Origin of the sequence: Hyphomicrobium sp., from assembly GCF_035572195.1 — a bacterium.
Taxonomy (GTDB): Bacteria; Pseudomonadota; Alphaproteobacteria; order Rhizobiales; family Hyphomicrobiaceae; genus Hyphomicrobium_B.
The window spans coordinates 1-55,328 of the sequence record NZ_DATNBA010000003.1 but is presented as its reverse complement, the minus strand read 5'-3'; the positions used below and the strand labels follow the sequence as shown (position 1 = coordinate 55,328).

The 55,328-nt window shown below is 60.9% G+C and carries 61 protein-coding genes (1 of these 61 running past the window's edge); 30 read left to right on the top strand and 31 right to left on the bottom strand.

Annotated elements, in window-relative coordinates; all coding sequences use genetic code 11:
• The 3 genes from VN623_RS00490 to VN623_RS00480 all read left to right on the top strand — a co-directional run.
• Positions 1-647, top strand: the 3' portion of a protein-coding gene (locus VN623_RS00490) for a 23S rRNA (adenine(2030)-N(6))-methyltransferase RlmJ (RefSeq protein WP_325567004.1). 205 nt of this gene lie to the left of the window's left edge; 647 of the gene's 852 nt are visible here — the last part of the coding sequence; the start codon falls outside the window, past its left edge; it ends in the stop codon at positions 645-647.
• A gap of 244 nt (positions 648-891) precedes the next feature.
• Positions 892-1,107, top strand: coding sequence for a cold-shock protein (locus tag VN623_RS00485; RefSeq protein ID WP_325567002.1), 216 nt, complete (start codon positions 892-894; stop codon positions 1,105-1,107).
• A gap of 173 nt (positions 1,108-1,280) precedes the next feature.
• Complete coding sequence (locus tag VN623_RS00480) at positions 1,281-1,544, top strand: hypothetical protein (protein WP_325567000.1); 264 nt, start codon at positions 1,281-1,283, stop codon at positions 1,542-1,544.
• A gap of 114 nt (positions 1,545-1,658) precedes the next feature.
• Here VN623_RS00480 and VN623_RS00475 read toward each other — a convergent pair whose 3' ends face one another.
• Positions 1,659-1,946, bottom strand: coding sequence for a hypothetical protein (locus tag VN623_RS00475; protein WP_325566998.1), 288 nt, complete (start codon positions 1,944-1,946; stop codon positions 1,659-1,661).
• Between the two features lie 287 nt (positions 1,947-2,233).
• On the opposite strand from VN623_RS00475, the gene VN623_RS00470 reads away from it, so the two are divergent.
• Positions 2,234-2,536: a hypothetical protein gene (locus tag VN623_RS00470; protein WP_325566996.1), complete on the top strand. Its 303-nt coding sequence runs from the start codon at positions 2,234-2,236 to the stop codon at positions 2,534-2,536.
• Between the two features lie 173 nt (positions 2,537-2,709).
• Entirely contained in the window at positions 2,710-3,576 is an 867-nt protein-coding gene (locus VN623_RS00465; RefSeq protein ID WP_325566994.1) for a hypothetical protein, read from the top strand.
• A gap of 98 nt (positions 3,577-3,674) precedes the next feature.
• Here VN623_RS00465 and VN623_RS00460 read toward each other — a convergent pair whose 3' ends face one another.
• The gene (locus tag VN623_RS00460; protein ID WP_325566992.1) at positions 3,675-4,064 is read right to left on the bottom strand and encodes a response regulator; all 390 of its coding nucleotides are present in this window, start codon (positions 4,062-4,064) and stop codon (positions 3,675-3,677) included.
• Positions 4,065-4,205: 141 nt separating this feature from the next.
• Positions 4,206-4,853: a histidine phosphotransferase family protein gene (locus VN623_RS00455; protein WP_325566990.1), complete on the bottom strand. Its 648-nt coding sequence runs from the start codon at positions 4,851-4,853 to the stop codon at positions 4,206-4,208.
• A 287-nt stretch (positions 4,854-5,140) separates the two neighbouring features.
• Between VN623_RS00455 and VN623_RS00450 the strand changes: the two genes are divergently transcribed.
• The 4 genes from VN623_RS00450 (at position 5,141) to VN623_RS00435 (ending at position 9,742) form a co-directional block, all read left to right on the top strand.
• The gene (locus VN623_RS00450; protein WP_325566988.1) at positions 5,141-5,998 is read left to right on the top strand and encodes a 3'(2'),5'-bisphosphate nucleotidase CysQ; all 858 of its coding nucleotides are present in this window, start codon (positions 5,141-5,143) and stop codon (positions 5,996-5,998) included.
• A 129-nt stretch (positions 5,999-6,127) separates the two neighbouring features.
• Positions 6,128-7,012: a DUF1134 domain-containing protein gene (locus VN623_RS00445; protein WP_325566986.1), complete on the top strand. Its 885-nt coding sequence runs from the start codon at positions 6,128-6,130 to the stop codon at positions 7,010-7,012.
• A 124-nt stretch (positions 7,013-7,136) separates the two neighbouring features.
• Positions 7,137-8,552 (top strand): hypothetical protein, encoded by a 1,416-nt coding sequence (locus VN623_RS00440; protein ID WP_325566984.1) that lies wholly within the window; start codon positions 7,137-7,139, stop codon positions 8,550-8,552.
• A 179-nt stretch (positions 8,553-8,731) separates the two neighbouring features.
• Positions 8,732-9,742: a cation diffusion facilitator family transporter gene (locus VN623_RS00435; RefSeq protein ID WP_325566982.1), complete on the top strand. Its 1,011-nt coding sequence runs from the start codon at positions 8,732-8,734 to the stop codon at positions 9,740-9,742.
• A gap of 33 nt (positions 9,743-9,775) precedes the next feature.
• Here VN623_RS00435 and VN623_RS00430 read toward each other — a convergent pair whose 3' ends face one another.
• Positions 9,776-11,656: a methylmalonyl-CoA mutase family protein gene (locus VN623_RS00430; RefSeq protein ID WP_325566980.1), complete on the bottom strand. Its 1,881-nt coding sequence runs from the start codon at positions 11,654-11,656 to the stop codon at positions 9,776-9,778.
• A gap of 212 nt (positions 11,657-11,868) precedes the next feature.
• Between VN623_RS00430 and VN623_RS00425 the strand changes: the two genes are divergently transcribed.
• Complete coding sequence (locus VN623_RS00425; RefSeq protein WP_325566978.1) at positions 11,869-13,305, top strand: helicase HerA-like domain-containing protein; 1,437 nt, start codon at positions 11,869-11,871, stop codon at positions 13,303-13,305.
• A 120-nt stretch (positions 13,306-13,425) separates the two neighbouring features.
• On the top strand, positions 13,426-13,722 hold the full coding sequence (locus tag VN623_RS00420) for a DUF4236 domain-containing protein (protein ID WP_325566976.1): 297 nt from the start codon (positions 13,426-13,428) through the stop codon (positions 13,720-13,722).
• A gap of 20 nt (positions 13,723-13,742) precedes the next feature.
• On the opposite strand, the gene VN623_RS00415 is transcribed toward VN623_RS00420, so the two are convergent.
• From VN623_RS00415 to VN623_RS00405, 3 genes are all read right to left on the bottom strand, one after another.
• Complete coding sequence (locus tag VN623_RS00415) at positions 13,743-15,080, bottom strand: patatin-like phospholipase family protein (protein WP_325566974.1); 1,338 nt, start codon at positions 15,078-15,080, stop codon at positions 13,743-13,745.
• A 140-nt stretch (positions 15,081-15,220) separates the two neighbouring features.
• On the bottom strand, positions 15,221-17,059 hold the full coding sequence (locus VN623_RS00410; protein ID WP_325566972.1) for a cyclic nucleotide-binding and patatin-like phospholipase domain-containing protein: 1,839 nt from the start codon (positions 17,057-17,059) through the stop codon (positions 15,221-15,223).
• Between the two features lie 88 nt (positions 17,060-17,147).
• A complete protein-coding gene (locus tag VN623_RS00405; protein ID WP_325566970.1) occupies positions 17,148-17,738 on the bottom strand; it encodes a superoxide dismutase in 591 nt (196 codons plus the stop codon).
• Positions 17,739-18,428: 690 nt separating this feature from the next.
• Here VN623_RS00405 and VN623_RS00400 point away from each other — a divergent pair.
• From VN623_RS00400 to VN623_RS00380, 5 genes are all read left to right on the top strand, one after another.
• On the top strand, positions 18,429-18,758 hold the full coding sequence (locus tag VN623_RS00400) for an H-NS histone family protein (RefSeq protein WP_325566968.1): 330 nt from the start codon (positions 18,429-18,431) through the stop codon (positions 18,756-18,758).
• A 449-nt stretch (positions 18,759-19,207) separates the two neighbouring features.
• On the top strand, positions 19,208-19,522 hold the full coding sequence (groES, locus tag VN623_RS00395; protein ID WP_325566966.1) for a co-chaperone GroES: 315 nt from the start codon (positions 19,208-19,210) through the stop codon (positions 19,520-19,522).
• Between the two features lie 45 nt (positions 19,523-19,567).
• Positions 19,568-21,211: a chaperonin GroEL gene (gene groL / locus VN623_RS00390; protein WP_325566964.1), complete on the top strand. Its 1,644-nt coding sequence runs from the start codon at positions 19,568-19,570 to the stop codon at positions 21,209-21,211.
• Positions 21,212-21,540: 329 nt separating this feature from the next.
• A complete protein-coding gene (locus VN623_RS00385) occupies positions 21,541-22,149 on the top strand; it encodes a hypothetical protein (RefSeq protein ID WP_325566962.1) in 609 nt (202 codons plus the stop codon).
• Between the two features lie 176 nt (positions 22,150-22,325).
• Positions 22,326-22,508: a hypothetical protein gene (locus VN623_RS00380; protein ID WP_325566960.1), complete on the top strand. Its 183-nt coding sequence runs from the start codon at positions 22,326-22,328 to the stop codon at positions 22,506-22,508.
• An 18-nt stretch (positions 22,509-22,526) separates the two neighbouring features.
• Here VN623_RS00380 and VN623_RS00375 read toward each other — a convergent pair whose 3' ends face one another.
• The 7 genes from VN623_RS00375 to VN623_RS00345 form a co-directional block, all read right to left on the bottom strand.
• On the bottom strand, positions 22,527-23,177 hold the full coding sequence (locus VN623_RS00375) for a class I SAM-dependent methyltransferase (RefSeq protein WP_325566958.1): 651 nt from the start codon (positions 23,175-23,177) through the stop codon (positions 22,527-22,529).
• 8 nt (positions 23,178-23,185) lie between these two features.
• Positions 23,186-24,430, bottom strand: a complete 1,245-nt coding sequence (locus tag VN623_RS00370) for a DUF3419 family protein (RefSeq protein ID WP_325566956.1) — start codon at positions 24,428-24,430, stop codon at positions 23,186-23,188.
• Between the two features lie 49 nt (positions 24,431-24,479).
• Positions 24,480-25,286, bottom strand: a complete 807-nt coding sequence (locus VN623_RS00365) for a UDP-2,3-diacylglucosamine diphosphatase (protein ID WP_325566955.1) — start codon at positions 25,284-25,286, stop codon at positions 24,480-24,482.
• 139 nt (positions 25,287-25,425) lie between these two features.
• Positions 25,426-25,659 carry a hypothetical protein gene (locus VN623_RS00360; protein ID WP_325566953.1) on the bottom strand — a complete coding sequence of 78 codons (234 nt, stop codon included), beginning with the start codon at positions 25,657-25,659 and terminating at the stop codon, positions 25,426-25,428.
• A gap of 96 nt (positions 25,660-25,755) precedes the next feature.
• Positions 25,756-27,012: a CCA tRNA nucleotidyltransferase gene (locus VN623_RS00355; protein ID WP_325566951.1), complete on the bottom strand. Its 1,257-nt coding sequence runs from the start codon at positions 27,010-27,012 to the stop codon at positions 25,756-25,758.
• 4 nt (positions 27,013-27,016) lie between these two features.
• Positions 27,017-27,313, bottom strand: coding sequence for a DUF6111 family protein (locus VN623_RS00350; RefSeq protein ID WP_325566949.1), 297 nt, complete (start codon positions 27,311-27,313; stop codon positions 27,017-27,019).
• Positions 27,310-27,966: a CoA pyrophosphatase gene (locus tag VN623_RS00345; protein WP_325566947.1), complete on the bottom strand. Its 657-nt coding sequence runs from the start codon at positions 27,964-27,966 to the stop codon at positions 27,310-27,312. The genes VN623_RS00350 and VN623_RS00345 overlap by 4 nt, the downstream gene beginning before the upstream one ends.
• A 163-nt stretch (positions 27,967-28,129) precedes the next feature.
• Between VN623_RS00345 and VN623_RS00340 the strand changes: the two genes are divergently transcribed.
• Positions 28,130-29,311, top strand: coding sequence for a hypothetical protein (locus tag VN623_RS00340; RefSeq protein WP_325566945.1), 1,182 nt, complete (start codon positions 28,130-28,132; stop codon positions 29,309-29,311).
• A gap of 6 nt (positions 29,312-29,317) precedes the next feature.
• Here the strand turns inward: VN623_RS00340 and VN623_RS00335 are convergent, their stop codons facing one another.
• Entirely contained in the window at positions 29,318-30,382 is a 1,065-nt protein-coding gene (locus VN623_RS00335; RefSeq protein ID WP_325566943.1) for an alkene reductase, read from the bottom strand.
• Positions 30,383-30,527: 145 nt separating this feature from the next.
• Entirely contained in the window at positions 30,528-31,442 is a 915-nt protein-coding gene (gene hemF, locus VN623_RS00330; RefSeq protein WP_325566941.1) for an oxygen-dependent coproporphyrinogen oxidase, read from the bottom strand.
• Positions 31,443-31,579: 137 nt separating this feature from the next.
• Between hemF and VN623_RS00325 the strand changes: the two genes are divergently transcribed.
• Positions 31,580-33,457: an ABC transporter ATP-binding protein gene (locus VN623_RS00325; protein WP_325566939.1), complete on the top strand. Its 1,878-nt coding sequence runs from the start codon at positions 31,580-31,582 to the stop codon at positions 33,455-33,457.
• 16 nt (positions 33,458-33,473) lie between these two features.
• Here the strand turns inward: VN623_RS00325 and VN623_RS00320 are convergent, their stop codons facing one another.
• Entirely contained in the window at positions 33,474-34,133 is a 660-nt protein-coding gene (locus VN623_RS00320; protein WP_325566937.1) for a methyltransferase family protein, read from the bottom strand.
• 83 nt (positions 34,134-34,216) lie between these two features.
• Complete coding sequence (locus tag VN623_RS00315; RefSeq protein ID WP_325566935.1) at positions 34,217-34,684, bottom strand: tRNA (cytidine(34)-2'-O)-methyltransferase; 468 nt, start codon at positions 34,682-34,684, stop codon at positions 34,217-34,219.
• Positions 34,685-34,923: 239 nt separating this feature from the next.
• Between VN623_RS00315 and petA the strand changes: the two genes are divergently transcribed.
• Genes petA through VN623_RS00300 form a run of 3 tightly spaced genes read left to right on the top strand, consistent with a single transcriptional unit; the run spans position 34,924 to position 37,702 of the window.
• Positions 34,924-35,496 (top strand): ubiquinol-cytochrome c reductase iron-sulfur subunit, encoded by a 573-nt coding sequence (petA, locus tag VN623_RS00310; RefSeq protein ID WP_325566933.1) that lies wholly within the window; start codon positions 34,924-34,926, stop codon positions 35,494-35,496.
• 14 nt (positions 35,497-35,510) lie between these two features.
• Positions 35,511-36,827 carry a cytochrome b gene (locus tag VN623_RS00305; protein WP_325566931.1) on the top strand — a complete coding sequence of 439 codons (1,317 nt, stop codon included), beginning with the start codon at positions 35,511-35,513 and terminating at the stop codon, positions 36,825-36,827.
• Between the two features lie 14 nt (positions 36,828-36,841).
• Complete coding sequence (locus VN623_RS00300) at positions 36,842-37,702, top strand: cytochrome c1 (protein ID WP_325566929.1); 861 nt, start codon at positions 36,842-36,844, stop codon at positions 37,700-37,702.
• A gap of 78 nt (positions 37,703-37,780) precedes the next feature.
• Here the strand turns inward: VN623_RS00300 and VN623_RS00295 are convergent, their stop codons facing one another.
• A complete protein-coding gene (locus VN623_RS00295) occupies positions 37,781-38,848 on the bottom strand; it encodes a DUF937 domain-containing protein (protein ID WP_325566927.1) in 1,068 nt (355 codons plus the stop codon).
• 263 nt (positions 38,849-39,111) lie between these two features.
• Between VN623_RS00295 and VN623_RS00290 the strand changes: the two genes are divergently transcribed.
• Positions 39,112-39,984 (top strand): S-methyl-5'-thioadenosine phosphorylase, encoded by an 873-nt coding sequence (locus VN623_RS00290; protein ID WP_325566925.1) that lies wholly within the window; start codon positions 39,112-39,114, stop codon positions 39,982-39,984.
• Positions 39,985-40,036: 52 nt separating this feature from the next.
• On the opposite strand, the gene VN623_RS00285 is transcribed toward VN623_RS00290, so the two are convergent.
• Both VN623_RS00285 and VN623_RS00280 read right to left on the bottom strand, forming a co-directional pair.
• The gene (locus VN623_RS00285) at positions 40,037-40,369 is read right to left on the bottom strand and encodes a hypothetical protein (RefSeq protein WP_325566923.1); all 333 of its coding nucleotides are present in this window, start codon (positions 40,367-40,369) and stop codon (positions 40,037-40,039) included.
• A gap of 95 nt (positions 40,370-40,464) precedes the next feature.
• Positions 40,465-40,896: a hypothetical protein gene (locus VN623_RS00280; RefSeq protein WP_325566921.1), complete on the bottom strand. Its 432-nt coding sequence runs from the start codon at positions 40,894-40,896 to the stop codon at positions 40,465-40,467.
• Between the two features lie 121 nt (positions 40,897-41,017).
• Here VN623_RS00280 and VN623_RS00275 point away from each other — a divergent pair, with 121 nt between their 5' ends.
• From VN623_RS00275 to VN623_RS00255, 5 genes are read left to right on the top strand one after another with little or no spacing between them, the layout of a single operon-like run.
• Positions 41,018-41,557 (top strand): adenine phosphoribosyltransferase, encoded by a 540-nt coding sequence (locus tag VN623_RS00275; protein WP_325566919.1) that lies wholly within the window; start codon positions 41,018-41,020, stop codon positions 41,555-41,557.
• A 1-nt stretch (position 41,558) separates the two neighbouring features.
• The gene (locus VN623_RS00270) at positions 41,559-41,786 is read left to right on the top strand and encodes a hypothetical protein (RefSeq protein WP_325566917.1); all 228 of its coding nucleotides are present in this window, start codon (positions 41,559-41,561) and stop codon (positions 41,784-41,786) included.
• Positions 41,787-41,788: 2 nt separating this feature from the next.
• Entirely contained in the window at positions 41,789-42,499 is a 711-nt protein-coding gene (locus tag VN623_RS00265) for an alpha/beta hydrolase (protein WP_325566915.1), read from the top strand.
• Positions 42,489-43,589: an S-methyl-5-thioribose-1-phosphate isomerase gene (mtnA, locus tag VN623_RS00260; protein ID WP_325566913.1), complete on the top strand. Its 1,101-nt coding sequence runs from the start codon at positions 42,489-42,491 to the stop codon at positions 43,587-43,589. Before VN623_RS00265 ends, mtnA begins: the two co-directional genes overlap by 11 nt.
• A complete protein-coding gene (locus VN623_RS00255) occupies positions 43,586-44,257 on the top strand; it encodes a class II aldolase/adducin family protein (protein ID WP_325566911.1) in 672 nt (223 codons plus the stop codon). Before mtnA ends, VN623_RS00255 begins: the two co-directional genes overlap by 4 nt.
• 19 nt (positions 44,258-44,276) lie before the next feature.
• Here the strand turns inward: VN623_RS00255 and VN623_RS00250 are convergent, their stop codons facing one another.
• The 5 genes from VN623_RS00250 to VN623_RS00230 all read right to left on the bottom strand — a co-directional run bounded on the left by VN623_RS00250 (position 44,277) and on the right by VN623_RS00230 (position 48,222).
• Complete coding sequence (locus VN623_RS00250) at positions 44,277-44,519, bottom strand: DUF3297 family protein (RefSeq protein WP_325566909.1); 243 nt, start codon at positions 44,517-44,519, stop codon at positions 44,277-44,279.
• Positions 44,520-44,530: 11 nt separating this feature from the next.
• Entirely contained in the window at positions 44,531-45,628 is a 1,098-nt protein-coding gene (gene ychF / locus VN623_RS00245) for a redox-regulated ATPase YchF (RefSeq protein ID WP_325566907.1), read from the bottom strand.
• A 93-nt stretch (positions 45,629-45,721) separates the two neighbouring features.
• Positions 45,722-46,396 (bottom strand): hypothetical protein, encoded by a 675-nt coding sequence (locus VN623_RS00240; RefSeq protein ID WP_325566905.1) that lies wholly within the window; start codon positions 46,394-46,396, stop codon positions 45,722-45,724.
• A gap of 98 nt (positions 46,397-46,494) precedes the next feature.
• Positions 46,495-47,247: an aminoacyl-tRNA hydrolase gene (gene pth, locus VN623_RS00235; protein ID WP_414653131.1), complete on the bottom strand. Its 753-nt coding sequence runs from the start codon at positions 47,245-47,247 to the stop codon at positions 46,495-46,497.
• A 204-nt stretch (positions 47,248-47,451) separates the two neighbouring features.
• Positions 47,452-48,222, bottom strand: a complete 771-nt coding sequence (locus VN623_RS00230; RefSeq protein WP_325566903.1) for a 50S ribosomal protein L25/general stress protein Ctc — start codon at positions 48,220-48,222, stop codon at positions 47,452-47,454.
• A gap of 284 nt (positions 48,223-48,506) precedes the next feature.
• Between VN623_RS00230 and VN623_RS00225 the strand changes: the two genes are divergently transcribed.
• Positions 48,507-48,911, top strand: a complete 405-nt coding sequence (locus tag VN623_RS00225; protein WP_325566901.1) for a Fur family transcriptional regulator — start codon at positions 48,507-48,509, stop codon at positions 48,909-48,911.
• A gap of 34 nt (positions 48,912-48,945) precedes the next feature.
• Here VN623_RS00225 and VN623_RS00220 read toward each other — a convergent pair whose 3' ends face one another.
• The 5 genes from VN623_RS00220 to lgt form a co-directional block, all read right to left on the bottom strand.
• The gene (locus tag VN623_RS00220) at positions 48,946-49,881 is read right to left on the bottom strand and encodes a ribose-phosphate pyrophosphokinase (RefSeq protein ID WP_325566899.1); all 936 of its coding nucleotides are present in this window, start codon (positions 49,879-49,881) and stop codon (positions 48,946-48,948) included.
• A 179-nt stretch (positions 49,882-50,060) separates the two neighbouring features.
• A complete protein-coding gene (locus VN623_RS00215) occupies positions 50,061-51,143 on the bottom strand; it encodes a hypothetical protein (protein ID WP_325566897.1) in 1,083 nt (360 codons plus the stop codon).
• Between the two features lie 205 nt (positions 51,144-51,348).
• Positions 51,349-52,122 carry a peptidoglycan editing factor PgeF gene (gene pgeF, locus VN623_RS00210; protein WP_325566895.1) on the bottom strand — a complete coding sequence of 258 codons (774 nt, stop codon included), beginning with the start codon at positions 52,120-52,122 and terminating at the stop codon, positions 51,349-51,351.
• 8 nt (positions 52,123-52,130) lie between these two features.
• Positions 52,131-53,285 (bottom strand): class I SAM-dependent methyltransferase, encoded by a 1,155-nt coding sequence (locus VN623_RS00205; RefSeq protein ID WP_325566893.1) that lies wholly within the window; start codon positions 53,283-53,285, stop codon positions 52,131-52,133.
• The gene (gene lgt / locus VN623_RS00200) at positions 53,282-54,121 is read right to left on the bottom strand and encodes a prolipoprotein diacylglyceryl transferase (protein ID WP_325566892.1); all 840 of its coding nucleotides are present in this window, start codon (positions 54,119-54,121) and stop codon (positions 53,282-53,284) included. The genes VN623_RS00205 and lgt overlap by 4 nt, the downstream gene beginning before the upstream one ends.
• Positions 54,122-54,301: 180 nt before the next feature.
• On the opposite strand from lgt, the gene VN623_RS00195 reads away from it, so the two are divergent.
• Together VN623_RS00195 and VN623_RS00190 are read left to right on the top strand one after the other, a co-directional pair.
• Positions 54,302-54,565 carry an accessory factor UbiK family protein gene (locus VN623_RS00195; RefSeq protein WP_325566891.1) on the top strand — a complete coding sequence of 88 codons (264 nt, stop codon included), beginning with the start codon at positions 54,302-54,304 and terminating at the stop codon, positions 54,563-54,565.
• Positions 54,566-54,840: 275 nt separating this feature from the next.
• On the top strand, positions 54,841-55,328 hold a 488-nt coding region (locus tag VN623_RS00190), incomplete at its 3' end, for a YbjN domain-containing protein (RefSeq protein WP_325566890.1).

The window sequence follows — 55,328 nt, the reverse complement described above, 5'->3', positions numbered from 1 at the left end:
ATGCAGAACTGCCAGGCCCCGTTGCAGACCTCATGGCGCCCTATCTCGATGTCGTCCGAGCTGCAAACGATCCGGGACAACTTCGGTATTATCCCGGGAGCCCCGTCATCGCGCGCCAGCTCATGCGGTTTGAGGATGTTCTCGTCGCCAACGAGTTACAGGGCCAGGACTTCGAACGCCTCAAGGGCGAGTTTCGCCGCTCCAAGACCACGACCGTGCTCAATATCGATGCTTGGCACGCCGTCAAATCACTGTTGCCGCCCAAGGAGCGCCGCGGGCTTGTACTGATCGATCCGCCTTTCGAAAGTCGCGAGGAGTTTGACAATCTCGCCACCGCTGTCGCAGAGGCGACCCGGCGTTTTGCGACTGGCACGTATCTGATCTGGTACCCACTCAAACACGAGGTGGCTGCCGACCGCTTCGTCGCCGCCGTCACTGCACAGTCGGAGCTCGAATTTCTCGACGTCAGGCTTTCGGTATGCGCAGCGTTTGCGGGCCTCGGGCTGACGGCGGCAGGCGTGCTGGTGCTCAATCCGCCTTACGTGCTTCGGGAGGAACTCGAGGCCATCCTGCCGCTGCTTAGCGAGACACTGGCCGAGGGTGCGGGCCATGGCTACCTGCTGCGCAACGCCGTTCTAGAACGGTGATCACTTCGCTCTGCAGCATTTCGATCTTGCAACACGATCTTGTTTACAGGATAAATTGCCGCACGCTAAAGGCGGGCAGCGGCATGGCGGCTCCCGTTGCGTTCTACGAAGCCCGGCGCGCGTTGTGCGGTGCGGCAGGACGCGGTTGGGATCGTGCCGGCTTCCGGGCCCGTCACGGCGGTCGATACGAAGGCTTGCGCGGAAGCCTGAGGTCGTACGCCGGGAGTGCGCCAGGAGACGACGCATGCGCCAGACAGGTACAGTGAAATTCTACAATTCACAGAAAGGCTACGGCTTCATCAAGCCCGATGCCGGCGGCAATGACGTTTTCGTTCATGTTACGGCTGTCGAACGATCAGGCATTGGTGATCTGAACGAAGGAATGCGGCTTTCTTTCGAGACCGAACCCGACAAGCGCGGCAAGGGCCCGAAAGCAGTCGATCTGCAAAAGTCCGACTGACGTTGCGAAGCGAAGTTCTGACGCGCGCCGCGGTTTCCGTTCTGGCGCCATGCTGTATCCATGAGTGCGGTGCGCGATGTAGCGACGAAAAAGTTCGGCGTGATCGGTGGGGGTCGCGCGTTCTGAAATCGGCAGTGGGTGGGTTGAAGATCGAAACCGAGGGAGAAGCAGCAATGACGATACTTATGCGCGTGGGAATGGTGGCATTCGCACTGGCCGTTGGCATGGCAGCGAGCGAGGCTCAGGCGAAGTGCGTGATGGCGGGAGGTGAGTCCGTGATGGCCACGCAGGACCTCGCCAAATTCATGGCGAGTGCGGCCCTGAAAAACTCGATGGCGGCTCACGGCTGGAAACCGCACGGTGTCGTCAAGGTGACGTGCGATACGTCGGCGATCGGCTTGCCGCACTGTCTTGCCCGTCAGAAGGCATGCGGTTGAGACCGCGATAGGCGGTTATTTGACAAGCTCAGACAGCTCGCCGGTTGATATTCGGCGAGCTATTTTCTTCTCGCAGCCGGCGCGAACGGCGGGCTGCGTGCCGTTGGGCGTCGCTTACCTCGCCATCGCGCCGCGTAGCGCCCCGACAATGGCCATCAGAACGCCGCCGCCGACGCCGCCGCCGACGATTTGCGTCAGAATTGCCGGCCAATCCAGCGGACCGCCTCCTACTGAGGATGCATGGAACGCGTATTCGAGAATCTGACCGCCGAGGCCACCACCCACAATGCCGGCAATCGTGTTGCCGAGCGTCCCGAGGCTCATGTTTTTAAGCATGCTGCCCGCAATATTGCCGCCAAGCGCACCACTAACCAGCTGAATTAAAAGCGTAATAATATCCATTGCCGTTCTCCACCAGCTAAGTGGGATGTGACGAGCTTTGCGATTATTCCCCGTTGATCGCTTCGTCGGCTGAAACAGCCTCCCACAGTGGGAATCATACCACAGTTTGGCTCAAAAACGCCTTGGTCCGGCCTCAACGGATCGTCGTTAACCGGAATGCGTGGTTGATAAGTGACAGCCTTGTGCGAATTGCCGGTGGCAACCATTTCTTCAAAGAACTCAACGATAATTGCACTATGCTGAGAGCATCTTGCGGTGCGGGACCGACTGCGGAGAGAGGCAATCCGATGACGTTTAAGTTCGTTTCAGCCGTATTGATCAGTGGCGTGATGCTGGCGATTACGGCTCCGGCCGAGGCAGCTCCTGCGAAGCGGGGCTACCAGTCTGGCCCGCAGGTCAAGGGCTATGCCATTCGCCGCCGCGGCGGCTATTCCTATGGCTACTCCGACTCGATCAGCACGAATGGGGATCGCGCCGCTTATCGCGGTCACATTTTGAACCCGCAGACCCCTGCAGGGCCGTTCGATTCTGGGTTCTTCTTCGATTCTGCCATGGGCTACCGAGGCGGCCAAGCGCCTTACATGAACTAACGTTCTCGGCGCAAACTCAATAGCTGTGGATCAATTCGAAATGCCACGGCCACAGGTCGTGGCAAAAACGGCATAAGCTATCGCTTGTGGGCAACTCGGCCCTCATCATGCCACGGTGCTGACACTATCCAGTCAGCGGATTGTCGGGGATGGTTTTTAGGGGGAGAAGGCGCATGCGCCCTTCGGTCAACGTCGTTGCCGCTCTTGCAACAGCGGCTACTTTCTTTGCCGCCGTAACTTTGCCCGCGTCGGCGGAGTGCAAACGATACGGCTTCACCGTCAACGACTACGGTAAGGACGGGCCAACGAAAGACGCGAAGAGCTTGCTCGACAAGCTCATCGCCACGAAGATGGCCGAGCAGGGTGTGAAGGACTACAAGACCGGCGCCAAGAAGGTGAGTTGCGAGCTGTTCTTGAACTTCATCGTTTTCGACGAGCACACGTGCACAGCCGACGCTACCGTCTGCTGGGGTGGTTCGGCGTTGCCGAGCTCTGAGCAGGCTGCGGCATCTGACGAGGCCGAACCGGGCGACAAGGCAAAGAGCGCTGCCGCCGAGCCTACGAAACATTCGAAAAAGAAAAAGGAAGTGGCGGCGAAGACCAGTGAAGCTGCCAAGGTAACCGAAACCGCGAAGGCAACGGTTCCTCCGCCGGCTGAAAACACCGCCGCCGAGATCAAGGTGCCGGATCCGAAGGATACGGCCGCTCACGCCGCTGAAACCAACGATGAGGCGGCTCAGCCTGCCGAGGCTCCCTCGAATGCTGCGGCAACCGCGGCCACTTCTCCCGATGCGACTCCCGCTTCCACTTCGACGTCAGCAATTGTGACGGCACCTGCCGCAGCAGCAGCAGCTTCGGCCGCTAGCGCGAAAAAGCCCGTCGAAACCGGTTCGCTGACTGATACTGCGAAAAAACCGGTGAAGCATATGGCGGCGAAAAAAGCTGCTCCGGAAAGTGGCGAAACCACTGCTGTAAAACCGGCGGCACAAGACAGCGGTTACCCAACGCCGATGCCGCCGCAAGACGGAGTGGCGCCGTAAGCATCCGATTTTCGGACGCGCGGTTTTGAGGATGAACGTGTGGCTCGGCAAAACGCGCGGCGGCTCATGTTCGCCGCGGCGGGTTGAGATGCCGGTCCCTACGCCGATGCAGGAGATGGCGACGTCGCAGCGCTGATCTCATCAAGCTTGAGCTTGATGATCTCACGGTTGAACGGCTTCAGGATGATGCTGTCGGCACCGTGCGTCAGGGCGCGCTGAATTTCCTGCGGATCGTTTTCGGTCATCACGTACATGATGTGCGGTCGCGGATCGAGCGGCAGCGCGCGAATCTTGGCGATGAGTTCGAGGCTGCTGCCTCCCGGCATTCGCCAGTCGACCAGAATGAAATCCGGTGCGTCCGAGCGTAGACGCTCCATCGCAGCGATAGGCCCCTCGGCTTCGCTGACGCGGAAATCCAGGCTCTCGAATATGAGACGGGTGTACTTTCGAATGATTTCGGAATCATCGATCACGAAGCAATGAAGCATGATGTGGCGATCTCGCATCCGTTCCACTGCGCCGGAGGCTGCACCCGGCACGACTTGGTTAGCCTGACGGTAATATATTAAGCCGCGCTTAAGTTATGTGGCGGCGTCGCCACAATATCATGATCGAGAACGCTCACCGGCTCATGTCGCCGGCCGGGCGACAAGCAGAATGTCGGCACCGTCTTTCAGAATTTCCAAGTGCATGCCTGCCGAAGGCGCGATGCGCCACGTGTAATAAGCCTGGATCGTGATTGCATCGAGGGCCAGCGGGGTACCGGCAACGAAATCCGTGAGGTATTGGGGCGGACGGGCGCTGGTGCCTTTGCAGCGGATCAGAAAGCTCGGCTGTTCGAACGAACCGCCAATCGAAACGTCTATTTCGCCACCGCGCGGCAACGCCGTGACGGCGGACGCAATGAGATTGAGTAGCAGCTTGACCTTATCTTTCACGATAAGACCTGGCGCGCCGCGCCACATCAGTTTGTGCTTGCCCTGCGTAATCTTGATGTAGCCGCGAGAAATCTTCTCCGCCGTCGCGAGATCGATCATCGATCCGGCCGACCCTGTCGCGCCGAAGGCGAAGCGGGCAAATTCAAGCCTCGCCGATGCCTGTTCCGTGACGTTGCGGATGACGTTCAATGCGTAGCTTTTGGCCTGCGGATCGTCGTCCTCGTCGAGAATTTCGAGGCCGTTGAAGATGGCGCCGACGGGATTGATGATGTCGTGGCAAATACGGCTCGAAATCAGCGCCGCGAGTTCGAGATCGGTTGGCGGAACGCGCTGGCTCATTACGTACCCTTTGTTCGAAGAGCCCCTGCGTCGAAGGGCTACGGCGGTTGAAGCGCGACAGCGCGACGCGAGCCAACGCCGGCCGCTTGCGAAATTGCTCTATGCTCTGATACATGCGCCGGATCGGAATTGCCAAGTCCCGCTGCCGGTGGGCGGTTGAAGCCCGGATTTTCATGGAAGACCTGAGTCTTGCGCGCCACGGTCCAGGCTGCGGCGCAGAATAAGCATTGGCCACGCGCCACCGCGTTGGCCGAATATCGATTCGAACCGGAGCATTCGCTCTCACCATGCTGCCGATCGACGCCAAAGATCACGACGCCTTGATCGATGCGCTGCTTCCGGCAGTGCGCGAGGCCGGCCGCCTCGAGATGGCGCATTTCACGAAAGGCGTGAAATTCGAGCAAAAGGCCGACCGATCGCCCGTCACGGTCGCGGATCATGAGGCCGAGGCCGTGCTGCTCGCCGCGCTTGCGGCTATTGCACCCGATATTCCTGTCGTTGCCGAGGAACGGATCGCGGCGGGGGCCGCCTGCGAATACGCGCGCCAGTTTTTCCTCGTCGATGCGCTCGACGGGACGCGGCTCTTTATTCGCGGCAAACCGGAGTTTTCGATCAATATAGCCTTGGTCGAAGACGGCAAGGTTCGCTTCGGCCTCATTTTTCTGCCTCCGTCCGAGAGGCTTTTCGTGACGCGCGCCGATGGTGCGGCCTACGAAGCCCGGCTGCGCCTTTCGACTGCCGAACATGCTTCCGCCGTCGAATTTGCCCGTATCTCGACTCGCGCGCCGGACCCGGCCGCTCTTGTCGCCTTCAACAGCCGCGGCTCCGGCAATGCCAGCAGCAACCTGTTGAAGACGCTGAACGTCCTCGACGCGAAACCGCTCGGGTCGTCGATGAAGTTCTGTCTGATCGCGGCGGGCGAAGGCGATCTCTACGCGAGGTTCGGTGAAACCTGCGAGTGGGACACCGCTGCCGGCCAAGCCATACTTGAGGCGGCGGGTGGATCGGTCACCACGATTGATGGCGTGCCGTTGTCCTATGGCCACTACGATCGCAAGTTTCGTAACCCCTATTTCGTCGCCTGGGGCCGGCAACCGCTGTGGCTCAGCAGCGGCGATGCCAGCAGCCCGGCGCCAGGGGCATAAGCAACGCCGGTCGGCCATACTTTAGCACCAGAATCTCGCGAATTTGCGTTAGGGGTGGCTAGAGGTTTTGATGGTACGCGAGGGAAGCGCGGCGCGCGAATACATCGCCGTGCGAATGAACGTGGGGTCATGACGATGAGCCGCGGGGTCAAGAGACGGTCGAACCATATAGCGGAGCGTGCTGGCAAGGCCGCGGTTGTTGCAGCCGTTTTGCTGCTCGCAAGTCTCACCTGCTTGGCACCGAACGCCGGCGCGGTCGATGACTCTTATCGCCCACCTGCAGATACCTACACCGGTCAGGGCGGCGTCGACACTTATCGCCCGGCTCCGCCACCTCCCGACGTGCCGGCAGGCCGCGGCTCTCCGGACGATGCTTACGGACCCTATGACGGCGCGCCGCGCAGAAACGCCGATCCCGGCGGCTACGGCGAGCCCTATCCCAATGCGCCGCAGAACAATGCCAGCCGCGAGGAACACTACGCGCCCGGCCCACCCCCGCCGCCTTATGAAGGTGAAGGCGGACCGCAACGCGGCTCCTATAGTGAAGACGAGATCATCCGGGCGGGTAACAGCTTTTTCGGCAAGGTCAGCGGCGGCTTGGCCTCGGCGGTGGAATGGGCTTTCCAAAAAGTCGGCAGGCCGAACGGCTACATCCTGGGACAGGACGCCGGCGGCGCGTTCGTCGCTGGTTTGGTCTATGGCGAGGGCAAGCTCTATACAAAGGACGCTGGCGCCTACAAAGTTTACTGGCAGGGCCCATCGGTAGGCTACGATTTCGGCGCCGACGGTTCGAAAGTGATGACTCTCGTCTATAACCTTCGTGATCCTTCAGATATTTTCGACAGGTTCGGGGGCGTCGAGGGCACAGCCTATCTTGTCGGCGGCGTCAGCGTGCAGTTGCAGAAAGCCGGGCATGTCACACTTGCTCCCATTCGCGCCGGCGTCGGTCTGCGGCTCGGGGCAAACGTTGGCTACGCGAAATATACTCGAAACCCGACCTGGAACCCATTTTAGCTGTTGAGCGGAGCTTTGAACGTGGTTCCGAGTTGCAGAGAATAGAAAAAGCGGGTTTGTCTGCACGGAGAGGGACGTTGCGCGCGGCGGGGGCCGCGTCGCTTATCAGTTCAGGACTTGTTGCTTGATCACCCTTTACGCCGCGATGCTCGTGACGCTGGGCTTCCTAATTGCAGCCCTGATCGTTGTCGTGCTGCTGCCCGCATACCGGCACCGCATCGAGCGGTTCACCACGGAAGTTCTGAAGCGCACGCTGCCTCTGACCGAGGCCGAAATTCGCGCCGACAAGGATCGCTTGCGCGCAGACTTCGCAATCGAGCTTCACAAGCTTGAGACGAAGGTCGAGGCTGCGGGCATGTCGGCTGCGCGCCAGAGCGTCGAGATCAATCGGCGGGATGCAAAAATCCAGGAGCTGACCGAGGCGATTGCCGATCAGAAGATGAGCGTCGACGAGCACGAGAATGCCCGGCGTGTTCTGGAGCAGGCCATTCTCGACCGTCTGCCGAAAGTCGAGCAGCGCCTTGCGGAGACAAGGAAGCTGCTAGCGACACGCGACCGCGAAATCCGGGAACTGTTTGCGACGAGCGCCAAGCAGGCGAGTGCGCTCGAAGAAGCGATACAGCTCAACGTGCAGAGGGAAAAAGAGCTGACGCAGCTTCGCGTGGCGCTCGATACCCGCGCCGTTCGCAATCGCGACTCGCGCGGCGACTCGCGTTTCGACAGCAAGGTAGCGCTCAGAGCGGAAATAGAAGCCCTGCGTTCTCGAAACGATGAGCAGGCGTCCCTGATCGAGCGGCTCCAAACTGCGAAAGACGAGGGCCCGACCACTGCCGTAGAGGATGAGACCCGCGCTGCCGAGATCAAGCGCCTGACGACAGCACTTTCGCGAACCGAATCCGAACTTGCGGCGCTCAAAGCTAGCGACGACCCCGATGAGAAACAGCGAGCGCTTAATGCGCGCATCGCCGAACTCGAGGCCCGCGAGGCAACGGCGGCAACAGAAGTCGCGAAGCTCAAAGCGGCCCTCAAGGCTTATGAGGGTGACGCTGCCGTGCCTGCCGGCATATCGCAGAAGGCAGATATCGGCGCGCTGCAGGCCGAGGTCGACGAGCAGCGCCGTACCATCGCCGCGCTCCGCGCCGAGATTGCCGCGAGCCAGGAGCGTCAGGCGCGACAGGCGCTGCATTTTCACGAAGAACTTCGCCGCCTGGGACCGTTGTCCTCCGAAGGCAAGAGTTCGGAGGCGGAAAGCGCACCGAAGAAGTCCTTGGCGGAACGGATCACCGCACCGCGTATCGTTCGTCCGGCCGTCAATGAGCCAGCCGGCACCGGCGAAGCTTCCGAAACGCCGCGAGAGGGGCGGCCGGCGTCCTATCTACGCGCCCTGACGCGCGACAATGATGAAAACGAGACACCGGCGCCCGAAGCGTCGCGTCCGCCGCCGCTGCCTGCCTCGGAGCCAGAGGAAACGCCGAACGGAGCAAAGCCGCCCCGCCGCCCCCGGCTGCTCGAGCGCATCAGTGGAATCGAGAAAAGCTAGATAGCGTCGGGCCGAGTTCGCTCTGCTCTGCGCAAGCGCTGAGGCATTTACGCCGAAACCGATCGTGGAATAGCGACTTTCCAGAGCTTCGGCGGTCCTTGACTTCGCCCGTGGGTTGCGGCGAAGACGCCTGTGTCCCACATTCGCTCTAGGATGTGACCAGGAATACATTGCAACCCATGACGCACGGCCACCCCACGCAATCTTCGCATCAGCACGGGCCGCACAGCGGAGCGGATCCGCATGCCGATTGCGGTCGCGATCATCGCGGCGGCGTCCATGTACATAACCACGCGCCGAAAGATTTCGGGTTTGCCTTCGCGCTCGGGACGGCGCTGAACGTCGGGTTCGTCGTGTTGGAGGCGGCCGCCGGAGTTTTCGCCAATTCGATGGCGCTGCTTGCCGACGCCGGCCACAACCTCAGCGATGTGCTGTGTCTGTTGATGGCCTGGGGCGCGAGCGTTCTCGTCAAGCGGCGGCCGACGCTGCAGTACACGTACGGTTTCGGCTCATCGACAATTCTGGCGGCGCTTGCCAATGCGGTTTTGCTGCTCGTCGCCGCGGGCGCGATTTCCTGGGAAGCCGTGCAGCGCCTCTCGGCGCCGCCGCCCGTCGCGAGTACGACGATGATCGTCGTCGCCGGGCTCGGCATTCTGATCAATGGTTTCACTGCCTGGCTTTTTGCTTCAGGCGGCGAGCGCGACGTCAATATCCGCGGCGCCTATCTTCACATGGCGGCCGATGCGGCGATTTCGTTCGGTGTCGTCGTGGCCGGCATTGCGATGCTGCTGACCGGCTGGAATTGGCTGGACCCGGTCGTCAGCCTCGTCCTCGTCGCGGCGATCGTCTGGGCAACGTGGGGACTTCTGAGAGATGCGACGCGCCTGGCGCTGCATGGTGTGCCTGCGGGGATCGATCCAGCCCGCGTGCAAAGCCGATTGGCGGCGCTGCCTGGTGTCGCCAGTCTTCATGATCTGCATATCTGGCCGATGAGCACGACGGAGACGGCGCTGACGTGTCACCTCGTCATGCCGGGCGGCCATCCCGGCGATGCTTTTATTCTACAAGCGACGAAGATACTGAACGACGAATTCGAGATCCGTCACGCGACGCTGCAGTTCGAAGTTGGGAACGATATTCCGTGCGGGCTCGAAGAGAGCTGCATGACCTCTACCGAGGCCATCAAGTAGCTGGCGACCTAAGTCAGCGAGGCATTGTCCGGCTTATCGCAGTTTTTCCTGCAGGGCCTTGAGCGTCGCGACTGCGTCGGTTCCGGCGAACAGGAACTGATCGACGCCGGCCGTTTTCAGCGCCGCTTCGTTGTCTCCGGGCCGTCCCGCCATTAACACAAGCTTGGCTCCTGCCGCCTTCAGCGCCTTCGCGGTCGGCTCGGCGAGCGTTGCGTTGATGGCGTCGGAAGAGCAGATGCACGCCGCTGTCGCGCCAGAGTCTTTGAATGCGGCTGCAGCGTCTTCGGGCGTTTTATAGCCGTCGCTGATCAGCGCATTGATGCCGCCGGCGGCGAGGTAATTCTTCATCCACGTCGTGCGCACATTGTGTTCGACGATCTCGCCCATGCTGGCGATGAAGACGTCGTAGCCTCCATGCGCGTCGGCGGTATCGCGCAGCGCTTCGAAGGCTTCGCCGAGACGATGCGGCCGGAGCGGCGTGACGGTGATCGCGGCCTTATTCGAAACGGCTAATCCGGGTGGTTGCGGCCAAGGCTCGACCTTTACGCCATCATCGCCGAGGATCGGGAATGCGCTGACGCCGGTCAGTTCCTGGCGAAGCATCGCGATGCTTTTGGCGCGGGCCTCCGCCGTTTTTGCGATCATGTCTTGAATGTAGCCCGACATCAGTCCGGCAAGCATGCCGCCCTGCGCCTCGATGTCCTGGAAAATTTCCCAGGCCTTCTTCGCTATGTCCTCGGTGAGGTTTTCGACGTACCACGAGCCACCCGCCGGATCGTTGACGCGGCCGAGATGACTTTCCTCCTGGCAGACGATCTGAATGTTGCGGGCGACGCGCCGCGCGAATGCCTGCGGTTTGCCGAGTGCGAACGTGAACGGCAGCACGACGATCGCATCGGCGCCGCCTAATGCCGCGCCGGTGCAGGCGATGGTGGTGCGCAGAATGTTGGTCCACGGATCGCGCTTCGCCATCATCCGATAAGATGTCGGACAATTGAGCTGCACGCTGGCTGCAGCGTCACCAGCGCCTGAGGCGTCGGCGACGCGCCAGACAAGGCGACGGGCGGCGCGCAACTTTGCGATGGTTGCGAACTCGTCAATGTCGGCGGCGAGCGCGACGTTGATCTTCGGTAGTGCTTCGCCGGGTGTGATGCCGGCCAGCTCTGCTGAGCGCAGATAAGCAACCAGCGTCGCCAACATGCAGGCAAGCTCTTGGGCTTCGCTGGCACCGGCGACGTGATAGACGACGCCGTCGGCGGTCATCGCCTGCACGCGCGGGCTCGCTTCCGTGGCCTTCATCAGAGCGACGGCGCGGGCAAGTGCCGTGTCGACCGGCTCCGATAATTGTCCCGTCATTGCAAGCGTGCCGAGCGGGTCGGCGCCGAACGAGCCTTGCCGATCGGCAGCGGCCACACCGCGCGCTTCCCATACGGCGTTGAGCGCGAGGGCGGCATCAAAGAATTGCTCACCGGCGATGAGAACGGTCGGGCAAACGTCGAGCATCACGCCATCGAGTGCAACTCCGACCGCCTCTTTGGTCGGCGCCAGTCCGTTGCCGCCGAACTGCAAGCCGATTGACGTCACGCCGCCTTCGAGGTCTTCAAGGATCGCCTTGTTCGCGGCTTTCGGATCGGTTTCGATGTGGAGCGTGCGGATATCCCAGCCGAGGCCGTCGCGCGCCGCTTTCCGGCCACGGGTGAAGGGCGGCGTTCCCGGCACCATCCCGGCGGTGCCCGGCAGGGCGTCGTTGCGCGTATAAAGTGGATTGATCTTCAGGCCGTCGGCCGTGCGGCTGACGAGCCGCTTTTCGAAGTCGGCGCCTTTCAACGCCTTGTCGACGAGTGCGCGCCATTGCTCGAAATCGGCTGCCGGAAAACCTTCGGCGAGGTGCGGTTCAGTCGTCGAACGTGTCATGCAGCGAGATTCCTGAGGCGAGATGCGGGCCTTTGAACGGGAGTTCCGGTATACCTATTACGCGGTTCGGTGCGAGTGCGAAATCGTGCTGGCGCCGTGGCCCAATTGCCGCGCAACGGGCCGATCTCCGGTTTGCCTCACTGCGCGGGCCGTGGCATCACGGATCGGCGGTTAAGCGTTGAGTCCCTAATGATGAATTTCGAGGAGTGGAAATGACCGGAAAGCCCGGCACTTCGGGGCCTGAGCAACCCGTCGCCGATCCCCGCGACTACGTGCAGGACGGCCTGATCCTCATCGGCTGCAGCAAGTCCGGCCGCGATCTGACGGCCGAATGCATCGAACTTGCTCTGGCTAACCGCCACGGCCTCGTCACGGGTGCCACCGGCACCGGCAAAACCGTGACGCTGCAGGTGTTGGCGGAAGGTTTTTCCGCAGCCGGAGTTCCCGTTTTCGCAGCCGATATTAAAGGCGATCTTTCTGGGATAGCAGCCGAAGGCACGCCGGCGCCGAAGCTGGTCGCGCGAGCCGAAGAAATCGGTTTGAAGCGTTATGGCAATACATCCTTTCCAACGGTGTTCTGGGACATTTTCGGCGTCGATGGTCATCCGGTGCGTGCAACGGTGCAGGAGATGGGACCGCTGCTGCTCGCGCGCCTGATGGAGCTGACCGAGCCGCAGGAAGGCGTATTGAATATCGCTTTCCGCTGGGCCGAGGACGAGCGCGAAGCCGGCGACGACAAAATGTCGATCCTCGATCTCAGGGATCTGCGTTCCATCATCGATGAGATGGGCAAGCGAGCCGCGAGCCTCAGGAGCAAATACGGACACGTCGCGCCGGCGACGGTCGGCGTCATTCAGCGCCGCCTTCTGGTGTTGGAAGAGCAGGGCGCCGACAAGTTTTTCGGCGAACCGGCTCTCGACATCATGGATTTCCTGAAGCAGTCCCCCGATGGGCGCGGCATCGTCAATATTCTCGCTGCCGAGAAGCTAATGAATACGCCGCGTCTCTACGCGACATTCCTTCTTTGGCTATTGACCGAATTGTTCGAGCGGCTTCCGGAAGTCGGCGACCTCGATAAGCCGAAACTCGTATTTCTATTCGACGAGGCGCACCTGCTCTTCAATGAGGCACCGAAGGCGGTGCTCGAACAAGTCGAGCGAGTCACGCGGCTGATCCGCTCGAAAGGCGTCGGCGTTTACTATGTCACGCAAAGCCCAGGCGATGTGCCGGATCGGGTTTCAGCGCAGCTCGGTAATCGCATCCAGCACGCGCTTCGCGCCTTCACGCCGAAAGAGCAGAAGGCAATTCGAGCCGCCGCGCAAACGTTCCGGCCGAATCCCGATCTCGATTCGGAACGCGTCATCCAGGAATTGAAAGTCGGGGAGGCGCTTGTTTCGCTGCTTCACGACAAAGGCGAACCCTCGATGGTGCAGCGGACGCTCATTCGTCCGCCGATGTCGCGCGTCGGCCCTTTGACGGACGCGGAACGCAAGAAGCTGCTCGCAGCCGACGCCGCCAATTTCAAAAAGTACGGCACGTTGCTCGACCGCGAATCGGCCTACGAAAGCCTGCAGGCAAGAAATACGACGGTCGGCCAGATCAAGGAGCGGCTGTCGCGGTTTTCCAACATCCTTCGCGGCAAGGGATGAAACGTGCCTATCCGTTGAAAGTCAGGGTTGAACCTATTAGTTTTCAGGGATTCGCCGTCCCGGGCTGTTAGGGCGTTAATACGAAGACCTGGCGTTGGCATAGCCGACGAGGAGAGACAGATGGGCTACTTCCGATTTCGCAAGACGTTCAGCATTTTCCCTGGCGTGCGCATCAATCTCAGCAAGACCGGCGTCAGCTCGAGCCTCGGCGGCCATGGCGCCACCGTCAACGTCGGCAAGAATGGTCCGATGGTTACGCTCGGCGTTCCGGGCACCGGCCTGAGCTACCGGACGCCGCTTGGTTGGGCTTTGTTCGGCGCCTTGGTAGTGATCGCGATTGTGGTCGGAATTGCCTATTTCGCAGCGCCGGACAGCGTGCGCGCGCTGCTGCACTGGTGGCAGCCCCGCTGGTTTTAAATAAAGCCGTCTAAGAATGATCAGCCGTTCGCCGAAGCTACGGGTCGTGGCTTCGGGGGCGTCGGCGCGCGCTTTGGTTGCGGCACCTCAGTGCTGGGTGTCGAATTCACCACGGGCGCTTTTCCATTTGGACTAGGTTGCTTCGTCGTCTCCGGAACGGTGATCGGAGTTTGGCCCGGCGGCGCTTTCAGCCAGATCCCCCTGCGGCCCTCTTTCATACCCTCGGCGTAAAGTGCGGTTTGGTATTTCGGATCGTATATTTCATTAGATTTGAAGTCGAACGACGCCGGCACGGATAGGAAGTTGAAGTCGGCTCCGCCGTCGAGCGCGATGCGATAGATGCGATAGAGTTCGCCTTCGTTCTGGCTCTTGATCAACGTTGAGATGGAACGCGAAGCGATCTGCAGCGTCGTTGCTTTGACGACTTCCTGTTCCGGAGACACCTTGCCGTTTTTGATGATGAAGAAGCGCCGGATCGGCGGCTCGGCATAGAGCGGATCGAACGCCTTGAGCGGCGCTTCCACCGGTAGCACGAACAGTTCGCGCGTCGTCCCGCCGTCAACATGCAGCTCATCGTAAATTTTGCCGCCGGCCTCGACCTCGATTTTTACCGGCGGGAAGGCCGCGGGAATGGCGGCCGACGCCAGAATGACTTTGCGGAAAAGCTCCATTGCCGCCGGCGATTTGTCCATCGCGATCTCGCCCATGTTCCAGACGACGGGGCGCTGTGCATCGAGGTTGGTCGTCAGCACCATGAGAATGCGGCCGCGCCGATACTCGGCGGCGATGCGGTCGAGCATGTCGCGATCGATGTACTTGGCAATCAGATTTGCAAGCGGCGTCGTGTCGGCCAATGCAGGTCCGCCGAAGAGAGCGGGCAAGAGCTGCGTGGTGATGACTTCGCTCTGTTTATACTGCGTCCAGATCGTGTGCAGCTTCTCGTCCTGCGACGGTCCAAGAAATGCGAATGGCGCGATGATGGCTCCGGCGCTGACGCCGGTCACAACTTCAAATTCCGGCCGGTCGCCGCGCCGGCTCCATCCTGCAAGAACGCCGGCGCCGAACGCGCCATCCGATCCGCCGCCCGACAGCGCCAACGTCTCGATGACCTTTCGTCCGTTGATGCGTTTGGCATCTTTCGCGATCGGCGGCATGTGCGCTGTGCGACGCTTGATTTCTGCTACCGGATCGCGAGGAACTTCGTCGGCCCAAAAACGGACGCCTGACATGTCGGGGACTTCGGCGGTCGCAGCGAGCTTTGCATTGGCGATGCCGTTACGCGGGATCGTCGCCGCGCAACCCGAGAGCGCGAATGCGATCGCCGTCAAAAGGCCAATAGAGAGCCTCCGCCCGAACACGAAATTTTCCCTAATACCCACATCCCCAATATTAGTGCAGGTCTGTTCTACGGTGCACTTATGGTCGCCGCAACGGCAGGAAAGTGGCCCTGCGGCCACAATTCACGACTGGGGAGCGCAGGTGGCGCGATCAGCATGGCTCAGCCCGAGAAATTGGGCGTCGTCACCGGAAGCCCGCGCGATTGAATGGCAGATACGGTGTAGCGGTATGCCGCCTCCATAAGCTCCGTATGACGGCGCCAATCGAGGGCGCCCATCGCCAATGGCGTCGGGGGAATGATGAGCCAATCCTCCGGCTGCATATGGCGTTCGAAATGGCTGCGATTGGCCATCAGGCTTTTGACGAGAACCGTCGCTGCCGACGGAGCCGGCGGAAGGCGATGGCGTGAAATCGGATTGAACGTTCGCCAGATCAGATCGCCGCGGTTCGGAAGCGAGGCGTAATCGACGGCAAAGCGCTCGCTTTGTGAAGCTTGAAAGCTCACGACGACATTTGGTCCGCGCTTCAGACTGTGCATCGTTTCGATTGGCACGTTGGCGATGACGGAGCCATCGACGAGCATCCGGCCGTCGTCGGTATAGTACGGCGGCAGCAGGCCCGGTATCGCCGCACTGGCTCGCAGCGCGCGCCACAGATGGCCGCTGCGGTGGACTTCGATCTCGTAGTCGGAGAGGTCGGCGGATACAGCGAAGTAGGGTTTCCACAAATCCTCGATGCGGATGTTGCCGTATTCCTTTTCGAGATGGGCATCGAAATGCGTGTGATCGAGAAGGCCGTATCGCGGCAGCGTATAACGTCCGAGTGCCCGGCCATCGATGAACATCCGATGCACGCGGGCATCGATTTCGAGTGGATCCAAATCCTGCGCAAATGCGGCTCCCATCGCGGCGCCGCCGGACGTGCCGCCGATAAGATCGAAGCCGACACCCAATTCGCGAAAAGCGCGATAGACGCCGATATGCGCGGCGCAGTAGGCGCCGCCGCCGCAAGCGACGAAGCCCAGGGCTTCTCCGGTGATGAAGCGCCACAACCGCGCGACGTCTTGGGCTTCGCCGAGCGCGACGTGGTGGTGCATCGCGGGTTCGCGCAAGGCAAGCCAGTGGCGCGTACCTTGTACAATACTCTTGCGTCCGTGCACGATCACAAGCCGCCGCGATGCCGGCCGATGCAGCGACAGTGCAAATGCTTCGAGCGGGCTTAGCGCCACGGTCGTCCCGATTGGACCGTCGAGCGGCGCTGCGACCATCAGCAATTCGTCCGCCTGGCGGACGGACTTTTCGCTCCACGGCGTCAATTCACGGTCGGCGACAAAGACGACCGTGGAATACCGGCTTTCGAGCGCGTTCAGTGCTTCTGTGAGATCGAGATCGCCGCCCGATCGGCCGTCGAGCGCGTCTGCGATCGTGCCGCTCGAAACGACAAGCGTTTCCGGACGCGTCCGTGCCACCTCGAGGAATGCCGTCAAAAACGTCGGCGGTATCTGAGCGCCACCCGCGCCAAGAAGGGCGATCGTGCGCGGCCGCGGCTGAGCGCGAACGGTGTGGGCGTCTCGGTTTCCCTGCGTGGCTCTGCGCGTCGCCGCCGCGAGGCGTTCGGCGAGCGTCGCCGTCACGGCCGTCCAAATGGCGGGAGAGCGGGACGAAATCTCGTCGAAATCGGCGCGTGTCAGTCCGACGACGACGCCGTCGCGAATGGCGCGCACCGTAGCCGTACGGGCGCCTCCGGCAAAGAAGGCGATCTCGCCGATCGTCGAGCCGTGCGAGATTTCCGCGACGGGTTCGGCCTGGCCTTCGATTTCGACAGCGAAGCGGCCCGATACGACGACGTACAGCGCGTCGGCATCTTCGCCTTGGCGAACGACGCAGTCACCGCGTCCGATGAAAAGGGGGTGCAGGCGCTCTTCCAGCAAGCGCAAGCTCTCAGGCGTCAAGTCCTTGAAAGTCGCGACGCTCGTGAGCGAAAATTGCTGAGACGACATCGGGGCGCCGCATGGCAGACTTTTGAAGTCTTATACCATACGGCCGCCCCGCTTATGGAGACGTTCGAGTTCGAAACGGTTGACGCGCTCAGCCGGCGAGCGCTTCGACGTGTTCCCAATTAACGAGATTGTCGAACCAGGCTTCAAGGTATTTCGGCCGGGCGTTGCGATAATCGATATAGTAGCTGTGCTCCCAGACATCGACGCCGAGAATTGGCTTCGAGCCGTGCATCAACGGGTTTTCGCCATTCGGCGTCTTCTGGACCTCGAGCTTGCCGTCCTTGATCGCGAGCCATGCCCAGCCTGATCCGAATTGGGTCTTTCCGGCTTCGATGAAATCGGTGCGCAGCTTGTCGTAGCCGCCATAGGCCTGGACGAGTTTGTCGATCTTGCCCGGCAGCTTCTTGCCGCCGCCGCCTTTCTTCATCCACTGCCAGAAATGCAGATGGTTAAAATGCTGGCCGACGTTATTGACGATACCGGCATTCTTGTCAGCGTAGGCATTCTTGCAAATGTCTTCGATCGACTGGTTCTCATACTTGGAGCCAGCAAGCAGCTTATTGCCGTTTTCGACGTAGGCGAGGTGATGTTTGTCGTGGTGGAACTGCAGCGTCTCGGCCGACATAAAGGGTGCCAGCGCGTCATAGGCATAGGGAAGGTCAGGGAGTTTCAGTGTCATAAATGACCACTCATTCTTTGTTGGGGTGAAGCCTCGACCAGCGTAGCTTTCGGATGCCGCTTGTACAAGCCAAGGGCTTAGCCTACTGCGTTGCCGCCGGTCGCGGAATAATTTACCTGCCGGCCTCGGACCTCAATCCCGGAATGTGCGACATACCATCGTGCTGGCCGTCGTGCCGGCGACGACGAACCGGTTACAGCAAGCGCCGTCGTCAGTATACGCAATGGACGACCTCAAGTTCCACTGGACCGGGCACATTGTGATTTTGATCTGTTGCCGGATGATATAGTATCAAACTCCGATATCGCTGATTTCGTCCCGGAAACTTGAGATTTCACTCAAATGAGATAACGTGGGCGGAAGCCCCTGGCATTTCGATTAGCGCCCGCGGCCGCAATTACGATATTGCGATGATAAAGGCCGTAATCTCTCATCTTCGACCTGAAATCCCTTAAGCTCGCCAATTGCGACCCGTCCAATAAAGGAATATTTTCAATGGGCCGCCCCGCATAATCAGAATGTAGCCGCAGGCCCAATATGAGTTTCTGAAAAATTCACGACTATTCATTAGCCGTATTGACACAACGACACATCTCGGTGATTTGTGCTGCGCGTCTTCTCAATCTGGCTTAGACCGGGCGCTACCGAATTCTACAGGGGTTTTTATTTGTGATGCGAAAGGTGAAGAAAATGGCGTCCGTCAATGTCGACAAGCTTTCTCTGAAGGAACTTGTTGATCTTGAAGCGAAGGTAAAGAAAGCATTAGCGCTTGCCCGTGATCGGGAACGGTCTGAATTAAAAAAGAAAATGGCTGATTTAGCCGAAACGCATGGCTTTTCGGTCGCCGAATTGTTCGGCGCGACCCGGGGTCGTGGTCCTGGCAAAAATAAGTCGGTTGGCATTGCAAAGTATGCCAATCCTGAAAACAAGGCCGATACCTGGACCGGCCGCGGGCGTAAGCCGAATTGGCTTGTCGATCGCCTGAAAAAGGGTTCCAAACTCGGCGATTTCGAGATTTGAAGACAGGCCCGGTTGCGGCGCTTCTGTCGAATACCGTGAACATAGTCGGCGCATAGGAACCTGCTGGTTTCTCTGCGTCGATTTCCGTTGGATAGCCAGCACACCCAGTGGCCAGATATCCGCTGTATTCAATTCAGTCCTGCCATTAAGCCGGCCCATTGCCGGCGCTTTTTCTCCACGATCCGGGTTCAATTCGTGCCTGGTTCAAGGGCTGGTTCCGCCTTCGCAGCCCTGGCATTGCGGATGCAATTCCATATCTCGCCGAAACCTTCGCTGGCACTCAACCCTTGACAGTGCTAGCAAGCGGCCGCATATAACGAGTGCGCTTGGGCCTCGAAGCGGGCTCGTCGCATGAAGTAGGTCAGCCCCTGCTGCCTGCTCCGACAGGGTCTCTCGCCAAGTCGCACTCAATATCAGAAACATTTCAACAGAATCATGAGGTTAGACCCATGAAGTTCCGTCCTCTCCACGATCGTGTGGTCGTGAAACGCATTGAGGAAGAAGCCAAAACTGCCGGCGGCATCATTATTCCCGATACCGCCAAGGAGAAGCCTCAGCAGGGCGAAGTCGTCGCAGTCGGCCCAGGGGCCCGCGATGAAGCAGGCAAGATCAACGCTCTCGACGTCAAAGTCGGCGAGCGCGTGCTGTTCGGGAAGTGGTCGGGCAGCGAAGTCAAAATCGACGGCGAAGATCTTCTGATCATGAAGGAGAGCGACATCCTCGGTGTGCTCGACGCGCCGGCGAAAGCCAAAGCAGCCGCATAATTAGAACTTCCCCCAGGATTTAGCCAAACTCAGGAGTTGCTCTACATGGCAGCTAAAGACGTCAAGTTCTCTCAAGATGCCCGCGAGCGCATGCTGCGCGGCGTCGATATTCTCGCCAACGCCGTGAAGGTGACGCTCGGCCCCAAGGGCCGCAACGTCGTCATCGAGAAGTCTTTCGGTGCGCCTCGCATCACGAAGGACGGCGTGACTGTCGCCAAGGAGATCGAACTCGAAGACAAGTTCGAGAACATGGGCGCGCAGATGCTCAAAGAGGTCGCCTCGAAGACAGCCGACCTCGCCGGCGACGGCACGACGACGGCGACAGTTCTGGCTCAGGCGATCGTGCGCGAAGGCGCAAAGTCGGTCGCAGCCGGTGCCAACCCGATGGACCTGAAGCGCGGCATTGATCTCGCGGTCGGGAAGGTCATCGAAGATCTCAAGACCAACTCGAAGAAAGTCACCAAAGACCAGATCGGCCAAGTCGGAACGATTTCGGCGAACGGCGACGAAGTCGTCGGCAAGAAGATCGCCGAAGCGATGGATAAGGTCGGTTCGGAAGGCGTCATCACCGTCGAAGAGAGCAAGACCCTCGATTTCGAACTCGAAGTCGTCGAAGGCATGCAGTTCGATCGCGGATATCTCTCGCCTTACTTCATTACCAACGCCGACAAGATGATCGCCGAACTCGAGACCCCTTACATTCTCATTCATGAGAAGAAGCTTTCGGGTCTGCAGGCGATGCTGCCGGTTCTCGAAGCCGTCGTGCAATCGGGCAAACCGCTTCTCATCATCGCTGAAGACGTCGAGGGCGAAGCGCTTGCAACGCTCGTCGTCAACAAGCTGCGTGGCGGCTTGAAGGTCGCTGCCGTCAAGGCTCCGGGCTTCGGCGATCGCCGCAAGGCCATGCTCGAAGACATCGCGATCCTCACGGGTGGCACGGTGATTTCGGAAGACCTCGGCATCAAGCTCGAGACCGTAACACTCGAAATGCTCGGCCGCGCCAAGAAGGTGACGATCGACAAGGAAAACACGACGCTCGTTGACGGCTCCGGCAAGAAGTCCGACATTGAAGCCCGCGTAAAGCAGATCAAGGCGCAGATCGAGGAAACGACCTCGGACTACGACCGCGAGAAGCTCCAGGAGCGTTTGGCGAAGCTTGCAGGCGGCGTGGCCGTCATCAAGGTTGGCGGCGCGTCGGAAGTCGAAGTCAAGGAACGCAAGGACCGCGTCGACGACGCGCTGCACGCGACCCGCGCAGCCGTTGAAGAAGGCATCGTTCCGGGTGGTGGCGTCGCGCTGTTGCGCGCCAGCAAGGCGCTCGACTCGCTGAAGCCCGACAATGAAGACCAGAAGGTCGGCATTCAGATCGTGCGCAAGGCCCTGCAGACGCCGGCTCGCCAGATCTTCACCAACTCCGGTGAGGATGGTTCGGTCATCGTCGGTAAGATCCTTGAGAACGCCCAGTATGCCTACGGCTACAACGCCCAGACGCATGAGTATGGCGATCTCTACAAGCAGGGCGTCATCGACCCGACTAAGGTCGTGCGTTGCGCGCTGCAGGACGCCGCTTCGGTTGCTGGTCTGTTGATCACGACGGAAGCGATGATCGCAGACATCCCTAAGAAGGATGGCCATGCGCATGGCGCACCCGGCGGCGGAATGGGCGGTATGGGCGGCATGGACTTCTAAGGAGTCTTTGCCCGGCGCCTCGCGACTCTCCTTCGTCGAGCCGGCCGCAAGGCACAGAAATCGGAAAGCCCCGCAAGATTTGCGGGGCTTTTTTTGTGTCTTCGATTCTCGCGCCCGGGCTTCGGCGTCGATCGCAGCGCTGCTTCACGCGCGCGAATTTGAATTTATAGCTGTGTACAGTTTGCCGCACGGGTTCGCATCGCCCAGAATTGCTGTACATTTATTCTTGCGCATTACTGAAAAATTCGAACTCGAGCATCCGCATGGTCAGTCATGCGCCGATGAAGGCTGAACTTATTCTCAAAACCCCAAGAAGAAAGGAAGAATAGATGTCGGACGATATTTTGTCCAAGCTCAGAGGCTTACACGACGACGTTCGCGCGCGCATTGAGGCCACGTCAGATTTCAAGGCGATGAAAGCTGTCGAACACGCCATCGATGAACTTGCAGCCGCAGTGGCGCCGGCTGAGGCGGTCGCCGCGGAGAGCACTGCAACTGAGAGTGCTGAAGCAACTGAAGAAGCGGCGGCTCCGGTTGAAGCCGAGGCCGCTTCGGATGCAGCAGAGCCCGCTGCAGCGGACGGTGCTGCGGAAGCGGCCGCGGACGCGCCGGTAGCGGAAGAAGCAGCAGCCGAAGAAGTGGCGGTAGAGGCGGCAACGGCTGAAGCAGCACCCGACGCCGAGGCGGCAACAGCCGAAGCAGCACCAGAGGCTGAGGCGACACCGGCTGAGGCAGCGGAACCTGAGCCAGCAGCAGCCGAGGCTGCACCGGCAGAGGCCACCGAGGCAGCGCCGGAAGCGCAACCGGAACCGGCGGCGGCCGCCGAAGCCCCGGCAGCTCCTGCAGAAATCCCGGCAGAAGAAAAGGCACTCGTTGCGGAGATCGTGACCAACGGGGCGGCGGCAAGCGCGGCGCCGGCTGCCACAGCAAACCCGTAACGCATAGCTACCGTCAGCCAAGACCAATGATTGTGAAAGCCCCCGAAGACCTCGCGGGGCTTTTGCGCGGAAACGGGCCGCTGCCGTGTGGTGCTAATGCTAACTTCGAGACTTCCGATTGCGCCTCCGCCTCCTACATTAATTGTACCCGGAAAATCGTCGAGGAGGCACGCCAGATGAACGCAGTCGAAGTTCAAGCCCACGCGCGCAAGCTTTACGAGGTCTACGGTGCCAAGGCGCTGGCCGAAGCGGCGCAAATGGTTCGGCAATTCGAGCAGCGCGGCGACAAGCACGTCGCGGACGATTGGCGCAGAATAGAGAATGCCTTGCAGCAACTGCGTGGTCCGCACGTCAGCTGAAAAGCGCTGCGGCGCCGGCTACGCCAGGCTTTGACCAATGCAGGCATGCGCCGCGTAGCCAAGACGGCCTTGGCGGAATGTGGCCGTGCGACCATGACGGCTGGCAGCTTGGCGAACGGCGGATTCGAGATTGGCGCGCGGTATCACGCTGAACCGTGCGAGCCAGGCGCGCATGATCCGGCGCGGTAGCGGGGGCATGCTTTCCATCGTGCCGAAATCGACGATGTGAAGTTCGCCGCGTGGTGCGAGCTGGCCGATGGCCCGCTCGATCACGGCCTCCCATGCCGGGATCATCGACAGCGCGTACGAAATGAAAATTCGATCGGCCGCGTAGAGGCGAAAAATGCTTCGCGGGCAAAACGCCGTTGCGTCGGCGTGGGCGACACGGATCGAATCGCGAAACGGGCTGCGAGCGACCGACGCCTGCGCCGTCTTCAACATTTCTTCCGACACGTCGATGCCGAAAAATTCAGCGTCGGGGTAAAGGCGCGCCGCGCAGAGAAGATTGCGGGCGGTTCCGCATCCGATCTCCAGCACCGATCCACCGGGCGGCGGCTCGAGTCCGGCGAGCATCTGGTCGCGTCCGAACAGATAGGGGCGGCGTGTCAGGTCGTAAATGAATCGCTGGTGGCGGTAGATCGCATCCATCGCGGCGGCGCTATCCGACATGGGATGCCTCAGCTGGCTTTGACGTAAAGGTGGAAGCCGCCGTAGATGGCCGAGCGATCCTTGGCGTGGATCTCGGCCGATCGTGCCGCGTCGTACGTCCAATTTTCGACGATGGCGCTGGAGACGCGGCCCGGCAGAATGGTTGCCTCGCCCGCCGTGCGGAAGATGACGCGTGCGCCCGGCTGGGCGGTGCGCGTGATCTCGCTCCAAAGCGCATTCAACGCGCCGTCGTCCATCCAATCCTGCGCATCCAGCAGCACGTAGCGATCGAGGCTTCCCGCAGGCTCGTTTGAAAGAAACCGGATCATGTTGTCGTGGATGACGGTCACGCGGTTCGTGCGGGTCTTGATCGCCAGAAAATTTTCTTTGTCGAGGTAGGGCGGGCACGGTCCCGCGCCTCCAGCGGCATAGCGCCGGCCGAAGGCTTGCCAGGCGAAATAGTTGTCCTTGAGGTCAAAGCCGGTCGCGAGGCGATGGGCGCGCTCTTTCAAAACATCGGCCATCGGCCGGGCGCCGCCACCCGACAGCGCGTCGTATTGTACCGGCGGAATGCCGAGCCCGAAAAGCGAAGCGCGGTTCGACGTGATCCAGCGCAGCACAGGATGATCGAAAGCCGGCGCGATTTCGCGAGCGAAGATGTCCTGCTGTTCCTCGATCGTGCGCGCCTCGAGCATGCGCTTTGGATTGGCGCCGAACACGCGGGCCGCGAGGTGTCCTGTCGCGATGAATCGTCCGAGCAGGCCATAGCGGTAGAAATTTCGAGCGAAGCGCGAGATGCGGCGGCGGCCGGTGATATCGCGGCCTTCCCAGTAGGCGCGGGCGCCGGCATCGAGATGTGGTGCGACGAGGTCGTGATAAAGCTGGACGTTGCGACGGTCATCTGCGGCGCCGAAGAAGCGATAGAACGTCGTGTGGTTCGGCAGGTGCCGGGCGGCGGCGAGCTTCAGTTTCAGCAGTGCAATGTGCGTCTGGTTGAGATCGATGGCGTAGATCTGCGCCGGATTGGCGGCGAGGTAGCTCATCACATTGCAACCACCCGAAGCGATCGTGACGACGCGGCTTTGGCTCGTGAGTTCGAGCGCTTCCATGTCGGCGCGCGGGTCTTCCCAAATTTGCGGGTAGACCATCGATCGGAAGGCGAAGGTGAACGTTCGTTCGAGAAGGCCTGCCGGGCTGAGCGCATGGTTTTGATGCACCGCCTCGCTCAGCAGGTCGACACTGGTCGGCTCCAAGACTTTGGCTGCGATATTCACTCGTGCTCTCTCCGTTCGCTGTCGGCGTTCTACGGCCGGCGCAATGACCTCACGCAGCTTCGATGAACCGGCGGCCGGGCGACGTTTGCGAGGCGCGTTCGGCCACCGCGTCGGTCCAGCGGATGATTTCAAATGTGCCGTCGAAGCGTTCGGCGACGGCCGTGCAGCTTTCGACCCAGTCGCCGCAGTTGAGGTAATGAATACCGTCGATCATGCGTTCGTTGGCGTGATGGATGTGACCGCAGATCAGGCCCTCGGCGCCGCGCCGGCGTGCCTCTGTCGAGAGAGCGTCTTCGAATTCGCCGATGTAGTTGACGGCGCTCTTGACCTTGAGTTTCAAAAACGCGGCGAGCGACCAATGGCCGAGCCCAAGTATGCGTCGCACGAAATTCAGCGGCACATTGAGCGCCAGCGCAACGTCGTAGGAGCGGTCGCCGAGGAACGCGAGCCAACGCGCGTAGCGAACCACGACATCGAATTCATCGCCGTGCAGAACGAGGTAGCGCTTGCCGTTGGCGCCGTCGTGCATTGCGTCGCGGCGCAACTCGATGCCGCCGAAATTCATGCCGGAATAATCACGCAGTCCATCGTCGTGATTACCGGGAATGAAAACGACGCGGGTGCCCTTGCGGGACTTGCGCAACAGCTTTTGCAGAACGTCGTTGTGGCTTTGTGGCCAGTGCGGGCCGCGGCGAACTTTCCAAAAATCGACGATGTCGCCGACGAGATAGAGGACCTCGCACTCGACGGTTTTGAGAAAATCGAGAAGGGCCGGAGCCTGGCAATTGCGCATTCCGAGGTGGACATCGGAAATGAAGACTGCGCGGTAGTTCAGCTCCGCGTTCGGTGCGCTCAATTCAGCCCCCCAGTCGCAATGCACTTCATGCGACGGGAAGGACCGGATTCATGTTACAGGCGTATGACGGCCCGTGCGGCGGCTTGTCTGCGACCGCACCGGCCGGCGATTTTCCAGACGTTGGTGGTCGCGTGCGCCTTTAGAGTTCGATGCGCTGGAAGATATGTTCCCACGCAAAGAGCAGCACCGTATCGATCACGCCGATCAATAGAAACGCCAACGCGATCGGGTAGGTCGATCTTTCGGGCAGGCCAAGGTCCACGCCGCGGGTCGAAACGGCGAGTGCCGCAACAAGGCTAAGCAAAGCCAAAACGGCGAAGACAATTTGAACGAACTTCAACGAACGCTCGCGTTCGCGATGGACACTGTTCATCAGGGTATTTCCTCGACGCATTACATTACCGAGACCCCGCGGCGGCGGGACCTTACCCTGAGCAAAAGTCGAGGTGAAGCGAATTTTAATATATCGTTAACTATGTGCAGATGCAGCAAGCTCCTTGAGCTTGGCGATTTGGCGCGCGGCATCGGCGGTGAAATCTTGCGCGATCCACCAGTCTTCGAAGGCCTTCAGTACCGAGCCGACCGGCGGTCCGGGAGGCACGCCTAGGGCTACGACGTTAGCTCCAGTGAACGGCATTTTCGGCGCTTTCCAGCGGTCCGGCAGCAGGGCCCGGATGCGCCAGGCTGTATCTCCAGCCGCCGCACCGGAACGCGCCCAGGCGAGGCGTACGGCCCGGTAAAAGGTATCGGGTCCCAACCGATAGAGGAGAGTCCGCGCTGCTGCTTCGGGCGTCGCCGGATCGAGAGCGGGGTGAATGACGGCAGCCTTCTGAAGTACTTCGGATTCGGCGTTCGATAGCCGCAAGTGCTGCGCGAGGCTCAGCGCCTGTGACGGCTCATCGACGGCAAGCGCTGCGAGCCTGGCAAGTGCATCCGGGGGCTGACCGAGCGCGCGCTCGATGGCCTGCAGCCGTGTGAGCCGTTCGGGATCGGCAGTCGTCGGGATCGCCAACTGCAGCACGCCGCTTTCGTGCATTGCACTGACGACTTCCGCCGCATTGCGTGCCGCGAGCAATTTCAAGATTTCGGCGCGGACGCGCTCGGGCGATAGTCGCGACAGGCCATCCTTCAGCGCAATTACTGCCGCGAGGCCGGTGCGATCGAGCTGACCGTTGCCGTAGGCGGCGCTGAAACGGAAGAATCTCAGAATGCGAAGGTAGTCTTCGCGGATACGCGCCTCCGCGTCGCCGATGAAGCGCACGCGACGCTTGCGCAGGTCGTCGAGGCCTCCGACCGGATCGTAGAGAGTCCCGTCCTTGCCGCAGTAGAGGGCATTGATCGTAAAATCGCGCCGCGCTGCGTCTTCTTGCCAAACCGTCGTGAAGGCGACGACGGCGTGTCGTCCATCGGTTTCGACATCGCGCCGGAGTGTCGTCACTTCGAAAGGGACGCCGTCGGCGACGACGGTGACGGTGCCGTGGTCGATGCCCGTCGGATGCGCGCCGAGGCCGGCCTCGAGAGCAAGGCGCATGACCTCTTCAGGCACTGCCGTCGTCGCGATATCGACTTCGTGGACCGGGCGATCGATGAGAGCGTTGCGAATGGCGCCGCCGACGATGCGCGCTTCGGCCTTTCCGGCCTCGAGAGCGGCGAATACTTTGCCGATCGCTGCGGAATGGAGCCAAGCGCCGTTGACGCGAGGGGCTCTGACAAAGGTTTCCGACATGGGATTATGGCTTTGCGGGTTCTGGCTGCGGCGGAGGCAAGGTATGGCCGGGGGCAATTCTGCCGTCTTCGACGGAGGGTGGTACGTAGACGTCCTGCGGGCTGTTGTGGGACCGCGACGAGAACATGACGAGCGTGCCAAGCATTAACGCGGCACCGGCCACGAAAAGCCGCACCAGCGGTGCTTCGCGTACGACGGTGGGCAATCCCGCCCATTCGTTCTCGGTGAAAGCAACCCAGGCAAGGTAGAGGACCGTCGGCAGCATGAACAAAAATATGTTCTCAATGACGATACGGATCATGCAGTGAACAGTCTCCGATAGAGCGTCCGGATGATTCCGGCGGTGGCACCCCAAATATAGCGCTCGCCGTAGGGCATCGCATAGAAGCGCCGTTCGGCGCCACGCCAAATCCGGCTGTCGATCCGGTGATTGGCCTCGCTCATCAAAAAAGCCAACGGCACTTCGAAAACGTCTGCGACCTCAGCCGGGTTGGGCGTCAACTTGAAGCCGGGGCGCACCAACGCGACGGCGGGCGAAATGATGAAGCCTGTTCCGGTGCGGTAGGTTTCGAGATAGCCGAGCGGCTCGACGAATGCCGGATCAAGAGCGATCTCTTCGTGAGCTTCGCGAAGCGCTGCTTCGAGCGGTGTCGCATCATGCGATTCGATTCTGCCGCCAGGGAAGGCGATCTGCCCGGCATGCGAGGACAGGTGTTCCGTCCGCTCAGTCAAAATCAAGCTGAGGGCAGAACCGGCAACGACGGGCACGAGCACGGCCGCGGCTGTGAGGTCTGTGGGAAACGAGGCGGCGCGACCATCGAGATCATCGTCGCCCGGCGCTATTGGCGCGTCGAGCGCTGGGGGAGATTGAAAGAGGCGCGAACGGGCCAATCTCTCGAACTCAGACGCACTAAGGGCAGGCGTCGTCACATTCGTGGCGGAAAGAGGGCTCATTTCGAGATCATAACCGAAGTCGAAGCGCGGCACGACAGGGTGGCCGAACGCTCCTGAATCACGCTACGGTTAAATTGTGCCGCAACTTTGTACCGACATCCCTTGCAAACTGCGACCGCGCCTGGCGAACAGGCGGATGCCGGGGCGTGGGCTAAGCCTTTGGATGCTAATCCTTGCGCTTCTCTGGTTCGGCGGGATGCGGCCTGCTCACGCCATTTCCACGATCGATTTTCTGACCTCGCTGTCGGAGACCGAACTCGACGCATTTCAGGATTGGAAAACGGCGCGGCACTCATACGATCGCCAACTCGATACCTATTGGGATGCCATCGAATCAAAACGGCGTGTACGGCGGCAAAAGCGTTCCGCCAAAGTCCCGTTCGATGCGGACGACTACGTGATGAGTTTCCCTCCCAAATACAAAGGCCCGAATCTAGCCGGGGAGCTCGCCAAGAAATACAATCAGTTCCTTGAAGTTCAGAAGCAGGAGAGCCCTGAGCCAACGAGAGAGCTTGCAACGGTCGCCGATTATTTGGCCGCGGCGAAGCGCGTCTACAACTTTACGCCCGAGCGCGTGTCCGAGAAAGAGTTCAAGCTGCGCTATGCCGAGGAGGCATCAGCGCTTGGGCTCACTAAGGAAGAAGTTGTGCGCGTTTATGCGCTCGAAACGGGCGGCGTCGGTACATACGACATGCAATCCGGAGTCCATCCCTCAAATAAAGGGGGACGCCCGATTTCGAGCGCCCTTGGATATGCGCAGTTGCTCGACGCCAATTCGGTAAACGAGGTTTCTCGAAGCGGCACGACGTTTATTGCTCGTCTGAACGAGAAGCTCCACGAGCGGGACAACACGCCTGAGCGCATTGCTTTGCTGAAGCACAAGATCGCCGTGATGAAGAGGATGTATGCAAACTGCAAGCGCGTGCCCTTCGAATGGGATCGGCATCGGGCGTATGCCAAGACGCCTCCTGGCATGGGCGTGCATTCGATCAACATTGACAGCGATATCGGGCCGATGCTGCAGGCGATGAAGCTGAAGACACTGAAGGACATCGCCGAGAAGCACGGCCACCCTTCGCTTTCGGGGGCTGAAATCGAACTGATGAATTTGGCCGGCCCGATGACCGGTCTTGAAATGATGCAGACACCCGGGTCGAGGGCGCCGACGCCGAACTTCTTCGACCGGCGCGCCTACTACGTAAACAAAATGGTAATCGGGCTCACCGGATCTGAGCTTCAAGCCGAACTCGACCGGCGCATGGGCGATGGCATGACGATGCCCGGAGCGCGTGAATTCTCAGAAGCATTCGATCGCGCCGCGAGCCTGCGGGCCGCCGGGCGCTGACGGCGGTCAGACCGTCTCGTGGGCCAGTGCCGGATAGTCGGTGTAGCCCTTGGGGCCTTGCGCGTAGAACGTTGACGAATCGGGCTTATTGAGCGGCGCACCGAGCTTGAAGCGTTCCGGCAAATCCGGATTGGCAATGTAGAGCTGACCGAAAGCGACGGCATCGGCCACTCCCGCCTCGATCGCGGCCTCGGCGGTTTCCTTGGTGAATTTCTCGTTGGCTATCATCGCGCCGCCGAACATCCTCTTGAGCTGAGGGCTAATCGAATCCGGCCCCTGACTCTCGCGCGTACAAAGGAACGCAATCTTGCGGCGGCCCATCGCTTGCGCCACGTATCCGAATGTCGCGAGAGGATTGCTGTCACCCATTGACACTGCGTCGCCTCGGGGGGCGAGATGCAGACCCACCCGGTCTGCGCCCCAAACGGCAATGCAGGCATCGACGACTTCAAGCATCAAGCGGGCACGATTCTCTATCGACCCGCCGTACGCGTCGGTGCGGAGGTTGGTGCTGTCCTGCAGAAACTCGTCGAGTAGATAGCCGTTGGCGCCATGTACTTCGACGCCGTCAAAGCCGGCGCGTTTGGCGTTCTCGGCGCCACGGCGATATTCCGCGACAATGCCGGGAATCTCATTGAGGTCGAGCGGGCGCGGCACGACATAATCGCGCAGCGGACGCATCAGGCTTACGTGGCCCGTCGGGGCTATGGCACTCGGCGCAACCGGCAAAGCGCCGCCGAGATAATCAGGATGTGAAACGCGACCGACGTGCCAGAGCTGTAACAGGATCGTGCCACCGGCGGCATGAATGGCTTCCGTGATGCGTTTCCAGCCGCCGACCTGTTCTTCCGACCAGATGCCCGGAGTGTCCGGATATCCGACGCCCATAGCCGATACCGAGGTGGCTTCCGATATCATCAGACCAGCAGAAGCGCGCTGGACGTAATACTCGCGCATCAAGTCGTTCGGCACACGACCGGCACTCGACCGGCAACGCGTCAACGGTGCGAGCACGATGCGATTTCTCAGCTTGAATGCGCCGGCCTGCAAGGGCCCGAAAAGCGAAGCCATATCAATTTCCTTGGAGTTTGAAATATCGGGACGTTGGCGGCTTTGGCGGGTAAAGAACTGCTGATCATGTGGCAAGCCGTTGCGGCGTGACAACTGCGGCGGAGCGGCGCGAGCCCCGGCGTGCCGCGGCATTTCGGCGGCACGGTCACGGCCACTTCACAACCGGGGGCATGGACGACAGGATGCTTTCGACGTTGCCGCCGGTTTTGAGGCCGAAGGTCGTGCCGCGGTCGTAGAGGAGGTTGTACTCGACGTAGCGGCCACGGCGGACGAGCTGCTCCTCGCGCTGGTCGTTGGAATAGCTCATCGCATAGTTACCACGCACCAGCATCGGATAGACGCCGAGGAACGCCTTGCCGACATCCTGCGTAAAGGCAAATGCGGCGTCCCAGCCGCCGTCTGGTTCCGAGGGCGTCAGATAATCGTAAAAGATACCGCCGACGCCACGCATTTCGTTTCGATGCGGCAGAAAGAAGTATTCGTCGCACCATGTTTTGAATTTTGCGTAGTCGGCAATCGCGTGAGCCGCGCAAGCGCCGTACATGGCCGAGTGAAAAGCCAGCGTGTCGGCGTCGCCCTCGACGCGGCGCTTGTCGAGAACGGGCGTCAGGTCGGCGCCGCCGCCGAACCACCACTTGTTGGTCACGACCATGCGCGTGTTCATATGAACGGCAGGCACGTTGGGATTGCGTGGGTGGGCTATCACTGAAATTCCGGAGGCCCAAAAGGTCGGGCTTTCCTCGGCGCCTGGAATTTGCTTGCGGAACTCGGGCGCGAATTCGCCGTGGACTGTCGAGGTATGAACGCCAACTTTTTCGAAAACGCGACCGTGCATCATGCACATTACGCCGCCGCCGCCGTCACTACCTCCCGAGGCATAATCGGTGCGTGCCCACGGCGTCACGACGAAGTGGCCCGGCGCATCGCTGCCATGCGGCGCCGATTCAGGAAGGCCCGCTTCCAGCTTTTCGAATGCCGCGACGATGTCGTGTCGCAAGTGCTCGAACCAGGAGCGCGCGGTCGCTTTTTTTTCTTCCAGTGGCGTTTCGGGTGCGTTCATGGAGATTTTTGTACCGTGTCTTGTTTTTGACGGAAAAGACCCTTAGCCCTAACCCGCATCCACGATCAATATCCGGTCACCGTCGGCAGTCGGGTCTCCGTCTCGCGATTGCGTCCGGCTTTGCGTATTATAGGCCCATGTTCAATCGCATTATTTCCTGGTTCGAGACGCGTATCGACCCGTTCGCGGCCGGCGAGGTGACGCGCCCGCCGGACACGCTTTTCGCGTTCTACAGGTTTTTCATACAGCCGCTCTGGCCGTTCTTCGTCATGCTCCTGATCGCGGGCTTCCTCGGCTCGTCTATCGAGGTAGCGCTAATGGCGTTCGTCGGCTCGATCGTCGACCGGATGCGCACAAGCACCGATCCGTCGACCTTCATGACCGAGCACGGCACGATGCTGCTGCTGATGGCGGCCGTCGCCCTCATTCTGCGCCCAATAGTCTCGACGGCGCACGATCTCATCAAGAACCAGATGATGACACCGACGGTGACGACCGGCATCCGCTGGAAGACACACCGCTACGTGCTCAGGCAAAGTCTCGGATTCTTTCAGAACGATTTCGCCGGCCGGATTGCAAACAAGATCATCCAGACCGGAACGGCGTTGCGCGAAAGCATCATCCAGCTGATCGACGCGCTCTGGTATGCGAGCGTGCAGTTTTTCGGAGCCGCGCTGCTTTTCGCTGCCGCCGATTTGCGGCTGACGATCCCGCTTCTTGCGTGGGTGACCGCGTATACGCTGGCGCTCTTCTATTTCGTGCCACGCATCAAGGCGCGCTCGACGGAGGCGTCCGAAGCCCGCTCGATGCTCGTCGGCCGCATCGTCGACAGCTACACGAACATCATGACGGTCAAGCTCTTCGCTCATGCCGAACGCGAGGATGCCTATGCGCGCGCCGCGCTTACGGATCAGATGTCGAAATGGCAGGCGTCGCTGCGCTTGATCACGGGCATGGAGATGACGCTCTACCTACTGAATGGCTGCCTGCTGGTCGGGGCCTGCGGCGCGGCCATCTGGCTTTGGACGCTGCAGTACGTCAGCATCGGCGATATCGCCGTCGTCAGCGGGCTCGTGATCCGTATCGTCGCGATGTCGGGCTGGGTGATGTGGACGATTGCCGACGTTTTCGAAAACATCGGCATTGTCCACGAAGGCATGGAGACGATCGCGCGGCCGAACCTGCTGCAGGATGCGCCCGGCGCTCAGCCGTTGAAGGTGCCACGCGGCGAGATCCGTTTCGATCATATTCATTTCCACTATGGAGCTGGCCGGGCGGCTTCGACGGATGCTCCGCCGCGTGTTCTCGAGGCGCTGTCGCTGACGGTTCGGCCGGGCGAGAAAGTCGGGCTCGTCGGCCGCTCGGGTGCCGGCAAGTCGACGCTCGTCAACCTGTTGCTGCGTTTTTACGACGTCGAGGCCGGCCGCATTCTGATCGACGGGCAGAACATCGCGCATGTCACGCAGGATAGCCTGCGGGCCGAAATCGGGATGGTGACGCAGGATACGTCGCTGCTGCACCGTTCGGTCCGCGACAACATTCTTTACGGCCGCCCGAACGCCAGCGAAGCCGACGTCATCACCGCTGCGCGCCAAGCTGAATCGGTAGGTTTCATCGCCGATCTCGAGGACATGAAGGGACGCCGGGCATACGATGCCCACGTCGGCGAGCGCGGCGTGAAGTTGTCGGGCGGACAGCGCCAGCGCATCGCGATCGCGCGCGTGCTTTTGAAGAACGCGCCGATCCTCATTCTCGATGAGGCGACGAGTGCCCTCGATTCCGAGGTTGAGTCGGAGATTCAATCGAGTCTGGTGACGCTAATGCGCGGCAAGACCGTCATCGCCATTGCGCACCGGCTCTCGACGATCGCGATGATGGACCGTCTGGTTGTGATGGAAGAAGGGCGGATCGTCGAAGAAGGTACGCACGCCGAGCTCTTGAACCGGGGCGGCCTCTATGCGCAGCTGTGGCAGCGCCAATCGGGCGGATTTCTGGCGCGCGAGGCGGCGGAATAAGCCGGCTGCTGACCAGCTATCCCTTGTCGTGCCGGCTATCTGCAAACAACGGCAATTGCCGCGCCACGACGGCGGACAGTTCCGTCCAAGCGTGAAGAATATTGAAAAAGCGCGGGATTTCGGCCTTGTAGTCGAGGTACTCGCGGCCGTAGCTCGCCTCGAGCCAGGGTTCTTCCGCTACCGCCATCAGCGCGTAAACGGCGACAAGGGCGGCGGCGAGCGACGTCGCATGCCAAGCACTCGCCGCGACGCCGAGCGCGGCAAACGCTGCGATGGCTGTTGCGTACTGCGGATTGCGCGTCCACCGATAGACACCACGGGTCGCCAGTCCGCTCGCCTGACAGTACGTCGCCTCGCGGCCGAGAGACCAAAGCGCGTAGACATAGGCGGCGCCCGCCACCGCGGAAGCCGCGGCGAACCCCAAGCGCAGTATCGCGAGTGGGTCGGCGACAATCCGAGTCGCCGCGAGGCGTTCAATCGACAAGACGAGGACGACGACATTCAGCGTCCGGAACAGCGTCCAGAAGGCAAAACTCTTCAGCGATCCGACGGGCGGCGCCGGCCAGATGCGCCATGTGTTGTTGTTTTTTCCGGAGATAATGCCGGCGAGCAAGCCAGCGACGAGAAGCAGCGCAGAGACCGCGCCGGCGATTGCCAGGATCGTGTCGAGCGGCATGGTTCGCCGGGCCCCGTCAAGGACGATCCCCGAGAGATGCCGTATTCGCATGTCACGTTTGCGACAGGCGCTATAGCATGGAGCTATCGTGGATAGCCGTCTGTCTGACGCAGCGCTTCGCCGAGCACCATCGCGGCGGCAAGGGCGACGTTGAGAGAGCGAAGTCCCGGCCGCATCGGAATGGCAATGCGTGCATCGACACAATCGTGCACCGCGTCGGGACAGCCGGCGCTTTCGCGCCCAAGCATCAAGGTGTCGTCCTTGCTGAATTGAAAGTCGCAATGGCCTATGCTGGCGTGCGTCGTCAGAAGGATGAGCCGTCCGCCAGAAGGCTTGGCCGTGTTGCGCTGCTCCATGAACGTGGCGAAGCTCGCGTGGCGCGTCAGATCGACGTGGTCGAGATAATCGAGCGCCGCCCGTTTCAACGTTCGGTCGCTCATGTCGAAGCCTGTCGGACCGATGACATCGACCGGAACGTCGAGGCACGCGCACAAGCGAAGGATCGTCCCGGTGTTTTGGGCGATATCGGGCTGGTAGAGCGCTAAACGCATGATCGCGGACCGTCATTGCACAGTGCGCTGCTGTCCAGTTCTCCCGATGCGCCAAATTGCCTCCCGTATTGGGACGCGGGCGGCCTTGAGGGCCGGACCAAACGCTGTCAGAACGGCGGCGAGGGTAAAAAAAATTTACTGGATCTTGAGTCGGGCGGCCGGACTGAGGGAGCAGGGGCTCACTCCAGCCGGCATAGCTTTTTACAGTCGCTCCCAAGCGTTTCAAACCGGAGGCAGCCGTGACCACTGACGCCTTAGAGCCGAACCGCAGGGATTTCATTGTGGTCGCCGGCAACGCGTTTGCCGCCGTTGGCGCAGCCTCGCTCCTGTGGCCGTTCATCCAGCAGATGAACCCGGATGCGAGTACGATGGCGCTCTCCTCAGTCGATATTGACTTGTCTCCGGTCAAGGAAGGGCAAGCGATCACCGCGATGTGGCGCGGCAAGCCGATCTTCATCCGCAACCGCACGAAGGCGGAAATCGAGTCGGCTGTGAACGTCGACGTCAAAAATCTTCCCGACGCCTTGGCGCGCAACGACGATTTGCCGGTCGATGAGCCGGCGACCGATGCCAACCGCACCAAGGAAGGCCACGAAAACTGGATCATTCTTGTCGGCATCTGCACGCACTTGGGCTGCATTCCGAAAGGTCAGGCCATGGGTGACGAACGCGGTGAATACGGCGGCTGGTTCTGCCCTTGCCACGGTTCGCAGTACGACACCGCCGGCCGCATTCGCAAAGGACCGGCGCCGCGCAATCTCGAAGTGCCACCCTACGCGTTCACCTCAGACACCAAGATTAAGATCGGCTAGGGAGCTTCGCTACGATGAGTGGTCATACTTCGAGCTACGTGCCGACCTCGCGCTGGGGAAAATGGTGGGATGAACGGCTGCCGGTCGCGCGCCTTATGCATGGATCGTTCGTCGACTTTCCGACGCCGCGCAATCTCAACTATCTCTGGACGTTCGGCGGCATCTTGAGTTTTTGCCTCGTAGCCCAGATCGTAACGGGCGTCATTCTGGCGATGCACTATCAGCCAAGCGCCGCCGAAGCGTTCAACTCCATCGAGAGCATTCGCCGCGACGTCAATTACGGCTGGATGATCCGGAATTTCCATTCCGTCGGCGCATCGATGTTCTTCCTCGCCGTCTACATCCATATGTTCCGCGGGTTCTACTACGGCTCGTACAAGGCACCGCGCGAAGTGCTGTGGATTCTCGGCGTCGTCATCCTGCTGGTGATGATGGCCACTGCTTTCATGGGCTACACGCTTCCCTGGGGGCAAATGAGTTTCTGGGGCGTAACGGTCATCACCAACCTCTTTTCGGCGCTCGATACGATTTATAACGGTCTTGGCACCGCGATCGTCGAGTGGCTGTGGGGCGGGTACTCGGTCTCCGGCGTGACGCTCAATCGGTTCTACTCGCTTCACTATCTGCTGCCGTTCGTTTTGACGGGTGTCGTCGTCCTCCATATCTGGGCCCTGCACACGGCCGGCCAGAACAATCCGACGGGGCTCGACATCAGGGAGCCGAGCGATTCCGTTCCGATGCATCCTTACGCGACGTCGAAGGATGCGGTGGGCCTGTTCGCGTTTCTGATCCTGTTCGCCTGGTTCGTGTTTTTCGTGCCCGACTATCTCGGCCATCCCGACAATTATGTCGTAGCGAACCCGCTGGTGACGCCGCCGCACATCGTGCCGGAGTGGTATTTCCTGCCGTTCTACGCAATCCTGCGAGCCTTCACGAGCTCGTTCCTCGGCATCCCGCTCGGGCAATATGCCAAGCTTTGCGGCGTCGTCGCGATGTTCTCGGCGGTGTTGATCACGGCGTTCTCGCCGTGGCTCGATACGTCGCGCGTGCGCTCGGCAAAGTACCGGCCGATCTTCAAATGGTTCTTCTGGTTCTTTGCATTCACTTGCGTGGCGCTGGGGTATCTCGGCTCGAAGCCCGCCGAAGGGGTGTACGTAACGTGGGCCCAGATCTTCACGGTTTGCTACTTCCTGTACTTCCTCGTGGTGATGCCGATCGTCGGCCTGCTCGAGACACCCAAAAAACTGCCGCGCTCGATAACGGAGGCGGTGCTCGGCAGAAACGGGGCGGCGCTACCGTCAGGCGCGACTGCTGCGCCACAAGCGCGCTGACAGGAGAGAGATCGATGATGAAGCGTTTCGCTCAGGCTCTCGGCGCTAGTCTTGCGGCGATGCTGATCTCAGGTTCCGCATTGGCCGCGGAGGCGGGTCACCCGGAAATCGCACGTCAGCCGTGGGCGTTTTCAGGCTTCACCGGCCAGTTCGACAAGGCTCAGCTGCAGCGCGGCTTCCAGGTCTACAAAGAAGTCTGCTCCAACTGTCATGGGCTGGATCGGCTTTCGTTTCGCAACCTCGTGCAGCCTGGCGGACCGGAGTTTCCCGAGCCAGCCGTAAAGCAGCTTGCCGCCGAGTGGCCGCACCAGATCACCGATGGCCCGAACGTTGAAGGCAAGATGTTCGAGCGTCCCCCGCTGTTATCGGACCCGATCCGCGGTCCTTATCACAATGACAACGAAGCCCGCGCCGCTCAGAACGGTGCCTTACCGCCGGATCTGTCGTTGATTGCAAAGGCTCGGGGTGTCGAACGCAATCCGAGTTGGTGGATTCACCCATTCCTGATGCTAGGGGACATCCTCAAGAGCTATCAGGAAGGCGGCGCCGACTATGTCTACGCTCTGCTGACCGATTTCAGTGACCCGCCGGCCGGATTCCAACTGGTCGAGGGGAAGTACTACAACAAGGCCTTCCCAGGACATCAGATCGCCATGCCGCCGCCGCTCGCGGACGGGGCCGTGACCTACCAGGACGGAACGCCGCCGACGCTGGACAACTATTCCCGCGACGTGGTTGCCTTCCTGTCGTGGGCTGCCGATCCGTCGCTCGATCAGCGCAAGCGTATCGGTTGGCAGGTCATTCTGTATCTGATCGTCACGACGGGGCTTCTCTACCTCGGCAAGAAGCGCATCTGGTCGACGTTGAAGCACTGAATCCAACGCTGACAAAAGCTATGAAAAAAAGGCCCCTTGCAGGGCCTTTTTTATTTGCTGATGCGGTTGCCTAGAGCGTCAGACTTTTGAGAGCGCCTCGAGGTTGGCGACGAGTGGTTGCAGTATTGGATTGAGGATTGCCGCGACGCCCGGAATGCCAACGGCCTTTTCGACCGCTGCGGTGATGATTGGAAGCGAGCTTGCCACGAGCGAGGCGATCGGCTTTTTGGCGTCGGCGGAAAGCGGTGCCGCGGCGGTTTTCACATCTTCGATCTGCTTGGCGATGTCCTGAAGCTGTGGGACGGCTGCCTTCGCGGTTGCTTCATCCGTGATGCCGGCGAGTGCCGTTGTCAGGCCGTCGAGCGCTTTTGAAGTCGTGCCGCTGAGATCGGCGTTCATTGGAGTTTCGGCCGGCGTTGTGGCGGCGGGTGGGGTTTCGGGCGTAGTGGCTTTTTCGGTGGTCTTCTGATTGCAGCCATAACTCGTGAGCAGAAGGATGCCGAGCACGCCGAGCGCGATCGCCATAAGCCACTTATTGAGGAGCGGAAGGCCCTGGCTGGCAGTGGCCCGGGCCGGTTCGACACTTGTCTTCAATCTGTCGCCCAACGAGTCGAGAATACCGGTGCCACCGAGCAGTTTCGAGAAACCCGACGGAAGCGCGTTGGCGATATTGTCCTTCTGGCTATTCAAAAGGTTCGCCAGGCCTCCGGCATCGAGGGCCGAACTTTTCTGCGCTTGGCCGAGCTGACCGAGCACGACCGGCGCGAGCATGCCGAGCAGTGAACTGCCTTGCGCTCCACTCAAACCAGCGAACTTGCTGAGTGCGCCGGCGAGCGCATTCGTCGACGATCCGCCGAGCAGTGACGATAAAATGTCCGTGCCGTTTTCAGCGACGGTTTGCTGTTGGGGACTGCCGATCAAGTCGCCAAGATTACTGAGGATCGACGGGTCTTGTTTGGCGACAGCGTTCGAAAGCTGCGCCGCGCCACCTCCCCGCGATGCCATGCTCGTAAGACCGGCAAGAATAGCTGGAACCGCCGCAGATATTGCTTTTCCTACGAGACCCTGATTGGCCCCGAGACTGGCTGCAAGGCGATTGATAATTGACGGGCCGAGAAGCTGCATGATCATTGATACGAGATTCATGGGTTTCACCTTTCCTCGATCACCATGTGATATCGCGTCGTTCAGTGACGGCAGGCCCCGGAGGCGCGAACTATAGCCCACTCAATATCTTGAGCTGCGCAAATTCGCGGGTAAGGTGTATTGCTGTCATACTTTGGTACTGGGACGTTTTCGGTGCGGGACGCGTATTGCGTTATTCCGTCGAGTTGCGCCGTTGCGGAATTTTTGCTCTCAATTGAACAGATGTCATTTACGCCGCGCGAATGACCAGCTTGAGGTAGTGCATGACGGAATCTGTTCTCGGTATCGTCGGGGGAAGCGGCTTTTACAATCTGCCGGGGCTTTCCGAACCGGAGTGGCGGCACGTCGAAAGTCCGTGGGGATTGCCCTCGGACGATGTTCTCTTTGCTGAGATCGACGGACTTCAAATCCGGTTCCTGCCGCGTCATGGTCGCGGGCATAAACTGCCGCCGGGCGGCATCAACTACCGCGCCAATATCGATGTCTTGAAGCGCGCCGGCGTCACCGATCTCATCTCGGTCTCGGCCTGCGGATCGCTGAAAAAGAAATACAAGCCCGGCGATTTCGTTCTGCCCGATCAGTACATCGATCGCACGTTTGCGCGTCAGACATCATTTTTCGGAAAGGGGTGCGTGGCGCATGTTGCCATGGGCGATCCAGTCAGTCCGCTGCTCGTGAAGGCACTCGAAAAGGCCGCGAAGGCGGAGAAAGTCAAGGTTCATTCCGGCGGCACGTATCTCGCAATGGAGGGACCGCAGTTTTCAACTCGCGCCGAAAGCAATCTCTACCGGTCGTGGAATTGCGATGTGATCGGCATGACGAACATGCCGGAGGCGAAACTCGCCCGCGAAGCCGAGATTTGCTACGCGAGCGTCGCTATGGTGACGGACTACGATTGCTGGCACGATGACCACGAAGACGTCGACGTCGCCGCCATTCTAGCCGTGATGAAGAACAATACCGAGAAGGCGCAGCGGCTGGTGGGGCGCCTGGCGCGTGATTTTCCGCGCGAACATCCGGCCTGTCCGATTGGATCGGACCGTGCACTCGAAGTGGCTGTCATCACGCCTGTGGAAGCGCGCGACCCTGAGGTCCTGAAGAAGCTCGATGCCGTCGCAGGGCGCGTCCTCGGGTAGCGGCTGGCCAAGTGGCAAAAGGTGACCGAGGAAATCTCCTAGTCGCGGACGGCTATTTGCAAGGGCGCGACGCGACGGTGGCGCTCCAGCCGGCATCGGCTTTGGCGTACGTCACTTTCTTGGCGGCCGACTTTCCCCAGCTTGCCCAGTCCGAGCCGTATTCACCGGCCGTGTAGGCGTACCATTCCCTGATGGCCGCAGACTTAGCGGCGGCCTTGGTCTTTCCTTCGGCAGTGCCGGCATGAAGGTGATCAACCATGCAGGTGCGACCACCTTCTTTATGAAGATCGTGCATGCTGGCACCGCCGGTATCGTCAGCAGCTGCCGATATCGATGCTGCAGCAAAAACGGCAAGCGCGGCGACTGTGAAAGCGGTGCGTTTCATGTTTCCCCCCGGATCGTGACGGCACCTTCCCGGCGTACGCGACTCGCCGGGTCGCGTCTACAAGTTGAAGCGACCGGGGGGAATGACGGCGCTCGTCAGCCGAAGCCGATCAGAATTTTCATTTTGATCAATGCGGGAAACAGCGATTGCACCAGTGCGCCGGCAAACCAAAGAATGACGCCGAGCAAGATGAGGGCAGGAATTCCCGCCAGCACCGCCTTCATAAAAAATGTCACAAGGTGCACGAAGGGTACGTCGAAGCGGCGGACCGTGGCGGGAGGCGGATGATCGTCGCCACGCGGTTCAATGTCGGCCGAACGGTAGACTTGCGGCCGGGGACCGGAATAATCGTCCGAGCCCGTCGACAGGCTGGGGGCTGCGGCGCGCTCCTGAGCAGCGCGTTCGCGTGCTTCTCGGGCTCTCGCTTCCTTCTCGCGGCGCAACGTTCTCGGCAGGTCGTCGGACGATTCATCCGAGAACAGACCGAAATCCAGATCGACAGCCGCGCCCTGGCCTTGAGTTGCCATCTCGATGTCCCTTACGCAAGCTCGTCTGCCGATGGCCTTAAATCATCCGCTACATCAGCGCTGTGGTACAGCTACCTAGACGCGAGAGTTATTGCTATTTTGCGCCGTCAATTGGGCGGGAGTGCAGCACTTGAAAGATCTCGAAGACCTCATCCGGACGATCCCAGACTACCCGAGACCCGGGATCATGTTCCGGGATATCACGACGCTGCTGGCGGATCCGAAAGGCCTGAAAAAGGCCATCAAAAGCATGGCGAAGCCGTTCGAAGACGAGAAAGTCGACGCAGTGGTCGGCATCGAGGCGCGCGGCTTCATCCTGGGCGGCGCTATCGCCGACCGTTTGGAATGTGGCTTCATTCCGATCCGCAAGAAGGGAAAGCTGCCGTGGAAGACGATCGGGCAGGAGTATACGCTCGAGTACGGAGTTGACGTGATCGAGATCCATGAAGACGCGATCGAGAAGGGCTGGCGCGTGCTGATCGTAGATGACCTGATTGCAACGGGCGGCACGGCGGAAGCGGCCGTTAAACTTGTTCGGCGCTCAGGCGGTACCATCGTCGGTGCGACGTTCATCGTCGATCTGCCCGATCTAGGCGGCATGAAGCGGCTAGGCGCGCTCGACATTCAAAGTCATGCGCTGGTAGCCTTCGGAGGACATTAGCGTGACAGTCGGTTTGCCAATGGAACGGATAGCGGAGGCGATGGCTTGCGTTGCCGCGTGGCGGGCCGATCCCGATGCACCCTGCAATTGTCCGGTCTGCGCCGCGGCGGGGCTCGAAATCATCGACCAATCGGCTCGCCCCTATTCGGAGTGGTACGTGCTTAAATGCGCCGGCTGCGGGCTTGAAGCGACGCTGCAGATTCCGATGCGGGGGCCGCAACCAATCTGACCATGGCGGCCAATGCACCAGAGATTGTTCTGCTGCCGGGCCTCGATGGCACAGGAGACTTATTTGACTGGGTCACGCCATTTCTTACGGAAGATCTGAACGTAAGCATCGTTCGCTATCCGCCAGACCCGACATTGGGGTATGCCGGATATACCGAGCTTGTCCGCAATGCGATTGGCAAGCGGAAGGTTTTCTTGCTCGGCGAGTCGTTTTCCGGTCCGGTTGCGGTTCGCGTCGCGAAGCAGCTTGGCGAGCAGATCAAGGGCATCGTGCTTGCGGCGACGTTCGTCAAAAATCCGTGGCCCAGCTGGCTCATTCGGAGGGCGGCAAACGTCGACCCCATGGCGACGCCCGCCAAGATCAGGAATGCTATACTGATTGGCCCCTATGGCGATGCCGAATTGACCAGGAGAATCGACGAGATCGTCCGGACGATCCCGAGGCCCTTGCGGGCGGCGCGTTTCAGGGCGATGGCGGACGTGGATGTGAGAGACGACTTCGGGGCGCTGCGCTGTCCCGTCCTCGCGCTCCACGGGCGCGACGATTGGCTGGTTCCAAAAAAGTCTATGCAAAATGCCATTATCACCAAGGGCGGCGCGAGGATGGTCGTCATTCCAGGGGCTCACATGCTGCTTCAAACGCGAGCGGAGGCAGCCGCGGGCGAGATCGTCTCGTTCACGAAGTCATCGGCGGAGGTCAGCTATGAAGCTTGACGGCGTGCCATCGCGGACGATCTGGCTGGAGCGAGACGGCTGGTCGGTCGGCATTCTCAATCAGACTTTGCTACCGCATAAGATTGACCGCGTGACGTTGCGAACGGTCGAGGATGCGGCGCATGCGATCAAGTCGATGCAGGTGCGCGGCGCGCCGCTGATCGGCGTGACGGCGGCTTATGGCGTAGCGCTGGCGATGCGAGCCGACGCATCTGATGCGGCGCTCGACCATGCCGTGAAATTTCTCGCCGTGCAAAGGCCGACCGCGGTCAATTTGCGCTGGGCGCTCGAAGACATGCGGGCGACGCTCGCGCCCTTGGCTGTCAACGCCCGCGTCGCTGCCGCCTACGCTCGGGCGGGCGCGATCGCAGAAGATGATGTCGAGATGTGCCGGCACATCGGGCTCAACGGGCTCGCGCTGATCAAGGATTTGGCTGAGAAAAAAGATGGCCGTCCCGTCAACATCCTGACGCACTGCAATGCCGGCTGGCTGGCTTGCGTCGATTGGGGCACGGCGACATCGCCGATCTACCAGGCACACGACGCGGGAATTCCGGTCCACGTTTGGGTCGATGAAACACGGCCGCGTAATCAGGGCGCGGCGTTGACCGCGTTCGAGCTGCTGCAGCACGGCGTGCCGCATAGCCTCATCGCAGACAACGCGGGCGGGCACTTCATGCAACGCGACGATGTTGATCTGGTCATCGTCGGGACCGATCGCGTGACGGCGGGCGGCGACGTCGCGAACAAGATCGGCACGTATCTCAAAGCGCTTGCGGCGCACGACAACGCCGTGCCGTTCTACGTCGCGCTACCCTATTCGACGATCGACTGGAGCATTGAGAAGGGCGCCGACATTCCGATCGAAGAACGCGGCGCCGACGAGGTGTTGAACGTGCAGGGCCGGTTGTCGAATGGCGACATCGCGTCCGTCGCGATTTCTCCTGAAGGAACACCAGCGCGAAATCCGGCCTTCGACGTAACTCCGGCGCGACTGGTGACGGGTCTGATCACAGAGCGCGGCGTTTGCGCGGCATCGCGGCAAGGACTTCTGTCGCTTTACCCTGAAAAGAAAAGCGCCGCCGCATGACAAAAGCAAAACGGCCGAGTGAGAAGGCACTAAGGAAAGACATCGTCGCCACGGCACTGGCGATGAACCGGTCTGGCCTTTCGCCGCTACGCTCCGGCAACGTCTCGTGCCGGTTCAAGGACGGCATGCTGATCACGCCATCGGGGCAACGCTACGAGGATACCGAGCCCGATGACATCGTGTTCGTCGCGGCCGACGGCAGTGTTCCGGGCGGCCAATTGAAGCCGTCGAGCGAATGGCATTTTCATCTTGGCGTTTATCGCTCGCGACCGAACGCACATGCCCTCGTGCACACGCATTCGACGTATGCGACGGTTCTAGCCTGTGCGCAGAAGCCGATACCGGCGTTTCATTACATGGTCGCCGTTGCAGGCGGCAAAGACATTCCGTGCGTAACCTACGCGACGTTCGGAACGGAGGAGCTGGCGCGCCACGTCGCCCGAGGTCTGCAGGAACGCAACGCCTGCCTGATGGCCAATCACGGGCAGATTGCGCTCGGCGCGACGCTGTCGGAAGCGCTCGAACTCGCGTTCGAAGTCGAGGTTCTGGCGGAGCAATATTATAAGCTTCTGGCACTTGGCGGTGCGCCGCACCTTCTCGACGACGCTGAGATGACGCGCAACGTCGAGAAATTCAAAACGTACGGGCAGAAGGGCCAGGATAACTAACGGCGCCCTGTGACGTTCGCTAAGCTTCGCCCTTGAAGAAAGGCTCGACCTTGCCTCTGAGCTTGATGGTCATGGCGTTTCCGGCGCGATCCTTCGCATTGCCTGCAACGACGCGAATCCAGCCCTCGCTGATGCAATACTCTTCGACGTTCGTTTTCTCGACGCCGTTGAACCGGATGCCTACTTCCCGCTTGAGAATTTCTTCGTTGAAATGCGGGCTCTTGGGGTCGTTGCAAAGCCGGTCGGGAAGTTCATCGCTCATCGTTATGCGTCCTAGTTCGCGAAGCGGAAGTGCATGACGTCGCCGTCCTGGACGACGTAGTCTTTGCCTTCGAGCCGCATCTTACCTGCATCTTTGGCGCCGGCTTCACCATTTCCGGCAACGTAATCCTGGTATGCGATCGTCTCGGCTCGGATGAAGCCCTTCTCGAAGTCGGTGTGAATGACGCCGGCGGCTTGCGGTGCCTTCGTGCCGCGCGTGATCGTCCAGGCGCGCGCCTCTTTCGGGCCGACGGTGAAGTAGGTGACGAGATCCAAAAGTGCATAGCCGGCGCGGATCAGCCGATTGAGGCCCGGCTCCTTGAGCCCCATCTCGTTCAAAAATGCGTCGCGATCTTCCGCTGCGAGCCCTGAGAACTCGCTTTCGATCTTCGCCGAAATGATGACGACGGCAGCGCCTTCGGCCTTGGCGCGTTCCTCGACCTGCTTGGAAAAGGCATTTCCCTCGGCCGCGGCACTCTCTTCGACGTTGCAGACGTAGACGACCGGCTTCGACGTCAACAGCTGCAGCGCCCGGAACGCCGGCATCTCTTCCGGCGTTATTTGCGCCGATCGCGCGGGCTTGCCCTCGCGTAACAGTAGAAGCGGTTTCTCCATGACGGCGAATAGCGCCTTGGCATCCTTATCGCCGGTCTTTGCTTTTTTCTCGATCTGCGAGGCACGCTTTTCGAGACTTTCGAGATCGGCCAGCATCAATTCGGTTTCGACGACGTCGGCGTCGGCCAGCGGGTCGATGCGGTTTTCGACGTGCGTCACGTCTTCGTCGATGAAGCAACGCAGCACATAGGCGACGGCATCGACCTCGCGAATATGGGAAAGGAATTTGTTGCCGAGCCCTTCACCTTTCGACGCGCCGCGCACCAAGCCGGCGATGTCGACGAACGTCAGCCGCGTCGGAATGATCTCGGCGCTCTTACCGACCTTGGCCAGCGTGTCGAGGCGCGGATCAGGGACGCCGACTTCGCCGACGTTCGGTTCGATCGTGCAGAAGGGATAGTTGGCCGCCTCGGCCGCTGCCGTTTGCGTCAGCGCATTGAAGAGGGTCGACTTGCCGACGTTCGGCAGGCCGACGATGCCGCATTTGAAGCCCATGTGTGGGGGATCATCCGGTTAAGTTGAGTTGATGGGGTAAGCGAGCCCGGCGGCCTTGTGAAGCCGAACATGCGGCTTCTGCGGCCCTATAACTCACTTCGTGAACTTGGCGAAGGCGAACGCCGAGTAGCGCGACGGGCTCGGCAGGTTTTGCGTGTCCGACATGGCATCGGCGAGTGCTTCGGAAATATTTGCACCGTTGTCGGTCCGGCGAACGGCGATGACGATGAATGGGCGCTGCCAGCTGGTGTCGGCGTCCTCGCACTCGACGCAAGGCTCGAGATAGCGCCCGAGGTTCAGCGTCCACATCGGGATCGCTGGGCCGACGGCGCCGCGCAGTAGTTCCGCCGTTCGAATGGCTCTCAGGCCGCCGCGCTGTTCTTCGCGCGCCACGTCGCCCTCCTGGCTTGCGAGACCCACAGCGATGAGTGCGCGAGCCGAGCTGAGGCCCTTGCGAAGCTGCGGCGCCAACACCTCGTTCTGAATTTCGTCGGGCGAAAGGCGACGTTCGCCTTTTTCAAGTTCGGTTGTCGAGCCGCGCACCCAGCCGTAATCCTTGGTCAAGACAACGACGTCGAAAACCACGTGCCGGTTTGACCTGTCGATGCCTTCGATCGGAAAGACGAGCGTGCGCTCGTTCCAGCGCGTGGCGATAATGCGCTTGGCGCCGGTCTTGTCTTTGCTGTTCGAGACAATTGCGTCTCTGATCACGAAGCCGAAGACGCTGAACGCAAAGAGCATCACCAGCACACCGATCGCGGTTTGCATGCGCGCGCCAAAAAAGGAACCGCGCCAACCGGAATGCGTATCTTGCCGAACATCAGACATGGACTGACCCGCCCCGTTCCCCAACGCCGGCCATCGCATTACGAGCCGTCGTCGCCGGACTTTCGCGCACCTAGCCACTTTTTCAAGTTTTCCGCGAGTGCGGATTGTCGTTTGGACGACCGTTCGCCGGACGGGTGTGCCGTTGCGGCCGGCTTTTTAGCGCCGCCGGAGCGGTCTTCGGCATCGGGGGCGGCTTTGTGCTTGGCGGGATCGCGGTCCGGTTCGCCCTGGCTTAGGCGCGCGATGTCGCTGAGGAAGCGGTCATCCTCGCCTTTGGCAAGGTAGGGTGCCGCGTCGGCGACGGCGTCGAGCAGTGCCGTGAGCCAGGGGCGCTCGGATTTCGCGAAATCGTTCAGCACGTAATAAACGACGGCGTCCTTCGAGCCCGGATGGCCAATACCGAGCCGGACGCGTTTGTAGTCATTCTCGATGTGAGCCGAAATCGAGCGCAGCCCGTTGTGGCCGGCGTTGCCGCCGCCAGCTTTGACTTTCACCTTGCCGGGGGCGAGGTCGAGCTCGTCGTGGAAAACGTAGACGTCCGACAGCGGAATTTTGAGAAAGCGCTGCGCATCGCCGACGGCGCGGCCGCTATCGTTCATATAGGTTTCGGGTTTCAAGAGCGTGATGCGCTCGGTGCCGATCGTGCCTTCTGAAACGACGCCGTGGAATTTCTTGCGCCAAGGGCCGAAGCCGTGGCGTTCGGCAATTCGATCGACCGCCATGAAGCCGACGTTGTGCCTGTTGGCGCGGTGTTTCTCATCGGGATTGCCGAGGCCGACGAAGAGCTTCATTTTGCTTGCGCCTTCCGACTCGCCTCCGGCGAGCCGGCCGGAAGGCGCGGGCCCGGTGGTAGGATCCCCGAAGGGGAGTCGCCGGGCGTGATGAGATAGTTCGTCTTCGTAGCCTCCGGCGAGCCGGTCGGAGGGCCCGGTGGCCGGAAGCGTCCAGCCTCGGGCAAAGACCGGCGCAATCTGAAAATTGCGCCGGGTCTGTTGTTACTTCTTTCCGGCTGGCTTCGCAGCTGGTGCGGCTGCCTTAGCTGGTGCTGCGGCAGCCTTGCCCGCGGCGGCTGGGGCCTTGCCTCCGGCTGCAGGTGCCTTGGCTCCGGCGGCAGGTGTTGCGCCTTTGGCATCGGCTGCAGGTGCGGCTGCTGCCCCGGTTTCCGGTGTTGCGGCAGCGGTCGTCGTTTCTTCTTCGCCCTTCAGTGCGCCGGCGATCGTCGCGATCGTGAAGTCGCGGTTCTTGATGACCGGTGACACGCCTTCGGGAAGCTTCAATGCCGAAACGTGGATCGAGCGTCCGATCTCAAGGCCTTCGAGGCTGACTTCGAAGAATTGCGGGATCTTGTCGTAGGGGCAGAAAACTTCGATATCGTGGCGCACGATGTTCAAGACGCCACCGCGCTTCAGGCCCGGCGACAGCGCTTCGTGGACGAAGTGCACTGGGATAGCTACGCGAATGATGCCGTCCTTGCCGACGCGCTGGAAATCGACGTGGAGGGGAATATCGCGCACCGGATCGAGCTGAACGTCGCGGGCGAGCACGATATGCTTCTTGCCCTCGACATCGAGTTCGAATGCCGTCGATGTGAACTGGCCCTTGAGGACCTGCTTCCACAGCGCGTTATATTCGAGGTTGATCGTTTCAGGGGTTTTCTGGTCGCCGTAAATGACGGCGGGCACGTTTCCTTCGCGGCGAGCTTGGCGTGCGGCCCCCTTGCCTGCACGCGGGCGCGCCGTAGCCTTGAGCGAAATCAGCTCAGACATGGCATCGTCTCCGGGTTTTAAGGCTCGTCTGCCAATCAGACGAGCCAAAAGCCGCAAGCCGGCCTCCAAGGGTGCCGGGCGGCGTCTCAGGAATGTCTTCATGAGATGGCCGGTGTATACCTGGGCTTTATCGCCCATGCAACGGGCCTTGAGGCGGGACAAGCCGCCTTGAACTTGCGGTCGGGCTGGAAAGTCGCACTGGAAATCAGCATATTAAGGGCGACATCGCCGTTCACCCCTCTGACTGAGGCCGCAAATTCCGGCCTCGGAGATGCCGTTAGACCATGACCCGAAAGCCCCCGAAGCGCCGCACCGCGGCCGATCAGGACAAAATCATAGTGGAAGCGCTGCGCGGTGTCGGCCGCCCCGTTAGCGCCTATGAGCTGATTGAGCAGGTTCGCGCCAAGGGCGTTAGCGCTCCGCCGACGGTCTACCGGGCGTTGCAGAGGCTGATCGGAGACGGCTTGGCGCACCGACTGGAAAGTCTCAACGCGTTTGTTGCCTGCAACCATCCGCATCATCCCGGCAAGGCGGTTTTTGCCATCTGCGATGCCTGCGGGACGGTTGAGGAGTTCGATAGCGCAAGCGCCATCAAGACGCTGCAGACGTGGGCCAAGAAAAACGACTTCGAGGTCCGCAGCATGACGCTCGAACTGCGCGGCCGTTGTGCCGCGTGTGCGGCGGCGTAACGGGCGAGGCGCGCCGCCACGCGAAGATCGACTCTTAATAGAAGAGGCTCGAGACGCTCTCTTCGCGGCTGGTGCGCATGATGGCTTCGCCGATCAGCGGTGCGATCGAGATGACGCGGATGTTCTTGGCGGCTTTGACCGCTTCCGTCGGCATGATCGAGTCCGTGATAACGAGCGACTTGAGCCGGGAACTCTGAATGCGGCTCACCGCGCCACCCGATAGGACCGCGTGCGAGATGTAGGCTGTCGCTTCGGTGGCGCCGTTCTTCAACAAGGCCTCGGCGGCGTTCACCAGCGTGCCACCGGAATCCACGATGTCGTCGATCAGGATGCAGCGTTTGCCCCTGACGTCGCCGATGAGGTTCATCACCTCGCTCTCGCCCGGCCGCTCACGACGCTTGTCGCAGATCGCGATCGGGGCGCCGATGCGCTTGGCGAGGGCGCGGGCCCTGACGACGCCGCCGACGTCCGGCGAGACGACAACAACATCATCGGTGTTACCGAACTGCTCTTCGATATCGCGCGTCATTACAGGAGCGGCGAAGAGGTTATCGGTCGGAATATCGAAGAAGCCCTGTATCTGACCGGCGTGCAGGTCAAGCGTAAGCACGCGGTCGGTTCCGGCGCGCTCGATCAGGTTGGCGACGAGTTTCGCTGAGATCGGAGTTCTCGGGCCGGGCTTGCGGTCCTGGCGTGCGTAGCCGAAGTAGGGAATGACCGCCGTGATGCGCCGCGCGGAAGAACGCCTCAGCGCATCGATCAGGATCAACAGCTCCATCATATTGTCGTTGGCCGGAAACGACGTCGATTGAATCACGAAGACATCCTGGCCGCGGACGTTCTCCTGAATCTCGACGAAGACTTCCATGTCGGCGAAGCGCTTCACCTGGCCCTTGGTGATCGGCAGCTTGACGTGCGCGCAGATCGCTTCTGCCAGAGGCCGATTGCTGTTACCCGCGACGATTTTCACGTCCAGCTTTCCTCGGCCGTCTGTGTTTCGGGCGTCGTCACCTTTGGCATCGAAAGGCATATGCGCTCCGAGAACTCCCTTATGCGCGGCTTGTAGCAATTGGGCCCGGACGTTTCAACCGTCCGGGCCCAGATTGCAGGATGCCAATATGTAGCGGACTCGCTCAACTGGCGGATTGCTTAATTTGTGCTCTTGGCGGGCAACAGTTTAATGATGCCCTGAGCAGCCGCGGCGGCAGCGGCGTCCGCCGTTTTGCCCCACGAGCCGTCGAGCGAACCTTGCGGCACTTCATTTTTCTGAGACACCGTGCCAAGTTTTTTGCCTGCCGGATCGAGGACGTTCCAATCGATTTGAATCGGCTGTTTGCCGTCCTTGCCCTGGCCCATCGCGACTTTACCCTCGACTTTGTACGACTGAGGGTTGGGCATGCTGGCCAGCGAAACGCCATTCTTCGTCAGCTCACGCTGAATAGCCGCAGTCAATGCACCGCCCCCGTCGCCCGGAGCGCCCGTTACTGTCGGCACCAGAGCCGTAATCGGTCCCGAAGTTGCGATGCTGCCGGTCGTCGGAGCTATTGCCTGCTGAGGCGGTGCGTTCACGGCCGTTTGGTAAGCGGCGTTAGTTGCGGCAGCTGCTGCAGCCGATTTTGTTTCCGTTGCGCTTCGCTCGCCGACTACAGGCGTCGAATTGGCGGCGACAGGAGTGCCGCCGGCGCCCGGAAGCCAAGTTGCCAGTTGCGTCGCGGTCTTGTCGGCGATGCGCTGGACAACCTCTGGCGTGACGGCAGCCCACGGGTCTTTTCCAGCCCCGACCGCAACCTCTTCGCCGGTGATGCGGTGGACGCGCTTGCCCGACTGATCCGTGACGTCCCAGATGTAGGAGATTTTTGCCTTGGTCTTCTCGCGCGCCGCGACGATGTAGCCCCGTACGACGTATTCGCTCGACGCGTTCGCTGCTGTCGCGACGGTCATGCCGCGATTGCCGATCGCCGAAGCAAGCTGCGTCTGGAGATCCCGCGCGACGTTATCGGGCGATCCGATCACAGGCGCGATCTGGATTTTTGCGGTCTTCACCGCGGCCGGTTGCGTCTGTGATTGTGTGAGTGTGGCTTGCGGCCCTGACGAACCGGCGCCGCCAAGAATGTTTGAGCCTGATCCACAGCCCGCGAGTGCCAAGGCGACGAACGACATCAAAAATGTCGAACCGGTCGTCCAAGACAACGTTCTGCGCTCGCGCACACGAGCAGAGTATAAGGTCGTCACGTCGACGTCCCCCTTTTCCAACCGCAGCTTCCCGGCGGCCGGCATACCTTACCCCGCGGCCTGAACTCTCCCTTACAAACTACCGGAACTGACCCTCAACCCTCTAGATCAGCCTGGCTCTGCCCGTCCAGATGGCAGCCCGATGAAAGTGTGTCTAGTCCGCCAAATGCTGGCCTCGCACGTGACGTGCCTGTGGATTGTGCGGTTAAGCCACGACAATGGCGGAGATTTGACGGCCATAATCGGGCTCTTGGCGATGCGTTTTGCGTCGGTAGCTAAAGAAAAGCGATTCGTTCTCGTACGTGCAGGGCGAAAGGCCGACCACGCTACCGATTCCGGCGTCGCGGAGGCGCCGGCCAACGAAGGCGGGCAGATCGAAATGCGGACGGTCGGCATTGTCTCGGCGTGAGAAGAACTGGCGGCTGTCGGCATCGCTCGCCAAAAATTGCGTTTCAAAGTCTGGTCCAACCTCGTAGGCAACCGGGCCGATGCATGGGCCGACGGCGGCGCTGATGCGCTGGCGCTTTGCGCCGAGACGTTCCATCCCGGCAACCGCACTCTCGATGATGCCGTCGACTGCGCCGCGCCAACCGGCGTGTGCGGCTGCGACGACGCGCGCTACGGGATCAGCCAGCAGCACCGGGGCGCAATCGGCCGTCAGCACGCCGATGACGAGCCCCGGCGTTCTCGAGATGACCGCGTCGGCACGCGGCAGCATATCTCGCGCGATCGCGCCGGAAACCTCGAGCGCCGTCGTTCCGTGCTCTTGATAGAGAGTTGTGACGCCGTCGCTGCTGCCGCCGAGATGGCGTGCGACGAGGCGGCGATTTTCAAGCACCGGTGACGCGTCGTCACCTGAGCCGAGACCGCAATTGAGGCTGGCGTAGAGGCCCTCTGAAACGCCGCCCTGACGAGTGAAGAAGCCATGCCGAATACCGGGCAGGTTCGTCAGGTTTGCGGCTTCGAGCGGAGCAAGCATGACGCCGGTTATGAACGGCCGCCCGAGCCCTGTCCAGGCGACGCATTCGGCCCCGCCGCCGCGCCGAAGCCGGGCAGCGGCGGCAGCTGCGGCGAACGCACGCCGAGTACCTTGAAGCGCGCGCCCATACCGCTTGGCGCCAAGAGCCGCGCGACACCGCTTTCAATTTCACCGGCACGTTTCGGGTTTGCGGCCATCAATCGCGAGGCTCTCTCGACGATGCCGAGCGAGCCGAGGAACTCGGCTTGCATGACGGGGCCATCGAGCGCCAGCCCGGCGCGGTGCAGTGTCGAGGCAAGATCGTAAAAATTGACGTGGACCGTCAAGTCCGCTTCGCCCGGCGAGGTCAACGGCGACTCGTAAGCGTGGCGGCGAACCGCCTGCAACGTGTCGCCCGCCGCCGGCGTCGTGTGACCGTAGTCGATAATCAGCAATGCAATCGGGCCTCGCCGCGCCAACTCCTGAAGCGCCTCGGCGAACTGGTCGAGCCGTTGCGTTTCGATGACGGCGCCGGGCGGAGCATCCGGAAGAAGTGCTTCGAACGCCTCTCGCGGACAATCGCCGTCGATGGGTCCGAATTGCAGGTTACCGTCGCCGTCGAGCACGACGCCCTTGATGCGCCATCCGTCCGCCGTCTTGATCCACTGGGCGACGGGCCAGGAGTCAAGGAACTCGTTGGCAAAGATGATCGCCGGCGGGGTGAAGGCATCGAGTTCGCCGCCGCGCGTGAGATTGCCGGGGAAATCGGCCAACGTTGCATTCTGCAGTTCGGTCAGAGCGGCGCTGGCTTCGACGAGATGGACGCGCGCGGCGCTGGCGAAGCCCGGCACGACGCGGGCTGCGTGGAGCGCGTCGCGCATCATCGTTCCGCGTCCGGGTCCGTATTCGGCGATGGTGATGGGATTGGGCGACTGGAACACGCCCTGCCAAACGACACCGGCCCAAACACCGATGAGTTCGCCGAATACCTGACTGATCTCCGCCGCCGTGATGAAGTCGCCGGCGGCCCCGAGGACAGCCGGCTTGCGATAGTATCCGTGTTCGCGATCCCAGAGGCATCGCGACATGTAGGCTTGGACGGTCATCGGGCCGTCGCGGCGGATACTTTCCTTGAGCTGCAGCGCTAGGGGCGTATCGCGACGAGGATCCGGAAGGACGATCACACGGTTGCCTTTTCGGAGCCTTCCCGCCGGTACGCGGTCCACACCAGATAAATGCCGAGCAGCAGCATCGGCAAGCAATAGACCTGTCCGGCGGTGAACGGTCCGATGTTCAGGATGTGGCCGGGTTCCGGTTCGCGGAATATTTCACTTATTGAGCGGGCGATTGCATACCAAATGAGCCAGATGCCGGCAACGAGACCGGGGCGCTTCAAAGCGAGCATGCGGTGGGTCGCGAACCTAATGATGGCGAACATCACGAGGCCTTCGAGCACCGCTTCGTAAAGCTGGCTGGGATGACGTGGGTCTGGGCCGCCGTTCGGGAATACCATGCCGATTGCGGCGTTGGTCACGCGTCCCCAATGCTCCGAGTTGATGAAGTTCGCAACACGGCCGAAGAAGATGCCGATTGGCGCTGCAGCGCAGCAGAGGTCCATCACCGACCTAGCGGAAACCTTGTAATGCCTCGCGAAGAGGAGGATCAGAAGGCCGGTCGCGATGAGCGCGCCGTGGAAACTCATGCCGCCTTTCCACACCTTGACGATCTCGGCCGGATTGGAAAAGTAGAAGTCCGGATCGTAAAGCAGGACTTGCCCGAGCCGGCCGCCGATGATGACGCCGGCGGTGGCGTATAGGAGCAGATCGTCGACCCGTTCGAGTGTGAAGGGTGCCTTGCCGCCGTACCAAAGCTTGGGAGTCGTGATGAGGCGCCGGATATAGAGCCAGCCAAAAATGAGACCGGTCATATAAGCGATGCCGTACCATTTGATCGATAACGGCCCCAACTCGATCGCCACGGGATCGATGTTTGGGTAGGTCAGAACGGCGAGGGCTGTCATCGGCACTCCAGGCGAAATTCCGCGGCCGGCCTGAGGTGGTCGGATTGTGGTGGTTTGTTTGGGAACGCCGCCGCAATGTCAAGCGCGGCACGATTGAACCCCTGGGGCCGGGATCGTGCGGTCTTGCGGGCTTCAAAGCCAATCGCCATAGTCATATCAACTCTTGCTCCGAGACCCATGATGACCCAGACCACGAACAGGTTCTTCGACGACTTTGCCAAGCTGATGACGGACGCGGCCGGTGCGGCAGATGGCATGAAGCGGGAAACGGAAACCTTCATGCGCGGCCAAGCCGAGAAATTCCTGCGCGACATGAATGTCGTTGTGCGCGAAGATTTCGAAGCCGTTCGTGAGATGGCGCAGAAGGCGCGTCAAGAGAACGAAGCTCTTGCACTGCGCATCGCGGCCCTCGAAGCCGAAGTCGAGAGATTGAAGCGGGCTTGAGTTCTTATTGACTCGCCCCGATCGCTCTGCGGCATCCACAACTTAAGTCGCTTTGTCTACTGCTAACGACTCCACACGCGCGATGCGCACAGCTGTGCCTGCGCTTTGCCACTTTGGTCGTGGAGAAGGTTAATGCGTTGCTCCCCTCAGCTTGCGACTCGCCAGGGCGTCTGATTTGGTCCGGCGCAGCACTAAATGGCGCTTTCCTCGATCTGTTTCGCGTCGTTTTCATTGGCGAATTGTTGAGCGCGCAGCAGACCTGGAGATCGTTTTCAATGGCAGTTGCGGAAAAGAACACCACCCGCGTTCTAAATCCGCTCGATCTCATCGAGCACCTCGCACAGGGACACGACTGGCCGCTCGAGCGCGCAAGCGACGAAGAACTGACTCTCATCGTCGCTGGGACGTGGGCCGACTATCACATCTCGATCAATTGGCGCGACGACCTCGAGGCATTGCATCTGGCATGCGCTTTCGACTTCCGCGTTCCCGACAATCGTCTGACCGAAATGTACAAGCTGGTTGCGCAGATCAACGAGCAACTTTGGCTCGGTCACTTCGATCTGTGGACGCAGGAGGGTCTGGTGATGTTCCGCCATGCGCTTCTTTTGAACGGCGCGGTGGCGACGGTCCGCCAGTGCGAGGCGATGCTGAAAGCGGCTCTCGAGGGCTGTGAGCGCTATTACCAAGCCTTCCAGTTCGTCGTATGGGCAGGTAAGGAAAGCCGGGAAGCCCTCGTTTCGACGATGTTCGAAACACAGGG

Coding starts and splice junctions, on each gene's coding strand:
- VN623_RS00485 (WP_325567002.1), top strand. CDS start 892: ATGCGCCAGACAGGTACAGTGAAATTCTACAATTCACAGAAAGGCTAC.
- VN623_RS00480 (WP_325567000.1), top strand. CDS start 1,281: ATGACGATACTTATGCGCGTGGGAATGGTGGCATTCGCACTGGCCGTT.
- VN623_RS00475 (WP_325566998.1), bottom strand. CDS start 1,946: ATGGATATTATTACGCTTTTAATTCAGCTGGTTAGTGGTGCGCTTGGC.
- VN623_RS00470 (WP_325566996.1), top strand. CDS start 2,234: ATGACGTTTAAGTTCGTTTCAGCCGTATTGATCAGTGGCGTGATGCTG.
- VN623_RS00465 (WP_325566994.1), top strand. CDS start 2,710: ATGCGCCCTTCGGTCAACGTCGTTGCCGCTCTTGCAACAGCGGCTACT.
- VN623_RS00460 (WP_325566992.1), bottom strand. CDS start 4,064: ATGCTTCATTGCTTCGTGATCGATGATTCCGAAATCATTCGAAAGTAC.
- VN623_RS00455 (WP_325566990.1), bottom strand. CDS start 4,853: ATGAGCCAGCGCGTTCCGCCAACCGATCTCGAACTCGCGGCGCTGATT.
- VN623_RS00450 (WP_325566988.1), top strand. CDS start 5,141: ATGCTGCCGATCGACGCCAAAGATCACGACGCCTTGATCGATGCGCTG.
- VN623_RS00445 (WP_325566986.1), top strand. CDS start 6,128: ATGACGATGAGCCGCGGGGTCAAGAGACGGTCGAACCATATAGCGGAG.
- VN623_RS00435 (WP_325566982.1), top strand. CDS start 8,732: ATGACGCACGGCCACCCCACGCAATCTTCGCATCAGCACGGGCCGCAC.
- VN623_RS00430 (WP_325566980.1), bottom strand. CDS start 11,656: ATGACACGTTCGACGACTGAACCGCACCTCGCCGAAGGTTTTCCGGCA.
- VN623_RS00425 (WP_325566978.1), top strand. CDS start 11,869: ATGACCGGAAAGCCCGGCACTTCGGGGCCTGAGCAACCCGTCGCCGAT.
- VN623_RS00420 (WP_325566976.1), top strand. CDS start 13,426: ATGGGCTACTTCCGATTTCGCAAGACGTTCAGCATTTTCCCTGGCGTG.
- VN623_RS00410 (WP_325566972.1), bottom strand. CDS start 17,059: ATGTCGTCTCAGCAATTTTCGCTCACGAGCGTCGCGACTTTCAAGGAC.
- VN623_RS00405 (WP_325566970.1), bottom strand. CDS start 17,738: ATGACACTGAAACTCCCTGACCTTCCCTATGCCTATGACGCGCTGGCA.
- VN623_RS00400 (WP_325566968.1), top strand. CDS start 18,429: ATGGCGTCCGTCAATGTCGACAAGCTTTCTCTGAAGGAACTTGTTGAT.
- groES (WP_325566966.1), top strand. CDS start 19,208: ATGAAGTTCCGTCCTCTCCACGATCGTGTGGTCGTGAAACGCATTGAG.
- groL (WP_325566964.1), top strand. CDS start 19,568: ATGGCAGCTAAAGACGTCAAGTTCTCTCAAGATGCCCGCGAGCGCATG.
- VN623_RS00385 (WP_325566962.1), top strand. CDS start 21,541: ATGTCGGACGATATTTTGTCCAAGCTCAGAGGCTTACACGACGACGTT.
- VN623_RS00380 (WP_325566960.1), top strand. CDS start 22,326: ATGAACGCAGTCGAAGTTCAAGCCCACGCGCGCAAGCTTTACGAGGTC.
- VN623_RS00375 (WP_325566958.1), bottom strand. CDS start 23,177: ATGTCGGATAGCGCCGCCGCGATGGATGCGATCTACCGCCACCAGCGA.
- VN623_RS00360 (WP_325566953.1), bottom strand. CDS start 25,659: ATGAACAGTGTCCATCGCGAACGCGAGCGTTCGTTGAAGTTCGTTCAA.
- VN623_RS00355 (WP_325566951.1), bottom strand. CDS start 27,012: ATGTCGGAAACCTTTGTCAGAGCCCCTCGCGTCAACGGCGCTTGGCTC.
- VN623_RS00350 (WP_325566949.1), bottom strand. CDS start 27,313: ATGATCCGTATCGTCATTGAGAACATATTTTTGTTCATGCTGCCGACG.
- VN623_RS00345 (WP_325566947.1), bottom strand. CDS start 27,966: ATGAGCCCTCTTTCCGCCACGAATGTGACGACGCCTGCCCTTAGTGCG.
- VN623_RS00340 (WP_325566945.1), top strand. CDS start 28,130: ATGCTAATCCTTGCGCTTCTCTGGTTCGGCGGGATGCGGCCTGCTCAC.
- VN623_RS00335 (WP_325566943.1), bottom strand. CDS start 30,382: ATGGCTTCGCTTTTCGGGCCCTTGCAGGCCGGCGCATTCAAGCTGAGA.
- hemF (WP_325566941.1), bottom strand. CDS start 31,442: ATGAACGCACCCGAAACGCCACTGGAAGAAAAAAAAGCGACCGCGCGC.
- VN623_RS00325 (WP_325566939.1), top strand. CDS start 31,580: ATGTTCAATCGCATTATTTCCTGGTTCGAGACGCGTATCGACCCGTTC.
- VN623_RS00320 (WP_325566937.1), bottom strand. CDS start 34,133: ATGCCGCTCGACACGATCCTGGCAATCGCCGGCGCGGTCTCTGCGCTG.
- VN623_RS00315 (WP_325566935.1), bottom strand. CDS start 34,684: ATGCGTTTAGCGCTCTACCAGCCCGATATCGCCCAAAACACCGGGACG.
- VN623_RS00305 (WP_325566931.1), top strand. CDS start 35,511: ATGAGTGGTCATACTTCGAGCTACGTGCCGACCTCGCGCTGGGGAAAA.
- VN623_RS00300 (WP_325566929.1), top strand. CDS start 36,842: ATGATGAAGCGTTTCGCTCAGGCTCTCGGCGCTAGTCTTGCGGCGATG.
- VN623_RS00295 (WP_325566927.1), bottom strand. CDS start 38,848: ATGAATCTCGTATCAATGATCATGCAGCTTCTCGGCCCGTCAATTATC.
- VN623_RS00290 (WP_325566925.1), top strand. CDS start 39,112: ATGACGGAATCTGTTCTCGGTATCGTCGGGGGAAGCGGCTTTTACAAT.
- VN623_RS00285 (WP_325566923.1), bottom strand. CDS start 40,369: ATGAAACGCACCGCTTTCACAGTCGCCGCGCTTGCCGTTTTTGCTGCA.
- VN623_RS00280 (WP_325566921.1), bottom strand. CDS start 40,896: ATGGCAACTCAAGGCCAGGGCGCGGCTGTCGATCTGGATTTCGGTCTG.
- VN623_RS00265 (WP_325566915.1), top strand. CDS start 41,789: ATGGCGGCCAATGCACCAGAGATTGTTCTGCTGCCGGGCCTCGATGGC.
- mtnA (WP_325566913.1), top strand. CDS start 42,489: ATGAAGCTTGACGGCGTGCCATCGCGGACGATCTGGCTGGAGCGAGAC.
- VN623_RS00255 (WP_325566911.1), top strand. CDS start 43,586: ATGACAAAAGCAAAACGGCCGAGTGAGAAGGCACTAAGGAAAGACATC.
- VN623_RS00250 (WP_325566909.1), bottom strand. CDS start 44,519: ATGAGCGATGAACTTCCCGACCGGCTTTGCAACGACCCCAAGAGCCCG.
- ychF (WP_325566907.1), bottom strand. CDS start 45,628: ATGGGCTTCAAATGCGGCATCGTCGGCCTGCCGAACGTCGGCAAGTCG.
- VN623_RS00240 (WP_325566905.1), bottom strand. CDS start 46,396: ATGCAAACCGCGATCGGTGTGCTGGTGATGCTCTTTGCGTTCAGCGTC.
- pth (WP_414653131.1), bottom strand. CDS start 47,247: ATGAAGCTCTTCGTCGGCCTCGGCAATCCCGATGAGAAACACCGCGCC.
- VN623_RS00230 (WP_325566903.1), bottom strand. CDS start 48,222: ATGTCTGAGCTGATTTCGCTCAAGGCTACGGCGCGCCCGCGTGCAGGC.
- VN623_RS00225 (WP_325566901.1), top strand. CDS start 48,507: ATGACCCGAAAGCCCCCGAAGCGCCGCACCGCGGCCGATCAGGACAAA.
- pgeF (WP_325566895.1), bottom strand. CDS start 52,122: ATGCTTGCTCCGCTCGAAGCCGCAAACCTGACGAACCTGCCCGGTATT.
- lgt (WP_325566892.1), bottom strand. CDS start 54,121: ATGACAGCCCTCGCCGTTCTGACCTACCCAAACATCGATCCCGTGGCG.
- VN623_RS00195 (WP_325566891.1), top strand. CDS start 54,302: ATGACCCAGACCACGAACAGGTTCTTCGACGACTTTGCCAAGCTGATG.